At 71.9% G+C, this 54,407-nt stretch carries 59 protein-coding genes (1 of these 59 running past the window's edge); 35 read left to right on the top strand and 24 right to left on the bottom strand.

Annotation, left to right across the window (positions count from 1 at the left end; translation table 11 throughout):
- Nucleotides 1-290 carry the 3' portion of a DoxX family protein gene (locus ACFVYA_RS13275; protein ID WP_285989209.1) on the top strand. The gene continues 37 nt to the left of window position 1, outside the view, so only the last 290 of its 327 coding nucleotides appear in the window; its start codon lies beyond the left edge, outside the window; the stop codon is at nucleotides 288-290.
- A 9-nt stretch (nucleotides 291-299) separates the two neighbouring features.
- Here ACFVYA_RS13275 and ACFVYA_RS13270 read toward each other — a convergent pair whose 3' ends face one another.
- Both ACFVYA_RS13270 and ACFVYA_RS13265 read right to left on the bottom strand, forming a co-directional pair.
- Nucleotides 300-788, bottom strand: coding sequence for a MarR family winged helix-turn-helix transcriptional regulator (locus ACFVYA_RS13270; RefSeq protein ID WP_285989210.1), 489 nt, complete (start codon nucleotides 786-788; stop codon nucleotides 300-302).
- Between the two features lie 109 nt (nucleotides 789-897).
- Nucleotides 898-2,220 (bottom strand): PucR family transcriptional regulator ligand-binding domain-containing protein, encoded by a 1,323-nt coding sequence (locus ACFVYA_RS13265; RefSeq protein ID WP_387044839.1) that lies wholly within the window; start codon nucleotides 2,218-2,220, stop codon nucleotides 898-900.
- Nucleotides 2,221-2,342: 122 nt separating this feature from the next.
- Between ACFVYA_RS13265 and ACFVYA_RS13260 the strand changes: the two genes are divergently transcribed.
- Genes ACFVYA_RS13260 through pucD form a run of 4 tightly spaced genes read left to right on the top strand, consistent with a single transcriptional unit; the run spans nucleotide 2,343 to nucleotide 7,262 of the window.
- Nucleotides 2,343-3,215, top strand: coding sequence for an FAD binding domain-containing protein (locus tag ACFVYA_RS13260; RefSeq protein WP_387044838.1), 873 nt, complete (start codon nucleotides 2,343-2,345; stop codon nucleotides 3,213-3,215).
- Nucleotides 3,206-3,673 (top strand): (2Fe-2S)-binding protein, encoded by a 468-nt coding sequence (locus ACFVYA_RS13255; RefSeq protein ID WP_387044837.1) that lies wholly within the window; start codon nucleotides 3,206-3,208, stop codon nucleotides 3,671-3,673. The genes ACFVYA_RS13260 and ACFVYA_RS13255 overlap by 10 nt, the downstream gene beginning before the upstream one ends.
- Complete coding sequence (locus tag ACFVYA_RS13250) at nucleotides 3,670-5,010, top strand: 8-oxoguanine deaminase (RefSeq protein ID WP_387044836.1); 1,341 nt, start codon at nucleotides 3,670-3,672, stop codon at nucleotides 5,008-5,010. Before ACFVYA_RS13255 ends, ACFVYA_RS13250 begins: the two co-directional genes overlap by 4 nt.
- The gene (gene pucD, locus ACFVYA_RS13245) at nucleotides 5,007-7,262 is read left to right on the top strand and encodes a xanthine dehydrogenase subunit D (RefSeq protein ID WP_387044835.1); all 2,256 of its coding nucleotides are present in this window, start codon (nucleotides 5,007-5,009) and stop codon (nucleotides 7,260-7,262) included. Before ACFVYA_RS13250 ends, pucD begins: the two co-directional genes overlap by 4 nt.
- Before the next feature lies 1 nt (nucleotide 7,263).
- Here the strand turns inward: pucD and ACFVYA_RS13240 are convergent, their stop codons facing one another.
- The 6 genes from ACFVYA_RS13240 to ACFVYA_RS13215 all read right to left on the bottom strand — a co-directional run bounded on the left by ACFVYA_RS13240 (nucleotide 7,264) and on the right by ACFVYA_RS13215 (nucleotide 11,746).
- On the bottom strand, nucleotides 7,264-8,844 hold the full coding sequence (locus ACFVYA_RS13240; RefSeq protein WP_387044834.1) for a glycoside hydrolase family 27 protein: 1,581 nt from the start codon (nucleotides 8,842-8,844) through the stop codon (nucleotides 7,264-7,266).
- Nucleotides 8,845-8,954: 110 nt separating this feature from the next.
- Complete coding sequence (locus tag ACFVYA_RS13235; protein WP_387044865.1) at nucleotides 8,955-9,515, bottom strand: TetR/AcrR family transcriptional regulator; 561 nt, start codon at nucleotides 9,513-9,515, stop codon at nucleotides 8,955-8,957.
- 51 nt (nucleotides 9,516-9,566) lie between these two features.
- Nucleotides 9,567-10,448, bottom strand: a complete 882-nt coding sequence (gene pucL / locus ACFVYA_RS13230) for a factor-independent urate hydroxylase (protein ID WP_387044833.1) — start codon at nucleotides 10,446-10,448, stop codon at nucleotides 9,567-9,569.
- Between the two features lie 2 nt (nucleotides 10,449-10,450).
- On the bottom strand, nucleotides 10,451-10,768 hold the full coding sequence (gene uraH / locus ACFVYA_RS13225; protein ID WP_387044832.1) for a hydroxyisourate hydrolase: 318 nt from the start codon (nucleotides 10,766-10,768) through the stop codon (nucleotides 10,451-10,453).
- Nucleotides 10,765-11,214, bottom strand: coding sequence for a 2-oxo-4-hydroxy-4-carboxy-5-ureidoimidazoline decarboxylase (locus ACFVYA_RS13220; RefSeq protein ID WP_387044831.1), 450 nt, complete (start codon nucleotides 11,212-11,214; stop codon nucleotides 10,765-10,767). Before ACFVYA_RS13220 ends, uraH begins: the two co-directional genes overlap by 4 nt.
- A gap of 55 nt (nucleotides 11,215-11,269) precedes the next feature.
- A complete protein-coding gene (locus ACFVYA_RS13215; RefSeq protein ID WP_387044830.1) occupies nucleotides 11,270-11,746 on the bottom strand; it encodes a helix-turn-helix domain-containing protein in 477 nt (158 codons plus the stop codon).
- A gap of 129 nt (nucleotides 11,747-11,875) precedes the next feature.
- Between ACFVYA_RS13215 and allB the strand changes: the two genes are divergently transcribed.
- Entirely contained in the window at nucleotides 11,876-13,204 is a 1,329-nt protein-coding gene (gene allB, locus ACFVYA_RS13210) for an allantoinase AllB (protein WP_387044829.1), read from the top strand.
- A 1-nt stretch (nucleotide 13,205) separates the two neighbouring features.
- Nucleotides 13,206-14,219, top strand: a complete 1,014-nt coding sequence (gene alc, locus ACFVYA_RS13205) for an allantoicase (RefSeq protein ID WP_387044828.1) — start codon at nucleotides 13,206-13,208, stop codon at nucleotides 14,217-14,219.
- Between the two features lie 39 nt (nucleotides 14,220-14,258).
- Here the strand turns inward: alc and ACFVYA_RS13200 are convergent, their stop codons facing one another.
- The 4 genes from ACFVYA_RS13200 to ACFVYA_RS13185 form a co-directional block, all read right to left on the bottom strand.
- Nucleotides 14,259-14,432 carry a hypothetical protein gene (locus ACFVYA_RS13200; protein ID WP_285989223.1) on the bottom strand — a complete coding sequence of 58 codons (174 nt, stop codon included), beginning with the start codon at nucleotides 14,430-14,432 and terminating at the stop codon, nucleotides 14,259-14,261.
- A gap of 74 nt (nucleotides 14,433-14,506) precedes the next feature.
- Entirely contained in the window at nucleotides 14,507-15,256 is a 750-nt protein-coding gene (locus ACFVYA_RS13195) for an MBL fold metallo-hydrolase (RefSeq protein ID WP_387044827.1), read from the bottom strand.
- Between the two features lie 38 nt (nucleotides 15,257-15,294).
- On the bottom strand, nucleotides 15,295-15,780 hold the full coding sequence (locus tag ACFVYA_RS13190; RefSeq protein ID WP_285989225.1) for a CoA-binding protein: 486 nt from the start codon (nucleotides 15,778-15,780) through the stop codon (nucleotides 15,295-15,297).
- Nucleotides 15,777-17,063, bottom strand: a complete 1,287-nt coding sequence (locus ACFVYA_RS13185; protein WP_285989226.1) for an O-acetylhomoserine aminocarboxypropyltransferase/cysteine synthase family protein — start codon at nucleotides 17,061-17,063, stop codon at nucleotides 15,777-15,779. The genes ACFVYA_RS13190 and ACFVYA_RS13185 overlap by 4 nt, the downstream gene beginning before the upstream one ends.
- Nucleotides 17,064-17,138: 75 nt before the next feature.
- Between ACFVYA_RS13185 and ACFVYA_RS13180 the strand changes: the two genes are divergently transcribed.
- Complete coding sequence (locus tag ACFVYA_RS13180) at nucleotides 17,139-17,576, top strand: VOC family protein (protein ID WP_285989227.1); 438 nt, start codon at nucleotides 17,139-17,141, stop codon at nucleotides 17,574-17,576.
- A 6-nt stretch (nucleotides 17,577-17,582) separates the two neighbouring features.
- Here the strand turns inward: ACFVYA_RS13180 and ACFVYA_RS13175 are convergent, their stop codons facing one another.
- On the bottom strand, nucleotides 17,583-18,437 hold the full coding sequence (locus ACFVYA_RS13175) for an SDR family NAD(P)-dependent oxidoreductase (protein WP_387044826.1): 855 nt from the start codon (nucleotides 18,435-18,437) through the stop codon (nucleotides 17,583-17,585).
- 70 nt (nucleotides 18,438-18,507) lie between these two features.
- On the opposite strand from ACFVYA_RS13175, the gene ACFVYA_RS13170 reads away from it, so the two are divergent.
- Nucleotides 18,508-19,416: a LysR family transcriptional regulator gene (locus ACFVYA_RS13170; RefSeq protein ID WP_387044864.1), complete on the top strand. Its 909-nt coding sequence runs from the start codon at nucleotides 18,508-18,510 to the stop codon at nucleotides 19,414-19,416.
- 83 nt (nucleotides 19,417-19,499) lie between these two features.
- Nucleotides 19,500-20,354, top strand: coding sequence for a sigma-70 family RNA polymerase sigma factor (locus ACFVYA_RS13165; protein ID WP_387044825.1), 855 nt, complete (start codon nucleotides 19,500-19,502; stop codon nucleotides 20,352-20,354).
- On the opposite strand, the gene ACFVYA_RS13160 is transcribed toward ACFVYA_RS13165, so the two are convergent.
- Both ACFVYA_RS13160 and ACFVYA_RS13155 read right to left on the bottom strand, forming a co-directional pair.
- Complete coding sequence (locus ACFVYA_RS13160) at nucleotides 20,351-20,977, bottom strand: (2Fe-2S)-binding protein (RefSeq protein WP_285989230.1); 627 nt, start codon at nucleotides 20,975-20,977, stop codon at nucleotides 20,351-20,353. The genes ACFVYA_RS13165 and ACFVYA_RS13160 overlap by 4 nt on opposite strands.
- A gap of 18 nt (nucleotides 20,978-20,995) precedes the next feature.
- Entirely contained in the window at nucleotides 20,996-21,844 is an 849-nt protein-coding gene (locus ACFVYA_RS13155) for a putative RNA methyltransferase (RefSeq protein ID WP_387044824.1), read from the bottom strand.
- 173 nt (nucleotides 21,845-22,017) lie between these two features.
- Here ACFVYA_RS13155 and ACFVYA_RS13150 point away from each other — a divergent pair, with 173 nt between their 5' ends.
- Genes ACFVYA_RS13150 through ACFVYA_RS13140 form a run of 3 tightly spaced genes read left to right on the top strand, consistent with a single transcriptional unit; the run spans nucleotide 22,018 to nucleotide 26,067 of the window.
- Entirely contained in the window at nucleotides 22,018-23,406 is a 1,389-nt protein-coding gene (locus ACFVYA_RS13150) for an ammonium transporter (RefSeq protein WP_387044823.1), read from the top strand.
- Nucleotides 23,403-23,741 carry a P-II family nitrogen regulator gene (locus ACFVYA_RS13145; RefSeq protein WP_013223833.1) on the top strand — a complete coding sequence of 113 codons (339 nt, stop codon included), beginning with the start codon at nucleotides 23,403-23,405 and terminating at the stop codon, nucleotides 23,739-23,741. The genes ACFVYA_RS13150 and ACFVYA_RS13145 overlap by 4 nt, the downstream gene beginning before the upstream one ends.
- Nucleotides 23,742-23,751: 10 nt before the next feature.
- Nucleotides 23,752-26,067: a [protein-PII] uridylyltransferase gene (locus ACFVYA_RS13140; RefSeq protein WP_387044822.1), complete on the top strand. Its 2,316-nt coding sequence runs from the start codon at nucleotides 23,752-23,754 to the stop codon at nucleotides 26,065-26,067.
- Nucleotides 26,068-26,140: 73 nt separating this feature from the next.
- Here the strand turns inward: ACFVYA_RS13140 and ACFVYA_RS13135 are convergent, their stop codons facing one another.
- The 6 genes from ACFVYA_RS13135 to ACFVYA_RS13110 form a co-directional block, all read right to left on the bottom strand.
- Nucleotides 26,141-27,472 (bottom strand): FAD-dependent oxidoreductase, encoded by a 1,332-nt coding sequence (locus tag ACFVYA_RS13135; protein ID WP_387044821.1) that lies wholly within the window; start codon nucleotides 27,470-27,472, stop codon nucleotides 26,141-26,143.
- On the bottom strand, nucleotides 27,465-28,127 hold the full coding sequence (locus ACFVYA_RS13130) for a VC0807 family protein (protein WP_387044820.1): 663 nt from the start codon (nucleotides 28,125-28,127) through the stop codon (nucleotides 27,465-27,467). Before ACFVYA_RS13130 ends, ACFVYA_RS13135 begins: the two co-directional genes overlap by 8 nt.
- Nucleotides 28,124-28,726, bottom strand: a complete 603-nt coding sequence (locus ACFVYA_RS13125; RefSeq protein ID WP_387044819.1) for a TetR/AcrR family transcriptional regulator — start codon at nucleotides 28,724-28,726, stop codon at nucleotides 28,124-28,126. The genes ACFVYA_RS13130 and ACFVYA_RS13125 overlap by 4 nt, the downstream gene beginning before the upstream one ends.
- A 67-nt stretch (nucleotides 28,727-28,793) precedes the next feature.
- Nucleotides 28,794-30,098 carry a diguanylate cyclase gene (locus tag ACFVYA_RS13120; protein WP_285989236.1) on the bottom strand — a complete coding sequence of 435 codons (1,305 nt, stop codon included), beginning with the start codon at nucleotides 30,096-30,098 and terminating at the stop codon, nucleotides 28,794-28,796.
- 649 nt (nucleotides 30,099-30,747) lie between these two features.
- The gene (locus tag ACFVYA_RS13115; protein WP_387044818.1) at nucleotides 30,748-31,500 is read right to left on the bottom strand and encodes a glucose 1-dehydrogenase; all 753 of its coding nucleotides are present in this window, start codon (nucleotides 31,498-31,500) and stop codon (nucleotides 30,748-30,750) included.
- 23 nt (nucleotides 31,501-31,523) lie between these two features.
- On the bottom strand, nucleotides 31,524-32,111 hold the full coding sequence (locus tag ACFVYA_RS13110) for a TetR/AcrR family transcriptional regulator (RefSeq protein WP_387044817.1): 588 nt from the start codon (nucleotides 32,109-32,111) through the stop codon (nucleotides 31,524-31,526).
- A 121-nt stretch (nucleotides 32,112-32,232) separates the two neighbouring features.
- On the opposite strand from ACFVYA_RS13110, the gene ACFVYA_RS13105 reads away from it, so the two are divergent.
- Nucleotides 32,233-32,595, top strand: a complete 363-nt coding sequence (locus ACFVYA_RS13105; protein ID WP_103343707.1) for a hypothetical protein — start codon at nucleotides 32,233-32,235, stop codon at nucleotides 32,593-32,595.
- Between the two features lie 52 nt (nucleotides 32,596-32,647).
- The gene (locus tag ACFVYA_RS13100; protein ID WP_387044816.1) at nucleotides 32,648-33,529 is read left to right on the top strand and encodes a Ku protein; all 882 of its coding nucleotides are present in this window, start codon (nucleotides 32,648-32,650) and stop codon (nucleotides 33,527-33,529) included.
- 278 nt (nucleotides 33,530-33,807) lie between these two features.
- On the opposite strand, the gene ACFVYA_RS13095 is transcribed toward ACFVYA_RS13100, so the two are convergent.
- Nucleotides 33,808-34,287, bottom strand: a complete 480-nt coding sequence (locus ACFVYA_RS13095; protein WP_387044815.1) for a MarR family winged helix-turn-helix transcriptional regulator — start codon at nucleotides 34,285-34,287, stop codon at nucleotides 33,808-33,810.
- 9 nt (nucleotides 34,288-34,296) lie between these two features.
- Nucleotides 34,297-36,084 carry an ABC transporter ATP-binding protein gene (locus ACFVYA_RS13090; RefSeq protein WP_387044814.1) on the bottom strand — a complete coding sequence of 596 codons (1,788 nt, stop codon included), beginning with the start codon at nucleotides 36,082-36,084 and terminating at the stop codon, nucleotides 34,297-34,299.
- Nucleotides 36,085-36,279: 195 nt separating this feature from the next.
- Here ACFVYA_RS13090 and ffh point away from each other — a divergent pair, with 195 nt between their 5' ends.
- The 19 genes from ffh (at nucleotide 36,280) to ACFVYA_RS12995 (ending at nucleotide 51,861) form a co-directional block, all read left to right on the top strand.
- Nucleotides 36,280-37,818, top strand: coding sequence for a signal recognition particle protein (gene ffh / locus ACFVYA_RS13085; protein ID WP_285989242.1), 1,539 nt, complete (start codon nucleotides 36,280-36,282; stop codon nucleotides 37,816-37,818).
- A gap of 8 nt (nucleotides 37,819-37,826) precedes the next feature.
- Nucleotides 37,827-38,903 (top strand): amidohydrolase family protein, encoded by a 1,077-nt coding sequence (locus ACFVYA_RS13080; RefSeq protein ID WP_387044863.1) that lies wholly within the window; start codon nucleotides 37,827-37,829, stop codon nucleotides 38,901-38,903.
- A gap of 46 nt (nucleotides 38,904-38,949) precedes the next feature.
- Nucleotides 38,950-39,675 (top strand): CPBP family intramembrane glutamic endopeptidase, encoded by a 726-nt coding sequence (locus tag ACFVYA_RS13075; RefSeq protein ID WP_285989243.1) that lies wholly within the window; start codon nucleotides 38,950-38,952, stop codon nucleotides 39,673-39,675.
- Between the two features lie 100 nt (nucleotides 39,676-39,775).
- Nucleotides 39,776-40,579, top strand: coding sequence for a CPBP family intramembrane glutamic endopeptidase (locus ACFVYA_RS13070; RefSeq protein ID WP_285989244.1), 804 nt, complete (start codon nucleotides 39,776-39,778; stop codon nucleotides 40,577-40,579).
- Nucleotides 40,580-40,750: 171 nt separating this feature from the next.
- Complete coding sequence (rpsP, locus tag ACFVYA_RS13065) at nucleotides 40,751-41,194, top strand: 30S ribosomal protein S16 (RefSeq protein ID WP_387044813.1); 444 nt, start codon at nucleotides 40,751-40,753, stop codon at nucleotides 41,192-41,194.
- On the top strand, nucleotides 41,191-41,430 hold the full coding sequence (locus ACFVYA_RS13060) for an RNA-binding protein (protein ID WP_003103110.1): 240 nt from the start codon (nucleotides 41,191-41,193) through the stop codon (nucleotides 41,428-41,430). Before rpsP ends, ACFVYA_RS13060 begins: the two co-directional genes overlap by 4 nt.
- Before the next feature lie 21 nt (nucleotides 41,431-41,451).
- Nucleotides 41,452-41,964, top strand: a complete 513-nt coding sequence (rimM, locus tag ACFVYA_RS13055; protein WP_285989246.1) for a ribosome maturation factor RimM — start codon at nucleotides 41,452-41,454, stop codon at nucleotides 41,962-41,964.
- On the top strand, nucleotides 41,961-42,665 hold the full coding sequence (locus ACFVYA_RS13050; RefSeq protein ID WP_387044812.1) for a hypothetical protein: 705 nt from the start codon (nucleotides 41,961-41,963) through the stop codon (nucleotides 42,663-42,665). The genes rimM and ACFVYA_RS13050 overlap by 4 nt, the downstream gene beginning before the upstream one ends.
- A 4-nt stretch (nucleotides 42,666-42,669) precedes the next feature.
- On the top strand, nucleotides 42,670-43,431 hold the full coding sequence (gene trmD / locus ACFVYA_RS13045; RefSeq protein ID WP_387044811.1) for a tRNA (guanosine(37)-N1)-methyltransferase TrmD: 762 nt from the start codon (nucleotides 42,670-42,672) through the stop codon (nucleotides 43,429-43,431).
- A 152-nt stretch (nucleotides 43,432-43,583) separates the two neighbouring features.
- Nucleotides 43,584-43,952 (top strand): 50S ribosomal protein L19, encoded by a 369-nt coding sequence (gene rplS / locus ACFVYA_RS13040; RefSeq protein ID WP_285989249.1) that lies wholly within the window; start codon nucleotides 43,584-43,586, stop codon nucleotides 43,950-43,952.
- 31 nt (nucleotides 43,953-43,983) lie between these two features.
- Nucleotides 43,984-44,922, top strand: coding sequence for a signal peptidase I (lepB, locus tag ACFVYA_RS13035; protein WP_285989250.1), 939 nt, complete (start codon nucleotides 43,984-43,986; stop codon nucleotides 44,920-44,922).
- A 90-nt stretch (nucleotides 44,923-45,012) separates the two neighbouring features.
- Entirely contained in the window at nucleotides 45,013-45,855 is an 843-nt protein-coding gene (locus tag ACFVYA_RS13030; protein ID WP_387044862.1) for a ribonuclease HII, read from the top strand.
- Entirely contained in the window at nucleotides 45,852-46,175 is a 324-nt protein-coding gene (locus ACFVYA_RS13025) for a DUF2469 domain-containing protein (RefSeq protein WP_003096226.1), read from the top strand. Before ACFVYA_RS13030 ends, ACFVYA_RS13025 begins: the two co-directional genes overlap by 4 nt.
- Before the next feature lie 264 nt (nucleotides 46,176-46,439).
- Nucleotides 46,440-46,817 (top strand): YraN family protein, encoded by a 378-nt coding sequence (locus ACFVYA_RS13020; protein WP_285989251.1) that lies wholly within the window; start codon nucleotides 46,440-46,442, stop codon nucleotides 46,815-46,817.
- Nucleotides 46,817-48,328, top strand: a complete 1,512-nt coding sequence (locus ACFVYA_RS13015; RefSeq protein WP_387044810.1) for a YifB family Mg chelatase-like AAA ATPase — start codon at nucleotides 46,817-46,819, stop codon at nucleotides 48,326-48,328. The genes ACFVYA_RS13020 and ACFVYA_RS13015 overlap by 1 nt, the downstream gene beginning before the upstream one ends.
- Nucleotides 48,325-48,681: a hypothetical protein gene (locus ACFVYA_RS13010; RefSeq protein ID WP_387044809.1), complete on the top strand. Its 357-nt coding sequence runs from the start codon at nucleotides 48,325-48,327 to the stop codon at nucleotides 48,679-48,681. The genes ACFVYA_RS13015 and ACFVYA_RS13010 overlap by 4 nt, the downstream gene beginning before the upstream one ends.
- Nucleotides 48,678-49,820: a DNA-processing protein DprA gene (gene dprA / locus ACFVYA_RS13005; protein WP_387044808.1), complete on the top strand. Its 1,143-nt coding sequence runs from the start codon at nucleotides 48,678-48,680 to the stop codon at nucleotides 49,818-49,820. The genes ACFVYA_RS13010 and dprA overlap by 4 nt, the downstream gene beginning before the upstream one ends.
- A 102-nt stretch (nucleotides 49,821-49,922) precedes the next feature.
- Nucleotides 49,923-50,903, top strand: a complete 981-nt coding sequence (locus tag ACFVYA_RS13000; RefSeq protein WP_387044807.1) for a tyrosine recombinase XerC — start codon at nucleotides 49,923-49,925, stop codon at nucleotides 50,901-50,903.
- 109 nt (nucleotides 50,904-51,012) lie between these two features.
- Nucleotides 51,013-51,861: a FliA/WhiG family RNA polymerase sigma factor gene (locus tag ACFVYA_RS12995; RefSeq protein WP_285989256.1), complete on the top strand. Its 849-nt coding sequence runs from the start codon at nucleotides 51,013-51,015 to the stop codon at nucleotides 51,859-51,861.
- Here ACFVYA_RS12995 and ACFVYA_RS12990 read toward each other — a convergent pair whose 3' ends face one another.
- The gene (locus ACFVYA_RS12990) at nucleotides 51,862-52,356 is read right to left on the bottom strand and encodes a M23 family metallopeptidase (RefSeq protein ID WP_387044861.1); all 495 of its coding nucleotides are present in this window, start codon (nucleotides 52,354-52,356) and stop codon (nucleotides 51,862-51,864) included. It abuts the gene before it with no gap.
- A gap of 1,120 nt (nucleotides 52,357-53,476) precedes the next feature.
- On the opposite strand from ACFVYA_RS12990, the gene rpsB reads away from it, so the two are divergent.
- Nucleotides 53,477-54,352: a 30S ribosomal protein S2 gene (gene rpsB / locus ACFVYA_RS12985; protein ID WP_285989257.1), complete on the top strand. Its 876-nt coding sequence runs from the start codon at nucleotides 53,477-53,479 to the stop codon at nucleotides 54,350-54,352.
- The last annotated feature ends 55 nt before the right edge of the window (nucleotides 54,353-54,407 follow it).

Raw genomic sequence — 54,407 nt, 5'->3', positions numbered from 1 at the left:
ACACGGGCATCGGCCTCGCGGACCTGCTGAAGGCGCGGTTCGTCCTCGCCACCTCGGCCGCCGTCGACGTTCCGCCGGGTTGGCTCCCCGCTCTCGGCACACTGAAGCTCGCCGGTGCGGCCGGGCTGCTCCTCGGCCTGCTCGGCGTTCCGGTCCTCGGCGTGACGGCGGCGATCGGCCTGACCCTGTTCTACCTCGGGGCGATCGCGGCCCACGTCCGCGCCCGCCGGTTCGCCACCGGCGCGGTGCCTGCGGTCTTCCTCGGCCTCGCGGTGGCGACGGTGGTCTGACGCAGCGGTCTAACGCAGCCGGGGGAGGGCATCGCGGGCGAAGTGGCTCAACGTCCGCAGGTCGTCGGCGAACCGCTCGCGGTGGTCCGCGGGCAGCGGCCCGAAGAAGAACTGCTCGATGTTCTCGACGTGCACGCGGGTGGCCCGCACGGTCGTTTCCTCACCGAGGGCGGTCAGCCGGACGAGCTGGACCCGCCCGTCGCTGGGGGAAGTGGTGCGGGTCACCAGCCCGGTGGCGACCATCCGGTCGACCAGCCGGGTCGCACCGCCGGTGGTGAGCACCTGTTCCTGGGCGATCGAGCGCATGGTCAGCCCGTCTTCCCCGGTGCGGCCCACGATCAGCAGGACCTCGTACATCAGGTGCGTGATCCCGCATTCCCGTTCCAGCGCCCGCCCGAGCAGGTACCCGAGCCGGTGCGCGGCACCCTGCAGCCGCCCGAAGGCGAGCACGCGGGCGTCGTCCGCCGCCTGCCGGGCCGAACCGATGTCGGGGTCCACGCCCTCATCCTCCCCTCTGACTCCGCTCCCGCAACGCGAGACGGCGGCCGATGGGGTGCGAGGCTCGTCCCCTGCGCCGAGCGGACGAGCGGGCGGCGCGGCGATGGTTCTAGTCGCCGGCGCGCAAGGCGAGGTACACGTCGAGCTGGTCGGTGAACTCCGTCAAGTCCGCGCCCAGCAGCTCGCCCGCGCGTCCGATGCGGTACCGCAGCGTGTTGACGTGGACGTGCAACTCCTTCGCCGCGCGGGTCGGGGAGCCCGAACACTCCAGGAACACGCGGACCGTGTGCACCAGATCCGTGTGCTGCTCCGCGTCGTACGCCAGCAGCGGTCCGAGCACCCGGCGGCGCAGGGCCGCGCGCAGCCCGTCCGGGGTGCCGGCCAGCAGCAGCTCGTGCACGTCCACCTCGCCGGCCGGAACCACCGCCACCCGGCCCGTCCGCCGGGCCGCCACCTCCACCGCGTACCGCGCGCTCTGCGCCGCCTCGTCGCGCGGGCCCGGGTCGCCGATGCCGCAGACGATCCGCTTCGCCCGGAGCAGGGGTTCCACAATGGACAACTCCGCCGGTGACGGCCGCAGTGCGGTCGCCGCGTACGACGTTTCCGCCGCCGTCTCGAGCAGCAGCGCGTCCGGGAGCCACTCGCTCAGGACGTCCCGGCTCTCGTCGCTGCCTTCGGTCCGCAACCCGACCACGCACACCTCCTCGGGCAACGACACCTCGAGCCGGGGCCCGCGAGCCCGCGTGACCCCGACGAGCCCCGCCACCTCCTCGGCGAGCTCGGCCTGCGCGGTGCTCAGCGGCCCCCCGACCGCGATCAGCCACGGCACCGCGTGCCGCCCCTCGACCGGGACCAGCGTCAGCGGCCCGGGCTCACGGGCCGCGTGCCGGCGGACGACGTCGCCGGCCGGCATCGGCAGCGGGGCCGTCCCCGCGATCAGCCGGCCCAGTCCCGACAGCACCCAGCAGGGCAGCCCGAGTTCCGCCGCCGCGCGTTCCAGCAGCGTCTCGACCGGGGCCTCCGCGGCCGCCTGCAAACGTTTGCGCGCGCTGTCGGACGCGGCCGCCAGCGCCAGCACGACCTGCTCGGTGATCACCGAGAACGACAGGTCGGCCGGCACTTCCAGCAGCGGGATCCGGTGCCGGACGCAGGCGTCGACGACGTCGTCCGGGATGCCGTCCGAGTCGGCGCCGGACGCGGCCAGCGCCGCCGCGCCCGCGCGGGCCAGCGCGGCCACGAACGGCTCGGCGTCGCCCGGGGCGTGCCACCACAGCAGGCCGGAAAGCACCAGCTCACCGGCCGACAGGTACCGTCCGGGGTCGGACAGCTCCGTGACGTAGATGCGCGTCACCGGCCGGTCGAGCAGGTCGGTCCCGGCCCGCGGGCGCAGCCGCAGCCCCGGCAAGCCCAGCAGAGTTTTCACGGTCGTCATGAGGCTTGTAGGAAAGCACAACCGCCCCCGCGTCCGCTGCTGTGCGTTTCATGCGTGGTGCCGTTGCCGCCCGGCCGTGATCCGTCGTCTACTGGTCCATCGCCCCCACGAAGGAGCAACCAGTGGAGTTCCTGCGTCCCACGACGCTCGCCGAGGCACTGGCCCTCAAAGCCGGGCGGCCCGAGGCCGTGCCGATCGCCGGCGGCACCGACGTCATGGTCGAGCTGAACTTCGACCACCGGCGTCCCGGGGCCCTGCTCGACCTGACCCGGGTCGGCGAGCTCGCGGAGTGGTCCACTGTGGACCACTCGGGCGGCACGGTCCGGCTCGGCGCCGCTGTCCCGTACTCGCGGGTCATCACCGAGGTGGGTGAATCCGTCCCCGCGCTCGCCATGGCCTCCCGCACCGTCGGGTCCCCGCAGATCCGCAACCGCGGCACGGTCGGCGGCAACCTCGGCGCCGCGTCCCCCGCCGGGGACACCCACCCGGTGCTGCTCGCCCTGGACGCGCGGGTCGAGGTGGCCTCCGTCCGGGGGACCCGCCTCCTCCGCGCGGAGGAGTTCTACGTCGGCGTGAAACGGCACGCGCTGGCTCCGGACGAGCTGATCACCGCCGTCCACCTGCCCGCCAACGCCGGGCCGCAGCAGTTCGCCAAGGTCGGCACGCGCAACGCGATGGTCATCGCGGTCTGCTCGTTCGCGCTGTCCCTGCGCGACGGCGTGGTGGGCGCCGCGATCGGCTCGGCCGCGCCGACCCCGCGCCGCGCCCGGGAGGCGGAGGACTTCCTGGCCGCCGAGCTGCCGTGGACCGCACCCGAGCCGCTGCCGGACTCCCTGAAACGCCGCTTCGGCGACCTGGTCGCCGCGGCCGCCGAGCCGATCGACGACGTCCGGGGCAGCGCCGCGTATCGGAAACACGCGCTCGCCGTACTGGCGCGGCGTACGTTGACTTGGGCCTGGGAAGAACACCGGACGGGAGAGCGCGCATGCGCCTGAATGTCACGATCAACGGCGAGCCGCGGCAGGCGGACGACGTCTGGGAAGGCGAAAGCCTGCTCTACGTGCTGCGCGAACGGCTCGGGCTGCCGGGCTCGAAGAACGCCTGTGAGCAGGGTGAATGCGGGTCGTGCACGGTCTACCTCGACGACGTCCCGGTGTGCGCCTGCCTGGTCGCGGCCGGGCAGGCCGAGGGCCGCGGGGTGCGCACGGTCGAGGGACTGGCCGATGGCGACACCCTCGACCCGGTCCAGCAGTCCTTTGTGGACGCCGGGGCGGTCCAGTGCGGGTTCTGCACCCCGGGCCTGGTCGTCGCCGCGCACGACCTGCTGAACCGCGTCCCCGACCCGTCCGACGAGGAGATCCGCGAGGCACTGGCCGGCAACCTCTGCCGCTGCACCGGCTACGAAAAGATCCTGGACGCGGTGCGCGCGGCGGCGAAAGGTGGTGTCGCGTGAAGACGCTCATCGCGAACGCGGCCATCGCCACCGTCTCCGGCGAGGAGTACGCGAGCGGGCACGTCGTCGTCGAGAACGACCGGATCGCCGAGGTCGGCGAGGGCGTGTACACCGGCGAGTTCGACGAACGCGTCGAGGCCGAAGGCTGCCTGATCACGCCGGGGCTGATCAACACCCACCACCACCTCTACCAGTGGGCGACCCGCGGGATGGCCGCCGACCACACGCTCTTCGAGTGGCTGGTCGCGCTCTACCCGGTCTGGGGCCGCCTCGACGACGAGATCACGCACGCCGCGGGCACCGCCGGGATGGCACGGCTGGCGCTGACCGGTTGCACCACCGTCGCCGACCACCACTACGTCTTCCCGCGCGACGGTGGCGACCAGGTCGCGGCGCTGGCCGCGGCCCGCCAGCGCATCGGCGTCCGGCTGCACGTGGTGCGCGGGTCGATGGACCGCGGCGAGTCCGACGGCGGCCTGCCGCCGGACAACCTGGTCGAGACGACCGAGGACGCGCTGGCCGGCACCGAAGCGGCGATCGGCCGGTTCCACGACGACTCGGCGGAGGCGCACCTGCAGATCGCCGTCGGCCCCTGCTCGCCGTTCTCGGTCACCGAGCGGCTGATGTCCGGCGCAGCCGAGCTCGCCCGCCGCAAGGGCGTCCGGCTCCACACCCACCTGGCCGAGACGCTGGACGAGGAGAAGCAGTGCCTCGCCGAGGTCGGCTGCACGCCCGCCGAGTACGCCGACAAGCTCGGCTGGCTCGCCGAAGACGTCTGGCTCGCACACACCGTGCACCTGGCGCCCGAGGCGATCCGGCGGTTCGGCGCGACCGGCACCGGCTCGGCGCACTGCCCGACGTCCAACGGCCGCCTCGGCTCCGGCATCGCCCCGGTCCGCGACCTGCTCGACGCCGGGGTGGCCGTCGGCCTCGGGGTCGACGGAGCCGCGTCCAGCGAGTCCGGGGGCCTGGCCGAAGAGCTGCACCAGGCGTTGCTGCAGGCGCGCCAGCGCGGTGGGCCCCGCGGGCTGACCACGCGGGAAGCGCTGTGGATGGGCACGATGGGCGGCGCCCGCTGCCTGGGCCGCGCGGACGACCTGGGCTCCCTGGAACCCGGGAAGCTCGCCGACCTGGCCGTCTGGGACCTGACCGGGCTGAACCACGCCGGCATCACCGACCCGGTCGCGGCGCTGGTGCTCGGCACCCCGCCGCCGCTGCGCCGGCTGTTCGTCGGCGGCAAGGCCGTCGTCGAGGACGGCACCCTGCGCGAAGCCGAGGAGTCCGCCATCGCCCGCGAGCTGGCGGCCGCGAGCGCCCGGCTGCGGGAGGGCCGATGACCACCACCGTCAGCACGCCGACGGTCAACGGCGTCGGCACGTCGCCGCAGCGTCCCGACGGCATCGTGAAGGTCCGCGGCGAATTCGCGTACTCCTCGGACCTGTGGCACGAGGACATGGTGTGGGGCGTGACGCTGCGCAGCCCGCACCCGTACGCGCGGATCACCTCGATCGACATCGCCGAAGCCCTGGCCGTGCCCGGCGTCCGAGCCGTGCTGACGCACGAGGACGTCCCCGGCGTCAACCGCTACGGCCTCGAGCACGCCGACCAGCCGGTGCTCGCCTCCGACGTCGTGCGCTACCAGGGCGAGCCGGTGGCGCTGGTCGCCGCCGACCACCCGGAGACCGCGCGCCGCGCGATGAAGCGGATCAAGGTCACCTACGAGGAGCTTTCCCCGGTGACGGACTCCGAAGCCGCGGTCGCGGGCGAAGGGCCTTCGCTGCATGAAGGCGGCAACGTCGTCCGGCACGTGAAGATCCGCCGCGGGCCCCAGGATCTCACCGCGGACGTCGTCGTCTCCGGCGTCTACGAGGTCGGCATGCAGGACCAGGCCTTCCTCGGCCCGGAATCCGGGCTCGCCGTGCCGGACACCGAAGGCGGCGTCGACCTCTACGTCGCGACGCAGTGGCTGCACGTCGACCAGCAGCAGATCGTGGCCGCTCTGGGACTACCGATCGAGAAGGTGCGGCTGACGCTCGGCGGCGTCGGCGGGGCGTTCGGCGGCCGGGAAGACCTGTCGATGCAGGTGCACGCGTGCCTGCTCGCCCTGCACACCGGCAAGCCGGTGAAGATGGTCTACAACCGCGAAGAGTCCTTCTACGGGCACGTGCACCGCCACCCGGCGAAGATGTACTACGAGCACGGTGCCACCCGCGACGGCCGCCTCGTGTACGTCAAGGCACGCCTGTACCTCGACGGCGGCGCGTACGCGTCTTCGACGGGTGCGGTGGTCGCGAACGCGGCCACGCTCGGCGTCGGCCCGTACAAAGTGGACAGCGCGGCGGTGGACTGCTGGGGCACGTACACGAACAACCCGCCGTGCGGCGCGATGCGCGGCTTCGGCGCGGTGCAGGCGGCGTTCGGCTACGAGTCCCAGATGGACAAGCTCGCCGCCGCCTGCGGGCTGGACCCGGTCGAGGTCCGCGTCCGCAACGCGATGAGCGAGGGCGATCCGATGCCGACCGGCCAGGTCGTCGACGCGGAGGCACCCGTGGCCGAGCTGCTGGAGCGCGTGCGCGCCATGCCGATGCCGCCGGAACGGCCGTTCGACCTGCGGCACATGCCGGGCGGGGTGTCGAACACGACGCACGGCGAAGGGGTCGTCCGCGGCGTCGGGTACGCCGTCGGGATCAAGAACGTCTGCTTCTCCGAAGGCTTCGACGACTACTCGACGGCTCGCGTGCGCCTGCAGCTGGTCGGCGGCGAACCGGCCGCGACCGTGCACACCGCGGCCTGCGAGGTCGGCCAGGGCCTGGTGACGATCATGCAGCAGATCGTCCGCACCGAACTCGGCGTCGACCAGGTGACGGTCCTGCCGATGGACACCTCGATCGGCAACGGCGGTTCGACGTCGGCGTCGCGCCAGACCTACGTCACCGGCGGCGCCGTCCAGGCCGCCTGCGTGGCGGTGCGGGCGCGGCTGCTTTCGCGGTTCGACGCCAAGGTGCGCGTGGTCGGCGGCAAGCTCGTCGCGGCCGACGGCCGGGTGCTCGCCGACCTGGGCGAGGTCCTCGGCGACGACGTCCACGACGAAACCGTGGAATGGCGGCACCGGCCGACGTCCGCGCTGGATCCCGAGACCGGCCAGGGCACCGCGCACGTGCAGTACGCGTTTGCCGCGCACCGGGCGGTCGTCGACGTCGACACCGAGCTGGGCCTGGTCAAGGTGGTCGCGCTGGACTGCGCCCAGGATGTCGGCAAGGCGCTGAACCCCCAGGCCGTGCTGGGCCAGATCCAGGGCGGCTCGGCGCAGGGGCTCGGGCTCGCGGTGATGGAGGAGATCCAGACCTCCGGCGGGAAGATCCGGAACCCCTCCTTCACCGACTACCTGATCCCGACGGTGCTGGACATGCCGCCGATGACCATCGACGTCCTGGAACGCCCGGACCCGCACGCGCCGTACGGCCTGCGCGGGGTCGGCGAGCCGCCGACGATCTCGTCGACCCCGGCGATCGTGGCCGCGATCCGGGCCGCGACCGGGCTCGCGCTCACCCGCGTCCCGGTGCGGCCGGAGCACCTCACCGGTACCTGAGCTACCTGAGCATCCAGTTCTGGTGGGCTTCGTCGTTGCAGCCCCAGAGCTCGAGCGGGGTGCCGTTGACGTTGCCGGCGGGCTTGTCGCCGCCGGTGACGTCGACGCACAGCCCGGCCTGGGTGATCGAGCCGCCGGCCTCGAGCCGGAACTTCTGGTTCGCGCCGCCGTGGCAGCCCCAGACAATGAGCTTCGTCCCGGACGCGCTGGTGCCGCCGCTCGCGTCGAGGCAGAGGCCGCCGGCTTTGAGCTCACCGGCGCCGGTGAACGTCCAAGCCTGGACCGGGCCGCCGCCGCAGTCCCAGATGTCGACCGGGGTGCCGGGCGTCGCCGAGCCGCCGCTGACGTCGATGCACCGCGCCGAGGAGACGCCCTGGATCGGCTGCGTGGCGTCGGTGCTGGTGCCGTGTGCGCCGGCTTTCACGCGGTAGGCGACCGTGCTGTGCGGCGGGACGTTCGCGCTGATCCCGCCGGTGGTCGCGGAGACCTCCTTCGACCACAGATTGGTGAGCCGGTAGCTCGACGCGGCCGGCAGCCCGGCCGCGGCGGCGGTCGTCGAGATGGTGTTCGCGGTGCTGTTCTCGTTGAGCAGCACCACGGCGACGTCGCCGCCCCGGAGGGGTTTCGCGAGGACGTCCAGCCCGTTCCCGGTGGCGATCCGCCGGGCCTGCTTGCCGAGCGGGTCCTGGTCGATGGCGATGACATCCGCGTTGAGGTAGGTGGAGAAGGTGGCGACGCTCGCGGAGCGCAGATCGGCGCCCGCGATCAGCGGCGCGGCCATCGCCGCCCACAGCGTGAAGTGCGCGCGGTCCTCCTTGAAACCCATGCCGTTGCCGACCTCGAGCATGTCCGGGTCGTTCCAGGCGCCCGGCTTCGCGGCGGAGGCGAGCCCGACGTTCTGGCGGTAGATCGCGTCGACGGTGCCCCAGCTGTTGGTGATGTCGCCGGTGGTGCGCCACAGGTTGCCGACGTCCGCGGCCCAGGTCGCGGGGGCGAAGTCACCCCATTCGCAGATGCTGTAGACGATCGGGCGGCCGGTGGCCTTCAGCGCGTCGCGCATCGCCGAGTACCGCCGGATGTAGTCCTCCTGGCTGTTGCTGCCGTTGTTGAAGCAGTTGTCGTACTTGAGGTAGTCGACGCCCCAGCTCGCGAAGAGGTTCGCGTCGGCCTGTTCGTGGCCGAGGCTGCCGGGGTAGCTCTGGCACGTCATGGTGCCGGCGCTTTCGTAGATGCCGAACTTCATGCCGCGGGCGTGGATGTAGTCGCCGAGGGCTTTGAGGCCGCTGGGGAACTTCGCGGGATCGGCGACGAGGTTGCCCGCGCTGTCGCGGGAGCGGGTCATCCAGCAGTCGTCGAGGTTGACGTAGGTGTAGCCGCGGTCCCGCATCCCGGAGCCGACCATCAGATCGGTGGTCTGCTTCACCAGGGTCTCGTTGATGTTGCACTCGAAAGTGTTCCAGGTGTTCCAGCCCATCGGTGGCGTGCGGGCCAGGCCGTTCTCGAGGGCTTCGACCGGGCTCGTGATCGAGACGGCCGCAGCAGTGACTGTGACTGCTGCGGCGGTGGCGAGGACGCGGCGCATGGCGACTCCAACCGGACGGCGTTGTGAGGCAGGAGGACTAGACCATGCAGCATCGGAGGTGACTTGTCAGCGGTCAAGGCCCCATGTTGGTGATTTGCGTTCGGCACCGACTAAAGTTGCGGGTCCTCTTGGAGGAGCCGCCGGGCGACGTCGACGGTCGCGGCCCCGGCGACGGCCATGGCTTCGGTGTCCCGCAACGAGCGGCAGAGGACGAAGGCGCCTTCGAGGTTGTTGACGGTGGTGATGGTGAGGGTCCGGGCCGCTGCCCGGGTCAGGCCGAATCGCGCGAACTTCTCGGTCCCGGCGTCGATCCAGGCGGTGAAGACGTCGGCGGTGGCTTTCCGCAGCGGTTCGTTGGTGGCGGCGACCTCGAGGGCGACGGTCGCGATCGGGCAGCCCTCGACGTAGTCCGTGGCTTCGAGGGTCGCGATCCCGGCGGCGAAGAAGGATTCGATGCCGCTGACGAGGTCCGCGGCGGGCGCGATGAAGAGGTCGAACAGGGCGATGTAGGCGAGCCCGGAAGTCCGGATGACCTCTTCGCCGAGCTGCTCTTTGCCACCGGGGAAGAAGTGGTAGAGGGACCCGAAGGGCGCGTTGGCCTCGGCGACGATCTGCTTCAGGCCGGTACCGGCGTAGCCGTTGCGCCGGAAGAGCTCGGCGCCGGCGGCCATGATGCGTTCCTTGGTCCCTGCCACCTCTCGATGATAGAGCGTTCTATCAACTCAGTGCAGGTCCCAGGCCGGCCCCGGCTCCTCGGCGTCGTCCCGCAGGATCGTGCCCTCGATCAGCCCGTACGGCCGGTCCGCCGCGTAGAACACCTCGTTGTCGTTCTTCAGCCCGAACGGGCTCAAGTCCACCAGGAAGTGGTGTTTGTTCGGCAGCGACAACCGCACCTCGGCCACTTCCGGCCGCGCCTCGAGCACCGCCGACCCCATCGCGTACAGCGTCTGCTGCAGGGAAAGGCTGTGCTTCGTCGCGAACGTCTCCAGCATCAGCCGCCGGATCTCGCGGTGCGATTCCGCCCAGTCGATGCCCTCGCCCTGGTAGCGCCACTTCGCCGTGACGGCCGTCGCCAAGATCCGGTCGCCGGTCTCCGCCAGCGTGGTGTACTCGTCGCGGGGGAAGCCGTGGAACTCCGAACCCGTGGACTTCAGCAGGGTCAGGCCGTCGATGCCGGACACGACCCACGCGCGCCCGTCCTGGAGCGTCACCGCCGTCGTGCGGCGCTCGTCGCCGGACCGGCTGAACGCGTGGTCGTGCGGCTCGCCGCCGACGGCGATCCGGTCCCAGCCGTGCTCGTCGACCTTGACGCGCGCGCCCGTGATGTTCTCTTGCGTGCCGGTGAAGTGGCGGGCCAAGCGCAGGCCGAAGTCCTCGATCTCGCCGACCGGCGCCTCCTTCGCGAAGGCGTACACGGTGTTCTTCTGCGTGTCGGTCGCCAGCACCCCGGCGTTGTCGCCGGTCAGGTGCGTCGCGGCCAGTTCGCCGCGCAGCGACGTCGACACCGTCAGGTCCTTCAGGTGGTGCACCGGGCCGTCGCGGCGCACCGTGACCAGGCGGACCTCCGCCTTGCCGTACTGGTTGGGGCCCAGGGTGATGGCCACGGTCAGCTCCCTCGGTAGGTCGAATAGGCGAACGGGCTGAGCAGGAGCGGCACGTGGTGGTGCGCGCTCCCGTCGGTGATCCGGAAGGTGAGCGCCACCTCCGGGAAGAACGCGTCCGGGCCCAGGTAGGTGCCGGTGTCGAAGACGAGCCGATAGCCGCCCGGCGCCAGGGTGTCCGGGCCGAGGTCGCGGATGCGGCCGTCGTCGTCGGTGCGGCCTTCGGCGATCGGCTTCCCTTCGGCGGTCTCGAACCGGACGGCGATCCCCGCGGCGGGGCGCCCGGTGGCCGTGTCGAGGACGTGGGTGGTCACGAGGCTCACGCGGTCACCGCTTTCGCGAGTCGGAGTTCGGCGATCTTCAGCAGTTCACGGCCGGCGACCGCGAGTTCGGTCGCCGGGTCGTTGGCCAGCCGGTCACGCAGGATCTTCAGCAGTTCATCGCCGCTGCGGCCGCTCGCGCAGACCAGGTAGACGTGCCCGAACTTGGCTTCGTACTCGGCGTTCGCGGCGGCGAACGCGTCCGGGTTGTCCACACCGGACTGTTCCGACCGCGCCCAGCCCGCCGCGGGCTTTTCCCCGATCCGCGGGTGCGCGGCCATCGCCTGCCGGATCTCGTCGCTGTTCAGCGGCAGGTCGGCGGCGGCTTTCAGCGCGTCGAGATCGGCGTACGGGCGCCCGGCGAGCACGGCGTCGACCCAGCGCGGGACGGCGAGGCACGCCGTCAGCAACGGCCGGACGTCGGTGGTGTTGAACTCGGTGAGCAGCACGTGCTGACCGTACGTCGGTGCCGGAATTCCGTCAACATTTTGTTGAAAGCGCTGGTCAGTCGGTTTCCCTGTTGAGGTAGTTGTAGACGGTGAACCGCGTGACCCCCAGCGCGTCGGCCACCGACGAGACGGATTTCCGCAGGCCGAAGGCGCCGCGTTCGCGCAGCAGCCGCACCGCGCGCTGCTTGCCCGCGCGGTCGAGTTCGCCCAGCTTGGCGCCCAGTTCGCGCTCGACGTCGGCGATGAGCCGGGCCAGCGCGTCGTTCAGCTCGACGACCGGGGTGCTGCCGGGGTCGTCGGCCCGGCGCAGTTGCAGCGTGACGCGCGTTGCGCCGCCCTCCAGGGCTGCCTTCGCGATCGCCGGGAGGGCTTCGAGCAGTTCCTTCGCCTCACCGCGGGCGAGCGTGCCGAGCGGGCCGAAATCGGTGTCCAGCCCGGCTTCCGCGGCGGCGTCGCGGGCGGCGACGGCGTGTTCGGGCGGCGACCCCTCGCCGTGGAACGGTTCGCTGGTGAACTCCGCTTCAAGCCGCACGGGGATGACCGTAACGCGCCGCGGCCGTCGTTGACGAGCGGCGCGAGCCGTGGTTACTGTCGTTGTGCGAAACCGTCTTTCCGTTCTGTGAAATCGGCGGTGCTCATCCTCCCGCAGAAGGGCTTTCGGATGGATCTTGTGGTGCGTGCCGCCCGGGCCGTGACGCCCGAGGGCGAGGTCCCGGCGACCGTCGGCGTCGAGGGTGGCCGGATCGTCGCGGTCGAGCCCGGCGGCGCGGCGCTGTCCGGCGACCGCGTCCTCGACCTCGGTGACGACGTCGTGCTGCTGCCGGGGCTGGTCGACACGCACGTCCACGTCAACGACCCGGGCCGTGCCGAGTGGGAAGGCTTCGAGACGGCGACCCGCGCGGCCGCGGCGGGCGGGGTGACCACGATCGTGGACATGCCGCTGAACAGCCTGCCGCCGACCGTCGACGTCGCGGCCCTGGAGGTCAAGCGCGCCGCGGCGACCGGCCGGGTGCACGTCGACGTCGGCTTCTGGGGCGGCGCCATCCCGGGCAACGCCGGGGAACTGCGGGGCCTGCACGATGCCGGGGTGTTCGGCTTCAAGTGCTTCCTGCTGCATTCCGGCGTCGACGAGTTCCCGCCGCTGGATCCGGCCGGGCTCGACGAAGCGTTGCGGGAGCTGAGTTCCTTCGACGCGCTCATGATCGTCCACGCCGAGGACGCGCACGAGATCGACGAGGCGCCCGAGCCGCACGGAGGTCGCTATGTCGACTTTCTGCGCTCGCGGCCCAGGCGGGCGGAGAACCTCGCGATCGCGCACGTCATCGAGGCGGCCCGGCGCAACGATGCCCGGGCGCACATCCTCCATCTGTCCTCTTCGGACGCTCTGCCGCTGATCGCCGCGGCGCGCCGCGATGGCGTGGCGCTGTCGGCGGAGACCTGCCCGCACTACCTCAGTTTCGTCGCCGAGGAGATCCGTGACGGCGCGACGCAGTTCAAGTGCTGCCCGCCGATCCGCGAGGCGGCCAACCGCGAGCTGCTCTGGCGGGGGCTCGCCGACGGCGTCATCGACACGATCGTCAGCGACCACTCGCCGTGCACGCTGGAGCTGAAGCGCTTCGACAGCGGCGACTTCGGCCAGGCCTGGGGCGGCATTTCCAGCCTGCAGCTGGGGCTGCCGGCGATCTGGACGCAGGCTCGGCAGCGCGGGTTCGCGCTCACCGACGTCGTGGGCTGGATGGCCGAGCGCCCGGCCGCGCAGGCCGGGATGCGCCGCAAGGGGCGCCTGGCGGTGGGCGGCGACGCCGACTTCTGCGTGTTCGCGCCGGACGAGGCGTTCGTGGTCGACGTCGCGAAACTGAAGCACCGCAACCCGGTCAGCGCCTACGACCGGCGCCCGCTCGCCGGCGTCGTGCGCTCGACGTGGCTGCGGGGCACCGAAATCACCGGTGACCAGCCGCGCGGTGCGCTGCTGACCCGGGGGAACTGCTGAAATGGAGGCCGTGGTGTCCGACCGTCCGGAGTGGACAGAACTGCCCGACCTCGCCTCCCGCCGCTTCGGCGGGACGGTGATGTGGGCGACCGACGAGCTGTTCGCCGAGAAGGAGAACCTCGTCAACCCGTGGGTGCCGGCGCACCGCGCGGAGACGTTCGGGCCGAAGGGCCAGGTCTACGACGGCTGGGAGACCCGCCGCCACCGCGAACCGGGCGACGACCAGGCCATCGTGCGGCTCGGCCTGGCCGGCACGATCACCGGCGTCATCGTCGACACGGCGTTCTTCAAGGGCAACTACCCGCCGTTCGTCTCGGTCGAGGCGACGTCGCTGCCGGGCTACCCGTCGGCGGCGGAGGTGGCCGCGGCCGATTGGGACGTCCTGGTCGACCACGCCCCGGCGGCCGGGCACACGGAGAACTTCTACGCGGTCAACGGTTCGCGGCGCTACACGCACGTGCGGTTGACGCAGCACCCGGACGGCGGCGTGGCACGCCTGCGCGTGCACGGCGCGCCGATCCCGGACCCGGCGCTGCTCGACCTGGACGCACTGGACCTGGCGGCGCTGGAGAACGGCGCGCTCGTCACGGGCTGCAGCAACCGGTTCTATTCGTCGCCGAACAACATCCTCTCGCCGGGCCTGGCCGCCCACCAGGCGGAGGGCTGGGAGACGGCCCGCCGTCGCGACGACGGCAACGACTGGGTGACGCTGCGGCTGGCGGGGGCCGGGATCATCCGGTTCGCGGAGCTGGACACGAGCAACCTGAAGGGCAACGCGCCGGGCTGGGCGTCGGTCAGCGGCCGCGACACGTACGGCGAGTGGGTTCCGTTGCTGCCGAAGACACGGCTGCAGCCGGACACCCGCCACCGCTTCGCGCTGCCGGACGGCCCCGAGGTGACCGAGGCCAGGCTGGACATCTACCCGGACGGCGGCCTGGCGAGGCTGCGCCTGTTCGGGCGGCTCACGGAGGCGGGCCGCACGAACCTGAAGGCGAGGTACGCGAAGACGCGGTGACCGGCTCACGAGCCGCCGGATCCCGCCGGCGGCTCGCGGTCAGTTCGCGTCGGGGCGGTTGAGGTACGCCGAGGCCAGCGACAGGACGCAGGCGCAGCCGATGATCGCGCTCACCCACCACTGCATGCCCACCACGATGCTCCAGACGAAGCCCGCCGCCGCGAGGAGGGCGACGAGGATGTTCCGGAACTGCAGCGGGGTGGGTTTGGCCATGGCGCCAGCCTCTCACGCGCCCGGGCCGGCCTTCCGGCGCGGGTGCGCGGCTCGCACCGCGCACCCGCCCGGCCTCACACCTCCGCGCGCTGCCCGGGTTCGAGGAGCACCAGCCGGTCGGTCAGCCCCGCCGCTTCGAACTCCCGCCGCAGCACGTCCGGGCCCTCGCTGAAGTGCTGCCAGCCGCGGAAGTGCAGCGGGACCACCTTCGCCGCGTCCAGCACCTTCGCCGCTTCGACCGCGGCGGCGCTGGTCAGCGTCAGGGGAGCGCCGTCGAAGAACTTCGTCCGGGCGGCGCCGGCGAACAGCACCGCGATGTCCACCCGGAACCGCGCCGCGACCTCCCGCACCAGATCCACCGACGCGTTGTCCCCGCTCACGTACACCGTCGGCAGCCCGTCGCCGGTCAGGACGAAGCCGGTCACGTCCCCGGTGAGCCGCGAAGCGCCCTCCGGTCCGTGCAGCGCCGGAACCGCCGTGACGGTCAGCGGCCCGACCCGCGCCGAATCCCACGGCGCCAGACCCCGGGCCGTCCCGCCGAGCCGCTCGGCTCCGCTGGGCGTGATCAGCGTCAGCGGCACCGTCGCGAGATACGCGCGGCCGCGGTCGTCGAGGTTGTCGGGGTGCTGGTCGTGCGACAGCAGGACGGCGTCCACCACCCCGACCGCGTCTTCGGACAGCGCCGAGTCCTCGGTCTTGACCAGCACCCGCTCGCCGACGGGGTGGTCGCCGGGCGCGTCGAAGGTCGGGTCGGTGAGCAGCCGGACGCCGCCCAGTTCCAGCAGGGCGGTCGGGCCGCCGGAAAACGTGATCCCCAATGTCATACCCGGGCCAACCGTGGGAACGTCCGTTCTCTTCCCGCTCAGGGCGCCGACTGCCGCCGCGAGCTGATCACGCCCGTGTTGAATCCGGCCAGGTGCAGGCCGCCGGCGAAGCGGGCGTGCTCGATCTTCACGCACCGGTTCATCACCACGTCCAGCCCGGCTTCGCGCGCCCGGTCGGCCACCGGCTCGTGCCACAACCCGAGTTGCAGCCACAGCGTCCGCGCGCCGGCGTCGACGACCTCCTCGGCGACCTGGGGCAGGTCGTCGTGCTTGCGGAACACGCTGACCAGGTCCGGTTCGCCCGGAACGTCCTTCAGCGAGGCGTACACCGGCTTCCCGAACAGCGTGTCCAGGCGCGGGTTGACGAAGTTGACCTCGTAGCGCGTCGAGGAGAGCAGGTAGGTCGCCACGAAGTAGCTCGGCCGCGCCGGGTTGGCCGACGCGCCGACCAGTGTCACGGACTTCGTCCGCTGCAGGATCGCGCGCCGCTCGACGGCGCCGACGTGGTGGACGCTGTGCGTCATCCGGCCACCGCCTTGCCCAGCGCCTGGTCGAGGTCCCAGAGGATGTCGTCGACGTCTTCGAGGCCGACCGACAGGCGGATCAGGTCGGGCCCGACGCCCGCGGCGGCGAGCTGCTCCTCCGACAGCTGCGCGTGCGTGGTCGACGCCGGGTGGATGACGAGCGTCCGCGCGTCGCCGACGTTCGCCAGGTGTGACAGCAGCTCCACCGATTCGACGAACTTCTCGCCGGCCGCGCGGCCGCCGTCGATGCCGAAGGAGAACACCGCGCCCGGCCCGGCCGGCAGGTACTTCCGCGCCAGGTCGTGATGCGGGTGCGACGGCAGCCCGGCGTAGGACACCCACGCCACCCGCGGGTCCGCCTCGAGGTGCTCGGCGACCGCGCGGGCGTTCGCCACGTGCGCGTCCATCCGCTGCGGGAGCGTCTCGACCCCTTGCAGCAGCAGGAAAGCCGAATGCGGCGACAGGACCGCGCCGATGTCCCGCAGCTGCTCGGCGCGCAGCCGGGTGCAGAACGCGTACTCGCCGAAGTTCTCCCAGTACTTCAGGCCGCCGTAGCTGTCGACGGTCTCGGTCATCCGCGGGAACTTCCCGTTGCCCCAGTCGAACTTCCCCGACTCGACGACGATCCCGCCGAGCGTGGTCCCGTGCCCGCCGAGGAACTTCGTCGCCGAGTGCAGCACGATGTCGGCGCCGTGCTCGATCGGGCGGCACAGGTACGGGGTCGCCAGTGTCGCGTCCACCACGAGCGGGACGTCGTGGGCGTGCGCGAGGTCCGCCAGCGCGGCGAGGTCGGCGATGCCGCCGCCGGGGTTGCCGATCACCTCGGTGTAGAGCAGGCGCGTCCGGTCGGTGATGGCGGCGGCGTAGTCGTCGATGCCGCCGCTGACGAAGGTCGTCTCGACGCCGAAGCGCCGGAGCGTGCCGGTGAGCTGGGTGACGGTGCCGCCGTAGAGACCGCTCGCGGACACGATGTGGTCGCCGGCCTCGGTGAGGGCGCTGAAGGTGAGGAACTCCGCGGCCTGCCCGCTGGCGGTGGCGACGCCGCCGATGGCGCCTTCGAGGCTGGCGATCCGCTCCTCGAAGGCGGCCACGGTCGGATTCCCGATCCGGCTGTAGATGTTGCCGTACTTCTGCAGCGCGAAGAGGTTCGCGGCATCGGCGGCGTCCTCGAAGACGAAGCTCGTGGTCTGGTAGATCGGCACGGCCCGCGCCCCGGTCGCGGGATCGGGCGTGCCACCCGCGTGCAGGGCGCGGGTGCGGAAGCCCCAGCTGCGTTCACTCATCGGAGCCCACGGTAACCGCACCATCCCCCGGATGACACGCGCTCTCAGCGCGTGGGCGCGGCTACGCTCCCATCCGTGACGGTGCGCTGGAGCGTGACGATCGACTGCGCGGACCCCCGCGCGCTGGCGAGGTTCTGGTCGGTGGCCCTCGGCTACATCGAACGCCCGCCCCCGGCGGGGTTCGCGAGCTGGGAAGCGTGGTTCACCCGGCACGGCGTGCCCGAGGCGGAGTGGGACGACGGCGCGTACCTGACCGATCCCGAAGGCGTCCTGCCGAGCCTGAGCTTCCTCAAGGTGCCCGAAGCGAAGACCACGAAGAACCGCCTCCACCTGGACGTCCAGGCCGGTGGCGGGCGCGAGGTGCCGTGGGAGACGCGCTGGGAGCGGGTCGTGGAGGCGGTCGCCCGGCTGACCGCCGCCGGCGCGACCGTCCTGCGCGAGGACAAGCTCGACGGCCGTCCCGATCACTTCGTGATGGCCGATCCCGAAGGCAACGAGTTCTGCGTGCTGTGAGCGGGGTCAGCCGATCAGCTCTTCGTGCCGGCGCGGGCTGCCACCCCGCCACGGCAGCACCCGCCCGAACCGGACCAGCTCGCCGTAGGTCGCCGGGTCGACGTCGGCGAACACCAGGTCCAGCACCGCCCGGGCCGCCTCGTCCGGGGTCTGGGCCCCGCTGAAGTCGCTGAACCACGGCCGGGACGCCCGCGTGTCCACCAGGCCCGGGCAGACCGCCGCCACCAGGGTGCCGTCCGCCAGGTCGGCGTCCCGGCGTTCGGCCGCCACCGCGCGGACCGCCGCGACCTGGGCGACCTTCGACGGCACGTTGATCCAGTCCGGCCAGCCCGCCGCCCGGGCCGTGCCGTCGTGGATCGCCGCGCGCCAGTCCTCGACCGCCTTCTCGACGTCGTCCAGCGAGACGCCGTCGAAGCGCGGCCGCAGCGGCTCGGGCAGGTGGCCCAGGGTGCCCAGCGAGCTGGCCACGACGAGCAGCCGTCCGCCCGGCCGCAGGACCGGCCCGAACGATCGCAGCACCGCGTGGGTGCCGCCGTTCGCGACGTCGAGGAAGACGTCGGCCTGCTCGGCCTGCGGGCGGCCCGGGTCGAGCGGGCCGACGGCGTTGGAAAGCACGATGTCGACGGGCTCCCCGGCGAAGCGGGCGACGGCGCCGGCGTCGGAGACGTCGAGAACACGGCCCTCGACCCGGCTGCGCGTCGCCCGATCGGCGGCGACGGCGGAGGCGGCCGAGGCCACCCGGCCGGCGTCGCGGCCGGTCAGCAGGACGAGGTCTTCGGGAGCGAGGCGGGCGGCGAGGCCGCGGACGAGCGCGAAGCCGATGCCCTGGTTGGCCCCGGTCACGACGGCGATGCGTGTCATACCGGCACGCTAAGCCGACCGGGCTCATGCGAAAAGCGAGAATCCGGCAACCCTGGTATGCGTGAACGTCATGGACTTCGGCGACGTCTCCCTGGTGGCCCTCCGCGTGTTCCGCGAGGTCGCCGAACGTGGCACGCTCACCGCGGCCGCGGCGGCACTGGGCTACACGCAGTCCGCGGTGTCGCGGCAGATCGCCTCGCTCGAACGGGTGGCCCGCACGCCCGTGCTGGAGCGGCGGCCCGGCGGCGTCCGTCTCACCACCGCCGGGACCGTGGTGCTGCGCCGGGCGATCGCGGTGCTCGACGAGATCGACGCAGCCGGTCGCGAACTGGCCGGGCTGCCCGCCGACGCCGGCACGGTGCGCCTGGGCTGGTTCCCCAGCGCGGGCGCGGTGCTGGTGCCCCGCGCCGTCGCCGAACTGCGGCGCGCGCACCCGGCCGTCACCGTGGTCACCCGGGAGGGCACCACCCCGGTCCTCGTCCGGGCGCTGCGCGCGGGGACGGTCGACCTGGCCGTGCTCGGCTCGGTCCCGCCGTTCCGCCCGCCCGACGCCGAGACGCCGGCGTTGCGCCTGGAGACACTCGCCGAGCGCAGCCTCCGCCTCGCGGTGCCCGCCGGCCACCCGCTGGCCGGGGCCGGCCCGGTCGACGTCGCGGACCTGCGCGGGCAGCGCTGGATCGCCGGGCCGCCGTCGGGGGAGGAGACGCTGATGGGGGTGTGGCCGGGGCTGGACGAGCGGCCCGAGATCGCCCACACCGCCCGTGACTGGCTGGCCAAGCTGAACCTGGTCGCCGCGGGCTGCGGGCTGACGACGCTGCCCGCTTCGCTGGCCGAGGCCGTGCCGCCGGGGGTGCGGGTCCTGGAGGTGCGCGGCGGTCCGGCGGAGCGGCGGCGAGTGGTGCTGGCGCGGCTCCCGGGTCCGGTGTCCGAGCCCGCGGCGTTGCTGGCCGAGGTCCTGCGTCGCACGGCCGCCGAATGATCCAGATCACTCCCGTTCCGGTCACATCGGGCCCCGCCGCGGGGTCTACTGCTACGAACGGCGGGCGGAAGGAACGGGACACGGTGGACACGCTGACCGAGCGGTTCGAGCAGGAGCGGCCGCGGCTGCGGGCGGTCGCCTACCGGATGCTGGGTTCGGCGGCCGAAGCCGACGACGCCGTCCAGGAGGCTTGGCTCCGGTTCCACCGCACCGACGCGCGCGAGATCGACAACATCCCGGCCTGGCTGACCACCGTGGTCGCCCGGGTCTGCCTGTCGCTGCTGCGCACGCGCCGCAACCACCGCGAGGAGCCCCTGGACGGCCAGCCCGAGCGGGACGACGACCGCCGCGACCCCGGGCAGGAGGCGGAGCTGGCCGACACGGTCGGGCTGGCCCTGCTGGTGGTGCTCGACACGCTGGGCCCGGCCGAGCGCGTCGCGTTCGTGCTGCACGACATGTTCGCGGTGCCCTTCGACGAGATCGCCCCGGTGATCGGCAAGACCCCGGCCGCGACCCGGCAGCTCGCCAGCCGCGCCCGCCGCCGGGTGAAGGGCGGCGAGGCGCCGGACGCGGACCTGCCCCGGCGGCGCAAGGTCGTCGAAGCCTTCCTGGCGGCGTCCCGCGGTGGCGACTTCGAAGCACTCCTGTCCCTGCTCGACCCGGACGTGGTGCTGCACGCCGACCGGTTCGCCGGCCCCAGCCCGGCGCCGATCGTGCTGCGTGGCGTCGAGAGCGTGCGCCGCGGCGCGATCCTGGCGTCCGAACGGGCCCGCGCCAGCGAACTCGCCCTGGTCGACGGCGCTCCCGGGCTCCTCATGGTGCGTGACGGGCGGCTGGCCGTGGTCCTGGCGTTCCGCGTCGACGACGACCGCATCACGGGCATCGACGTCATCGCCGACCCGGACCGGCTCGCCGCGTTGGAGCTGGCGGTTCTCTAACCCAAGGCAGCGCGAAGGCGTGCTTCGCGCTCTTCGGGGGTCTGACGCGGGCAGCTCACGCACTTCGGGTTGCCCACTTCGTAGATCAGGCAGCACGAAGCCCGCCGTACGGCCGGTGTGCGGCCCACGCGGACGAAACGCGGCTTCGGCAGGCCCAGGTCGATCGCTTCCACCAGCGGTTCGGCGAGGGTCATCGCGCGCTCCGGATCGGACGTCCACAGCAGCCGGTTGCCGATCGAGTCGGTGGCGATCGCGCCGAGCGCGCGTTCCCGGGCCCCGCTGACGGCGGCGATGGTGGTGATCGCGGTGCCGAGGGCGCCGGACAGGGCGGCGCCGAGCTCGGGGAGGCCGCCGTCGAGCGGACGGGTGGACCGGGCGCCGAGGAACCGCCCGTCGGCGACGAGGTCGAGCTCCACGGCGTCCAGTGAGGGATCGACCGGCGTCCCGGCCACCAGGCCGTCCACCGCCGGCCCGACCAGCACCGACGACAGCGAGTACCACCAGATCGTCCCCAGCACCTCCGGCCGCGCGCAGCCGTACAGCTTCGCCGCGCCGCCGATGCGGGCCCGCACCCACTCCGCGTCCGCGAGCCGGGTCGCGGACGCGGTCCAGTCGGGCTTCACCCCTTCACCCTTCCAGACTCACCGCCGCCGGTACGCCGAGACCGTGAACGACACCGTGACGATCCGCGGCTCGTGAAGCGCGTCGAGCCGCTCCCGGCGCCCGTCGCGGTCCAGGTGGAACGCGGCGGGACCCATCTCGACCGCCTGGCGGACCTGCCGCGGCGTCAGCTCCACCGCGCGCCGGACCTCGGTGCGGTCCGTGCGCGTGAAGTACTCGCCGAGGGTGGCGTCCAGGCGCTCGTCCTTGCGCTCGTCGACGGCCAGGACCAGGTCGCCCAGCTCGCGGAGGTGGTCCGGGGCCGGGGCCGCGACGACCAGGAGACCGCCGGGCCGCAGCACGCGGTGGAACTCCGGCCCGTTGCGCGGCGCGAACACGTTCAGCACGACCGACGCCACGCCGTCGCCCACCGGCCACGGCTCCCAGAGGTTCCACACCGCCGCGCCCAGCCGCGGGTGGGCCCGCGCCGCCCGCCGCAGCGCGACCGCCGAGACGTCCAGTGCGAGACCGAACGCCTCCGACGCCTCCAGTACCCGCGCGAGGTAGTACCCCGTGCCCGCACCGGCGTCGACGACCAAGCCGTCGGCCTCCGCGCAGACGCGGGCCAGCTCGTCCGCCAATGGCTCGTAGGCGCCCGACGCGAGGAAGTCCGCGCGGGCCGCGACCATCGGCGCGGTGTCCGCCGTCCCGGCCGGGATTCGCGCGTGCAACAGGTTCACGTAACCCTGGCGCGCTAGATCGAAAGAGTGGCGGTTCCCGCAACGCAGCGTGCGTCCCGATGGGCCGATCGGGTCGCCGCACACCGAACACCGCAGTGCGGCGACGACCGGGGGTGGCAGTGGGTCATTCCCGTGGTCGGCCGGTGTCATGGGGGTATTCGACCACGACGTTTCGCAACCGGACACTCGAGCGGGGGTTCTGGGAAACCTGGCCGTAACAACCGGGCGCGGACAGTTCACGCGGGTGAAACCTCGCGAGCCGCCCCGTGAAACACCGCGCGCCAAAACTGCCATCGCACCAACCCAGGGCACGGGAGGACGATGTGCTGAACGCAGGAGACACCGCATGGGTATTGGCCAGCGCCGCGCTGGTCATGCTCATGACCCCAGGACTGGCGTTCTTCTATGGCGGCATGGTCCGCGCGAAGAGCGTCCTGAACATGCTGATGATGAACTTCATCGCGCTGGCCGTCGTGGGGGTGCTGTGGGCCCTGTACGGCTTCTCGATGTCCTTCGGCGACGACGCCTTCGGAGGTTTCCTCGGTAACTTCCACTTCGCCGGCCTCGAAAACACCTTCGGGAAGGTCGCCGGCTTCGCGGTCGCCGCCACCGACACCTCGCCGGCGGTCGCCTGGCCCGGCTCGGACGGCCTGCCCGTCCTCGCCTTCGTGATGTTCCAGCTGATGTTCGCGATCATCACGCCCGCGCTGATCTCCGGCGCCATCGCCGACCGCGCGAAGTTCTGGGGCTGGACGCTGTTCGTCGTCGTCTGGGTGACGGTCGTGTACTTCCCGGTCGCGCACTGGGTGTTCTCGTTCAACGGCTTCATCGGCGAGAACGCCGTCGGCGGCTGGATCGCCAACAACCTCAAGGCACTCGACTTCGCCGGTGGTACCGCGGTCCACATCAACGCCGGTGCCGCGGGCCTGGCGCTGGCCATCGTGCTCGGCAAGCGCAAGGGCTGGCCGAAGGACACCGGCCGCCCGCACAACGTGCCGTTCGTGCTCCTCGGTGCCTCGCTGCTGTGGTTCGGCTGGTACGGCTTCAACGCCGGTTCGGCGCTGGCCGCCAACGACCTCGCCGCCGTCGCGTTCACCAACACCACCGTCGCCACCGCCGCCGCCGTCCTCGGCTGGCTGCTCATCGAGCAGATCAAGTTCGGCAAGCCCACCACCCTCGGCGCGGCCTCCGGCGCGGTCGCCGGCCTGGTCGCCGTCACCCCGGCGTGTGGTTTCGTGAGCCCGCTCGGGGCCATCGCGATCGGCCTCATCGCCGGTGCGGTCTGCGCGCTCGCCATCTCGCTCAAGTTCAAGTTCGGCTTCGACGACTCGCTCGACGTCGTCGGCGTCCACCTGGTCGGCGGCATCGTCGGCACGCTGCTGATCGGCTTCTTCGGCACCACCAGCGTCAACGCGCTCGGTGCGGACGGCCTGTTCTACGGCGGCGGGTTCACCCAGCTGGGCCGCCAGGCCGCGGCCGCCGGTGCGGTGCTCGCGTACTCGTTCGTGCTTTCCTTCATCATCGGCTTCGTGATCAAGAAGGCCGGCGGCTTCCGCGTCAGCACCGAGGACGAGATCACCGGCATCGACGAGGCCCAGCACGCGGAGAGCGCGTACGACTTCACCGGGTCGAGCGGCGGCATCGGCCAGCCGACGACCTTCCCGGTCAAGTCCGCCACCGGCAACGCGAAACTCGAGGAGAGCAAGGCATGAAGCTCATCACGGCGATTGTGAAGCCGTTCACGCTCGACGACGTCCGCTCCGCGCTGGAACAGCTGGGCGTGCTGGGCATGACGGTCAGCGAGGTGCAGGGCTACGGGCGGCAGAAGGGCCACACCGAGGTCTACCGCGGCGCGGAGTACTCGGTGGACTTCGTGGCCAAGCTGAAGGTCGAGGTCGTCACGGACGACACCAACGTGGAGAAGGTCCTGGAGGCCATCACCACGGCCGCGCACACCGGCAAGATCGGTGACGGCAAGGTGTGGGTGACGCCCGTGGAGACCGTCATCCGGGTACGCACCGGCGAGCGCGGCACGGACGCTCTATAAGGCGTCTGGGATGGCCGACGGGGGCGAACTGGTCAAGGCCACCGAGCGTTTGCTCGAGGGCAGGCACGGGAGGCTGGGGGCGTCCGCACTGCGGGCGGCCCTGGTCGACCTCTACGAGTTCTGGCTGGGCAGGGGAGCCTCGGCGGCCGGCGTCGACACCGCGGAACCGGGTGTCGCGCTGGTCGCCGTGGGCGGGCTCGGCCGCCGGGAACTGGTGCCGTTCTCCGATCTCGACCTGCTGCTGGTGCACAACGGCAACAGCGGCGTCGGCGAGATCGCGGACGCGCTCTGGTATCCCTTGTGGGACGCGAAGATCGGGCTCGACCACTCGGTCCGGACACCCGGTGAGGCGCTGAAGGTCGCTTCGGAGGACCTTCGCGTGGCCATGGGCCTGCTCGACGCCCGGCACCTCGCCGGGGACGCCGAGCTGAGCGGCCGCCTGGTTTCCGCGGCGCGGGACCAGTGGCGCCGCACGGCGCGCAAGCAGATCCCGGACCTGACGGCGTCGGTCCGGCAACGCTGGGCCCGCAGCGGCGAAATCGCACAGTCCGCCGAACCGGACCTCAAGCACGGCCGGGGTGGCCTGCGGGACTTCGCCGTCCTGGAAGCCCTCGCCGCGGCGCAGCTCACCGCGCGTCCGGGCGAGGAACTCCTGGAAGCGAAGGGGCTCCTGCTCGACGTCCGCACCGAGCTGCGGCGCGAAATCCGGCGCGAACGGGACGTCCTGTCCGCGCCGGAGGCCGAACTGGTCGCCGCCGAACTCGGCTTCGGGGACCGGTTCACGCTGGCCCGCAAGCTTTCCGGGGCGGGCCGCACGATCGCGTACGCGCTCGACGTCGCCCTCCGGTCCACTGTGGAGCCGCCGAAGACCCGCTTCGGACGGCGCCCGGCCCGGACGCCGCTCGCGGAAAACGTGGTGCTGCACGGCAACGAGGTGGCGCTGGCCCGCGACGCCGTCCCGGCGAAGGACCCGGCGCTGCTGCTGCGGGTCGCCGCGGCGTCGGCGCGCACGGGCAAGCCGATCGCGCTCGGCACGCTCAAGGCACTGGCGGAGTCGGCACCGGAGCTGCGGACCCCGTGGCCGGCCGAGGCGCTGAACGCGCTGGTCGAGCTGCTGGGTGCGGGGGAGGGCCTGGTCGACGCGGTCGAATCGCTCGACCGCACCGGATTGTGGTCCCGGCTGTTCCCGGAGTGGGGCGCGGTCCGCGACCTGCCGCCGCGCTCGCCGGTGCACCAGTGGACGGTCGACCGGCACCTGGTCCGCACGTGCGTCGAGGCGGCCAAGCTGACCACCACGGTGTCGCGCCCCGACCTGCTGCTGATCGGCGCGCTGCTGCACGACATCGGGAAGGGCCGCGAAGCCGACCACTCGGAGCTGGGCGCCAAGATCTCCCTGCAGGTCGCGACCCGGCTGGGCCTCACCCCGGCCGACGCGGCGACGGTGTCGGCGATGGTCCGCCACCACCTCCTGCTGCCGCACACGGCGACGCGGCGCGACATCAGCGAACCGGCCACGGTGGCGCGGGTGGTGAAGACCCTGGACAGCGACCTCGTCCTGGTCGAGCTGCTGCACGCGCTGACCCGGGCCGACTCGCTGGCCACCGGCCCGGGAGTCTGGACGGACTGGAAGGCGCGCCTGCTGGCGGAGCTGGCGTCGGGCTGCGAAGAAGTGTTGCACGGCAAGGGGTTCACGGCCCCGGAACCGATGGACGACGAACAGCGCGAGCTCGTCGCGGCGGCCGTGGCGTCGGGGACGGGCGAGATCCGGATCAGCTCGCACGGCAAGGTGGTCACGGTCGTGCTGGCGGTCCCGGCCCGGGCGGAGCTCCTGGCCCCGGCGGCCGGCGTGCTGGCCCTGAATTCCCTCGAGGTCCATTCGGCGGTCCTGCGCGGTCACGACGGCGGCCGGGCGGGCGTGTTCACGGCGTCCCCGAAGTTCGGGTCGTTGCCGGACGCGACGCTGCTGCGGGAGCAGTTCGCCCGCGCGGTGGCGGGCACGCTGCCGCTGACCCAGCGGCTGGCCGCGAAGGAACGCGACTACGGCGTACCGGCCGAGGCCCCGGTCGCGCCGAAGGTGGTCTGGTTCGACGACGAGACGACGGGCCCGGACACGGTGGTCCTGGAGCTGCGCGCGGCCGACCGGATCGGCCTGCTGTTCCGGGTGGCGGGCGCCTTGCGCCGGTGCGACGCGGAGGTCCGCTGGGCCAAGGCGTCGACCCTGGGTGGCGCGGTGGTGGACTCGTTCGCGGTGACCCCCCGGAGCGGGCGCATCGAGCCGGGCTGGCGGCGTGAAGTGGAACAGGCGGTCCTGGCCGCGGCTTCCTAGCGGCCGCGGGGGAGCCGACGCCGGATGCGCGGCGAGGTTGAGCAAACCTTCGCGGCGCACCCCGGCGCGGCCTTCAGGCGGGGGCTCCGAGCCAGCGGCGGAGTGCCTCGTCCAGTCCTGGCCCGCCGTCCCACGCGACGTACCCGTCGGGCCGGACGAGCCGAGGTGCCGCCCCCTCGCGGCCCTCGACCCGCCCGGCCCACCCCGCCGGCACGGTGGCGCCGACCAGGACCGCGCGGCCGTCCGGGCTGGCCGGGACGTCGGTCGCGCGGCCGGTGGTCCCCGGGTACGTCACCCCGATGCCCGACAGCTCCGCGGCGACCGCCCGGCGCGCCTCGGGCACGGCCAGCAGCTCCGTGACCACCGCCCGGACCGCCACCGCGTCCGGGTCGGGGACGCCGAGGACCGCCTGGGCGCGCGTACTGACCAGCACGCGGGCCGCGATCGGGTGACGCTCGTCGTGGTAGCTGTCCAGCAGGCCGTCCGGTGCCGTGCCGTGGACGGTGGTGGCCAGCTTCCAGCCCAGGTTCACCGCGTCCTGCAGGCCCAGGTTGAGCCCCTGGCCACCGACCGGGAGGTGGATGTGCGCGGCGTCGCCCGCGAACAGCACCCGGCCGTGGCGGTACCGCTCCAGCTGCCGGGACGCGTCGCCGAACCGCGACGCCCACAGCACTTCTCCGACGACGACCCCGGATCCGTGCGCGGCGGTCAGCGCGCGCTGCACTTCGCCGGCGGTGACCGGCGCGTCGCGGTCGAGGCGTTGCTGCTCCTCGCCGAAGACGATCGTGCGGTAGCGACCGCCGGACAGCGGCAGCAGATACCCCGACCCCGAGGACGGCAGCTGCCAGTCGTCCGCGAGTCCGGTGGGCTTGGCGGCGAGGGTGATGTCCGCGACGACCAGCGAAATCCGGGCCGAACGGCCGGGGAACGCGGCGCCCAGGAGCGTCCGGACCGTGCTGTGCCCGCCGTCGGCGGCGACCAGCCAGCCGGCCCGGTGTGCCCGCCCGCCCGCGGTGACCGTGACGCCGTCGTCGTCCTGCGCCACGGCGGTGACGGCCGCGCCGCGCAGCACCGGGGTGCGCAGCCGCGCCTCGATCGCGGCCGCGACGTGCGCCTGTTCCACGCCGAGCTGGTACGGGAAGGACGTCGGCAGGTCGGTGTAGTCGATCGGGACGCCGGAGAAGTGCCCGGCGGGCAGCTTCGCGCGCACGTGCGGCTCGATCGCGGCGAGCAGGCCGCGGTCGGCCAGCACCTCGACCGACCGGGGCTGCAGGCCGAGCGCTTTCGACTGCGTGGCGGGTTCGGCTTCGCGCTCGAGGACCAGGACGTCGACGCCGGCGCGTTCCAGCTCGAACGCCGTCAGCAGGCCGGTCGGGCCCGCGCCCGCGACCAGGACGTCAGGCATCGAGGTTCTCCTTGCGGAGGTACCAGACGTGCCAGGCGATCAGCAGGGCCAGCGCGCCGAACCAGGTCACGTTGGTGACCAGCGCGATGAGGTCGATCGGCAGCGTGTAGACGAGCACGACGTGCACCACCGCGCCGACCAGCAGCACCGCGCCCCAGGCGGCCGTGTTGATCCGCAGGCCGCGCCGGAACCGGGCGTCGGTGTCCCAGCGAGCCGCCCACGCGTCCGCTCCTTCGGCGCCGCGCTTGACTTCGGCGATCGTGCGGCCGAGCGTCAGCTGCGCCGGGCGGCCGACGAAGACCGTCACCAGCATCCACGCACCGAACAAGCCGCCCAGCGCCGCTGTCCAGCCTTCGCGGATCACCAGCGTGCGCGGGTCGTCCGACAGCAGGCCGAGCACGACCGAGAGCACCAGGACGCTGAGCGTGACCAGGGCGACGAGGTCGACCTTCCGGTTGCGGGCGATGGTCCACAGCACGTACGGCGCGGCCACAAGAACGCCGGCCATCAGCGCCCACCACTGGCTCACCCCCGCGGCGCGCAGGCCGTAGAACAGCGCCATCGGCACGATCACTTCGAACACCACGTTCCGCACGTTGGCGCGGACGACCCGGCGCAGGCCGGCGTCGGGTTCGGTCTTCTGCTCGATCATCATGCGGATCCCCCAGCGGATTCGGGTGCGGTCGCCCGCACGTACAGGTCGGCGAGCTCACGGCCGATGCGCGCGAGCTCGGCGGGTTCGGGCACGTTCGCCGCCGCGGTGGCGACGACGGCATCGAGCCCGGTGGTGAAGGACAGCGCCGCGGTCCGGGCGTCGAAGGCGCCGAAGGCGCCGGCCGCCTGCCCGGTGCGGAAGTGCTCTTCGAACAGCGCGAGCCGCCCGTTGACGGCGTCGCTCTGCGAGCCGGCGTTCTTGACCAGGTCGATCAGCGCGCGGACCTCGGTGGGGTGCTCGCCGACGAGGTCGACGTTCGCCTCGACGTAGGCGCGCAGCTGCGCGACGTGCCCGACGGCGGCGTCGATGCGCGGCTGCATGAACGCCCCGGTGATCTCTTCGATCTCGGTGACGCACGCCTTGAGCAGGTCTTCCTTGCCCGCGAAGTGGTAGCTGATCATGCCGGTGCTCGACAGGCCGGCGTGCTTCGCGATCCGGCTGAACGACGCCTTGAGGTAGCCGGCTTCGGCGATCACGGCGATCGCGGCCCGCACGATCTGGGCTCGCCGGCCGGACTCGGTGAACGTTCTTGCTCGCATGAGCAAAATTTAGCTCAGTCGAGCAAATCCGACAAGTCGCCTGGTCAGAGCCGGGTTTTGCGGTGGGTCAGGCGGACGCGGTGCCTTCGACGACCTGGTTGCGGCCGGCGTCCTTGGCCCGGTACAGGGCCTTGTCGGCGGCCTGCAGCAGCCGGTCGACGGCCGTGCCGCCGTCCGGGTAGGTCGCGACGCCGATGGAGGCGGACAGGCCGCCGATCGCGCGGATGTGGCTGCCGTCCTCGTACTCGACCCGCAGGGATTCGATCGCCGAGCGGATGCGCTCGGCCACCGCGAGCACGGCCGCCGGCCCGATGTCGGGCAGCAGGACGACGAACTCCTCGCCGCCGAAGCGGCCGACCGAGTCGTAGTCGCGGACGGCGCTCTTGATCGTCGCCGCGACCGCGCGCAGCACGGTGTCGCCCGCGAGGTGCCCGTGTTCGTCGTTGATCAGCTTGAAGTAGTCCAGGTCGATCATCAGCACGCCGAACGTGCTGCGCTTGCTGCGCTGGGCCCGGGCCAGTTCGCGCGAAGCGAGCAGGTGCCACCCGGTCGTGTTGAACAGGCCGGTCTTCTCGTCGGTCGTCGCGGCGATCTCCAGCTGCTTGATGAGCACGGCCCGGTGCAGCACCAGCAGCGGCGGCACGATCGCGACGGCGAGCGCGGGCAGCGTCGCCAGCGTCAACGCCGTGAGCAGGCCCAGGCAGAGCGTCGCGACCTCGAGGAGGTTGTCGCCGAGGCCGCCGAAGAACGCCTTGACCGTGCGTTTGGTGATCGTCAGCGCCGGGACGATGGTGATCGCCGAGACCAGGAAGTACGTCACCGCGGCCAGCGTGATGGCGGTGACGCCGCGCCAGCCCGCCGTCAGCGCGGCGTACATGTCCGGGACGCCGAGGCGGCCCAGGACGAGCTCGGCGGAGTAGCAGGTGATGACGACCAGCGTCGCGTTCAGCGTCATCCGGAACGGCGGCACGCGCTTCATCCGCGCGAGGCTGCGCGTCGCGAGGTGCAGGTACAGGACGGCGATCAGCGCCGTGACGAACGCGGGCGGCAGGAGCAGCACGCCGGCGAACGTCCAGACCGACGTCAGGTTGATGTGCGGGGTGTCGGACACCAGCCGCCGGACGCGTTCGATCTTCCGCCCCAGCTCGGCCTGCAGAACCCCGAGGCAGGAGAGAACGGCCAAGACGACCAGGTCCCACCCGCGCGCGGGCACGCCGACGGCGGCCAGAACGGTGGCGGCGAGCGCCACGGACTCGACGAGGAAGCAGTAGAAGACCAGTGACCCGCGCTGCCGCCAGAGGGTCCAGTGAGCAGGGTTCAGCGCCCCACGGATCCGTCCCGCGCGGGGTTGGGCCGGACGGGCGCCGTCCATACTCAAGGCGGTGCAACTCCCCTGGGTGATCCGACGATCCGCATCCACCCCACCACACCGGGCGCCCGCGATCGATGATTGCCACACGTTCGGAGCAGCGAAGGGAGGCCGCCGTCATGCGCAACCGCGAATCCTGAGCCTCCGCGTCCCGAAGCCTGCGCGAACCGCCGGAGGGAGGCTGTCGTGCGCAATCGCGAGTCCTGAGCCGCTGTGACTGCTGTTTGCCGTGCCGAGAGGAGAGCTGTCGTGCGCAATCGCGAGTCGTGAGGCTGTGCTGTCCGCCACCACTGCCGAGAGGAGGGCTGTCGTGCGTAATCGCGAGTCCTGAGTCGCCGTGACCTCTGTTCGCCTGTGTCCGAGAGGAGGGCTGTCGTGCGTAACCGCGAGTCCTGAACCCACGCCCACCCGGCCGACCACGCGCCCGAAGGAGAAGCCCCGTGCGCAACCGCGAGTCCTGAACCGACGCCTACCCGGCCGACCACGCGCCCGAAGGAGAAGCCCCGTGCGCAACCGCGAGTCCTGACCCCCGCCGTGCACCCATTCCGTTCCCACCCGAGAGAGGAATCGTCACCATGCGCAACCGTGAGTCGTGAATTCCCGCCGGAGGAGGATCCGGCCAACCCGCATCCGCGGGCCGGGGTGGGACCGCTCAGGCGGTCGCGCCGCCGTCGACCACCAGGTCGTGCCCCACGGTGAACGCGGCTTCGTCCGAAGCCAGCCACAGCACCGCGGCGGCCACTTCGGCGGTGGCACCCACCCGGCCCAGCGGAATCGCGTTCTTCAACCGCTCGGCGCGGCCGGCGTCCGTCTCGCCGGGGCGCCGGGACATGTCCGTGTCGGTCGCGCCCGGGCTGACGGCGTTGATGCGGACGCCGTCGGCGATGTGGTCGCGCGCCGCCGTCCGGGTCAGCGCGCTCACTGCGGCCTTCGACGCCGCGTAGGCCGCCATGTTCGGCAGCCTGCCGTGCGCGCCGATGTTCGACGCCATGTTGACGATCGCGCCGCCGCCGTGCGCCCGCATGTGCGCGACCTCGTGCTTCAAGCACAGCCACGTCCCGGTGACGTTCGTGCCCATCACCGCACCGAAGTCGTCCTCGCCGAGGTCCGCGGCCGCCGCCGGCGACCCGAGGATGCCCGCGTTGTTGAACGCGACGTCCAGCCCGCCGTGCCGCGCGACGACCGTCTCCACCATCCGCGCCACGTCCGCGGAGTCGGTCACGTCGATGGTCACCGCACTCGCGTCACCGCCGATTTCCTGCACGGCCGACTCGAGCCGCTGCCTGTCGCGCCCGGCGACGACCACCGTCGCGCCTTCACCCGCGAACGCCCGCGCCGTCGCCCGTCCGATGCCCGAGCCGCCGCCCGTCACCAGGACGACCTTGCCCGCGAAACGTGCCCCCATCGTGTGCCTTCTTTCTGGTCCGATCATTCTTGAATGAGCAGGCGCATGGCCTGGGAGACGGCCGCGTGCACCCGGCGTGCGGCATCGGTGCCCTTGCCTAGGACGCGCAACCCCTGAAGCACTGTGAGGAGGAAACGCGCGAGCGTCGCCGGGTCGCTTCCGGCGGGGAGTTCGTCCTGCGCCTTCGCGCGCTCCAGCGCCATGGTGAGCGCGACCTCGAGCGTGTCCCAGCTGCGTTCCACCAGCCGCGCGACTTCGGGGTCGTGGGGGAGCAGTTCGATCGCCGCGTTGACGACGAAGCAGCCCATTCTCATGTCGTCGCCGAGGACTTCCGCTGTGTAGCCGTCGAACAGCCGGCGCACCGCGGCCACCCCGGAACCCGGCTCCGACAACTGGGCCATCACCCGTGCGTCGGTTCGTTCCGCGTAGCGCTTCAACGCCGTGACGTAGAGGTCGTGCTTCGTGCCGAAGGTGGCGTACAGGCTGGCCTTGGCGACGCCGAGGTGCGTGACGAGGTCGCTGACGGACGTCGCCTCGTACCCCTGGCGCCGGAAGAGCGTGAGGGCGCTGTCGCAGGCTTCGCCGACGTCGAACTCCTTGACCCGGGACATGATCGAAACCCTAGTCATATCGAGAACGATCGGTCAAATATGCGACGGGCGGTGTGTCGCGTCCGGTGACGCCGCGTGCGGTGGCACTATGGCTGCTTCGACCGGCCCGAGGGGGTGAGCGATGCAGGATCGGCTGACGCTGCCGCCGACTGTCGTCGCCACCCACCTGCGCTCCTGCGCCGAGGAACTCGCCGCCGGCCTGCGCTGCGGTGGCCCGGGCGCCACGACGGCCGAGCTCACCGACGTCGTCGCCCAGCTGGTCGCCGGCCAGGAAGCCATCTCCCACGCGCTCGCCGGCCTCGCCGCCCGTGTCGAAGGCGGTTCGGCCGCCCTCGCCGCCGCGCCGCCACTGGACGTCGAGGTGGTCACCGAGGTGCTCCGCGCGGCCGCCATCGCCTCCCGGTGCTCGGCGGAGGCGCTCGACGAGGTCACGCCGTCGTTCGAATGTGTGAGCGAATCCGTCGCGCCTGACACCCGTTTGTAGCTGTCGATCCGCCGGGGCCGCTGTCTAGCCTGGAGCTGCGGAGGTGGCAGGGATGCGCGCAGTGTGGACGGGCACGATCGGCTTCGGCAGTTACGCCATCCCGGTGAAGGCGTACAGCGCCACCGAGGAGCGGGAAATCCCGCTGCACCAGGTGCACGAGACCGACGGCGGCCGCGTCCGCGTCAAGCGCGTGTGCGAGGTCGACGGCGCCGAGGTGCCGCCCGAGGAGATGATCCGCGGCTACCCGGTTCCCGGCGGCGACGTCGTCCTGCTCTCCGACCACGAGCTGGCGTCGCTCCCGATGCCGGGCCGCACGATCGCCATCCGCGGGTTCGCGCCGGTGCCCGATGTCGACCCGCTGTGGTTCGCGAAGAGCTACTACCTCGAACCCGAACCGGCGGGCACGAAGCCATACGTGCTGTTCAGCGAGGCGCTCCAGCAGTCGGGCCGGCTCGCGCTGGTCACCGTCGCGCTGCGCCGCCGTGAGACGCTCGGTGCGCTGCGCGTGCGCGACCAGGTGATCATGCTGGAGACGATGCGGTGGCCGGACGAGGTGCGCACCCCCGACTTCCCCTTCCAGCACGCCGACGTCGACATCCGCCCCGGCGAGCTGAGGCGCGCGGTGAACCTCGTCGAGGAGCTGACCGGCGAGTTCGACCCCGCCCGGTACCCCGACCGTTACCGCGAGGCCTTCCAAGCGTTGGTCCAAGCGAAGATCGACGGTGCCGAGGTGGTCCAGCCGACGGCCGCCGAACAGGCCGAAGGCGTCACCCGCCTGCTGGCGGCGTTGCAGGAGAGCGCCGCCGAAGCGGAGGACGAGCGCAACGCGGCCGTCGTGAAGGCCAAGGCGGCGGCCTCGAGGGCCGCGAAGGCGCGTACGACGGCGAAGCGAGCCGCGACGCGCAGCCGGGGACGCACGAAGGCGTCCGGCTGAGTATTACTACCCACGGGTAATTGAGGGTTCTCACACTGAACCCGCCGGCCTCGGCGCGGCAGACTTCCTTCTGCCAGCGGATACCGGATCGCTGGCGAGGGGGGAAGTCCGGACGGCCCCTGGGGAGGTGAGCCGTCCAGGCGCCAGGGTTCCGGGGGCGGGCCGGAGGAGGAGCGGTCCGTTTCCGGAACCCGTCCCGCACCGCGGGGAGGCGGCGCGGGACAAAGGGGGTGTCCGAAGGCTGCCGTGGAGGGATCGAGGGGTCTCCACGGCAGCTTTCAGGCGTCCGCGACCCGGATCAGCAGGTCGGCGGCCAGCCTGAGCAGCTGACGCTCGGTCGGCGACAACGTCGATTCGAGCGCCCCGGCCAGCCAGCGTTCGCGCTGGGCGCTGTACTCGCGCAGCACGGCCAGCCCGTTCGCGTTGATGCTGATCCGCGAGCGGCGCCCGTCGTCGGGATCCGGCTCGCGCTCGATCAGCCCCCGGATGGTGAGCGCCGCCAGGATCCGGGTGAGCGACTGCGGTTGCAGCCGTTCCGCCTCGGCCAGCTCGGTCGGCGTCTGCGTGCCCGCCCGGTAGAGCCGGCTCAGCACCGCGAGCAGCGCCGGCCCCGGGCTGGTCCGGTCCGCCTCGGCGCGCATCCGCCAGCTCAGCCGTCCGACGCCTTCGCGCACCCGTCGGGACAGGTCGGCGAGTTCCGCCTCCGCGGTGATCCGCGCGGCGGTCTCCTCCAGGGTCCGGGCCGGTTCGGTGTGCATGGATCCACATTAGGTGGTTCCCCGCACCAGCCGGGCATAACGCCCATCGCGCGCCAGCAGCTCCTCATGCGTCCCCCGTTCCACGATCCGGCCCTCGTGCAGCACCACGATCTGGTCCGCGTGCTCCACAGTGGACAGCCGGTGCGCGATCATCAGCGTCGTGCGGCCCGCGGCGAGCCGGTCGAGCTCGGCCTGCACCGAGCGTTCGGTGCGGTTGTCGAGCGCGCTGGTCGCCTCGTCGAGGATGAGCACGGGTGGGCTGCGCAGCATGATCCGGGCGATCGCCATCCGCTGCTTTTCCCCACCGGAGAACCGGTAGCCCCGCTGGCCGACGACCGTGTCGTACCCCTCCGGCAGCCCGGCCAGGGTGTCGTGGATGTGCGCGGCCTTGGCCGCCCGCTCGATCTCGTCGTCCGTCGCGTCCGGCTTGGCGAAGCGCAGGTTCTCCCGCACGGTGTCGTGGAAGAGGTAGGTCTCCTGCGACACCAGCCCGACGCCGGCCGCGAGGGAAGCCAGCGTGACGTCCCGGATGTCGGTGCCGTCGATCGTCACCGAACCGCTGCTCACCTCGTACAGCCGGGCGACCAGGTAGGCGAGCGTCGTCTTGCCCGAGCCGGTCGAGCCGACCAGGGCCGTCGTGGTCCCGGCCGGCACGTCGAGGTCGATCTCGTGCAGCGTCGGCGGGCCGGCCGTGTCCGATGCGTCGTAGCGGAACGAGACGCCGCGCATCGAGACGTCACCGCGGCGCACCTCCAGCTCGCGCGCCCCCGGCTTGTCCGCGATCTCCACCGGCAGGTCCAGGACCTCGAAGATGCGGCCGAACAGCGCCTTCGACGTCGCCACGTTCTGCCCGATCGTCTGCATCGCGCTCGCCGGCGCCACCAGCCGGTTGAGCATGCTGGTGAACGCCACGACGGTGCCGAGCGAGATCGGCGACGCACCACCCGCCAGCGCCAGCCCGGCGATCCAGTAGACCAGCGCCGGGATCACGGTGAGGCTCATCGCCCGCGACGCCGTCTGCCAGCGGCCGGCCAGCGCGGCGGCCCGCTCGAGCGACGCGATCTCCCGTGACTCCGCCCCGAAGCGCTCGCGCATCGCCCGCTCGTTGCCCATCGTCTTGGCGAGCAGCACCCCGGAGACCGACAGGGACTCCTCGACCATCGTCGTCAGCCGGGCCATCCGGCGGGTCCGGCCGCGGGCCAGGTTCCGCCGCTTCTTGCCCAGTCGCAGGGTGAACAGCAGGAACAGCGGCACGACGACCAGGGAGAGCGCCGCGAGCTGCCAGTCGAGCAGGACCAGGGCCACCGTGATGGCGATCGTCGTGGTCGCGTTCTGCACCATCGACCCGGCGGTCGTGGTGATCACGTTGTCGACCCCGCCGATGTCGTTGAACACCCGCGAGAGCACTTCGCCGCTCTTCGTCCGCGTGAAGAAGCCGAGCGACATCCGCTGCAGGTGGCCGTAGATCGAGACGCGCAGCTCGTTCATGACCCGTTGCCCGATGGTGTTGGACAGCCCCGTGGTCGCGACGCCGAGGGAGCCGCTGCCGACCGCGCAGACGATCATCCCGGCCGCCAGCAGGCTGATCAGCAGGGTGTCGCGGTGCGGCAGGGCGTCGTCGAGGATCTCGCGCAGCAGGAACGGCGAGACGACCCCGAGGCCGGCCTGCACGACGATCAGCGCGAACAGCGCGCCGAGCGGCCCGCGGTGCGGGCGGAACAGCCCGGCGATCCGCCGCAGCGGCACGGGTGCGTCGGCGTCGGTGGCCGGTTCGCTCAGGACGGGGACGGCGGTCATGCACCTATGTTTACCAAATTCCGCCGCCTAAGCCACTAATTTTCCCGACGTCACACGAAAGTGTCGCGTGTCGCTGCTAAACGTACATTTAGCATTGCCTGCATACCCGCGAGCGAGGGAGCCGGAGCGACTACCCTCGACATGGCCGGCCGAGTCCGGCGCGCCACCATCGACCCAGCTGGAGCGTGCACACCCGTGTTCGACACCCTGTCCGATCGGCTCACCGCCGCCCTGCAGACGCTCACGCGCAAGGGCAAGCTGTCCGACGCCGACATCGACGCCACCGCGCGCGAGATCCGCATCGCGCTGCTGGAGGCCGACGTCGCCCTCGGCGTGGTCAAGACCTTCATCGCGAAGATCAAGGAGCGGGCGAAGGGCGCCGAGGTCTCGCAGGCGCTCAACCCCGCGCAGCAGGTCATCAAGATCGTCAACGAGGAGCTCGTCGGGATCCTCGGCGGCGAGACGCGCCGGCTCAACCTGGCCAAGACCCCGCCGACCGTGATCATGCTGGCCGGCCTGCAAGGTGCCGGTAAGACGACGCTCGCCGGCAAGCTCGCGCTGTGGCTGAAGAAGCAGGGCCACGCGCCGATGCTGGTCGCCTGTGACCTCCAGCGCCCGAACGCCGTCACGCAGCTGCAGGTCGTCGGCGAGCGTGCCGGCGTCGTCACCTTCGCGCCCGAGCCCGGCAACGGCGTCGGCGATCCGGTCGACGTCGCCCGCCGCGCCATCGCCGAGGCGAAGCACGCGCAGCACGACGTCGTCGTGGTCGACACCGCGGGCCGCCTGGGTGTCGACGAAGAGCTGATGAAGCAGGCCGCGGACATCCGCGACGCGGTCGAGCCGGACGAGGTCCTGTTCGTCGTCGACGCGATGATCGGCCAGGACGCCGTGACCACGGCCCAGGCGTTCCAGGACGGCGTCGGCTTCAGCGGTGTCGTGCTCACCAAGCTCGACGGCGACGCCCGCGGTGGTGCCGCGCTGAGCGTCCGCGAGGTCACCGGCCAGCCGATCCTCTTCGCCTCCAACGGCGAGAAGCTCGAAGACTTCGACACCTTCCACCCGGACCGGATGGCGTCGCGGATCCTCGGCATGGGTGACGTGCTCACCCTGATCGAGCAGGCCGAGCAGGCCTTCGACCAGAAGCAGGCGGAAAAGACCGCCGAGAAGCTCTCCAGCGGCCAGCTCACCCTGGAGGACTTCCTCGAGCAGATGCTCGCGGTCCGCAAGATGGGCCCGATCGGCAACCTGCTCGGCATGCTCCCGGGCGCCGGTCAGATGAAGGACCAGCTCGCCCAGGTCGACGACAAGCACCTCGACAAGCTGCAGGCGATCATCCGCGGCATGACCCCGGCCGAGCGCGAAGACCCGAAGATGATCAACGGGTCGCGGCGGCTGCGCATCGCCAACGGCTCCGGCGTCACCGTCCGCGAAGTCAACGACCTGGTCAACCGGTTCTTCGAGGCCCGCAAGATGATGGCCCAGATGGCCGGCCGGTTCGGCTTCGGTGGCGGGGGCGGCAGCTCCAAGCGCAAGGGCAAGAAGGGCAAGAAGGGCGGGCGCGGCCCGACGCAGCCCAAGGTCCGCGGCGGCTTCCCCGGCGGCATGCCGATGCTGCCCCCGGGCGGGCAGATGCCGGGCGGCATGCCCGACCTCTCCCAGCTGGGTGGCATGAACGACGTCCCGGGCTTCGACCCGACGAAGTTCAAGCTGCCGAAGAACCCCAAGGACAATTGAGCCGCGCTTTGGAGAAAACGCTGCACGCCGCCGGGGTGATCCTGCCCGGCGGCGAGCCGGGGGAGCTGTGGATCACCGGCGGCCGGATCTCGTTCGAGCCGGTGCCGGACGCCGAGAGCCTCGGCCGGGACGTCTTCCTCGTGCCCGGCCTGGTCGACGCGCACTGCCACCCCGGCATCGGTGTCGGCGGCCCCGTGTCGCCGGCGGAAGCTGCCGAGCAGGCGATCACCGACCGGAACGCCGGGACGCTGCTCATCCGCGACTGCGGCCTGCCGATCGACGTCCGGCCGCTGCAGCGGCGGGCGGACCTGCCGACGATCATCCGCGCCGGGCGGCACCTCGCCCTCACCAAGCGGTACATCCCCGGCCTCGGCATCGAGCTGGACGACGCCGCACAACTGCCGGAGGCCGTCGCCGAGCAGGCCCGCGACGGCGACGGCTGGGTCAAGCTCGTCGGCGACTGGATCGACCGCGGCGTGGGCGACCTGGCGCCGCTGTGGCCGGACGACGTCCTGGCCGAAGCCGTCAAAGTGGCGCACGACCACGGCGCCCGCGTCACCGCGCACGTGTTCGGCGAAGCGGCGTTGCCGGGGCTGATCGCGTCCGGCATCGACTGCCTCGAACACGGCACCGGCCTGAGCGCCGATCAGCTGGCCGAGCTGGCGCGCCACGACGTCGCGCTGGTCCCGACGCTGATCAACATCGAGAACTTCCCGGGCATCGCCGACAAGGCGGGCAAGTACCCGGCCTACGCGGCTCACATGCGCGCGTTGCACGCCGGCGTCGGCGAGATGGTCGCTTCGGCCATCGAAGCCGGCGTACGCGTCTTCGCGGGCAGCGACGCCGGGGGCATGGTCGAGCACGGCAGGCTCGTCGACGAGATCGAGGCGCTCCACCGCGCGGGCATGACCCGCGAGCAGGCGCTCGCGAGCGCGTCCTGGGCCGCCCGCGACTGGCTCGGCCACCCCGGCCTCGACGACGGCGCGCCCGCCGACCTGCTCGTGTACCCGAGCGATCCGCGCGAGGACCTGGGCGTCCTCCGGCATCCTTCGCACGTCGTGCTCGGCGGCGTCGTGTACGCCTAGACCCCCGCTGATTTCCTTGCGGGGTGGGCACTTTAGCGTGGGGTGCGTGACGGACGACGACGGCGCACGGCGCGTGCTCGGGGCGCATTGGTGTTTCGTGGCGTTCTTCGCGGGCATCGCCGGCTACTACCTGGCCAACCTGATCATCGCCGCGGCGGTCAACCGCAACGTAGGCGAGTTCGACCCCCTCGAGCTGCACGACATCGGCCCGCTCCTGCTGCTGGCGTTCGTGCCCAACCTGCTGCTCGGCCTCGGCCCGGCGGCCGGCTCGTGGCGGTGGGGGCAGGGCCTGCGCACCGACTTCGGTCTCGTGCCGACCTGGCGCGACGTCCGGATCGGCCTCGCCTGCGGGGTGCTCGCGCTGGTCGTCGGCTACCTGCTCAACCTGATGCTGATCGCGGTCTACGGCGCCGACGACGTCTCCGACAGCCCGCTGACCGACCTCGCCGACACCTTCGACGGCGACACGGTGTGGCTGGTGCTCGCGGCGGTGATCGTCATCGCCGGCGCGCCGATCACCGAGGAACTGCTGGTCCGCGGCACGCTGTGGAACGCGCTGTCGGTCCACCGGGTCCCGCCGTGGGCGGTGCTCGTGCTCACCTCGCTCGTGTTCGCCCAGCTGCACGGCGAGCCGACCCGCACCATCGCGCTGTTCGGCCAGGGCATCGCGATGGGGCTGGCCCGGTACCTCTCGGGCCGGGTGAGCGCCGGGGTGATCGCCCACGCGGCCAACAACCTGCCGCCCGCGGTGCTGCTGTTCGTCGCGCACTGAACGTTGCGAAGATCGATGGACAGTAGCTGGACGGATACTGTGAGATCACATCCCGGCGGCTAGGCTCGACGCAGGAGCCGAGCGACGCGGAGGGCAAGGCGTGACCACTTCCCAGCCCCGGGACCCGGCTCCCGACGCGACACCGTTCCCCGAACCCGAGGAGCCCGCCGCGACCGCCTTCCTGCCGCCCTCGCCGCGGCACCGGTGGGGTTTCGGGGCGTTCCTGCTCGTCGAGGGCGTGCTGCTGGCGTCCGCGGCCTTCGTGTCCGTCCTCGTCGGCGACACCGGCCCCGGCCCGCTGCCGATGCGCGTCGTGCTGCTCGGCACCATGCTGCCGACGATGATCGCCGCCGGTGTCGCGGTGCTGATCACCTTTGTCCGCGGCAACGGCCCCGTGTCCGACCTGCGGCTCGAGTGGCGCTGGGCCGACGTGAAGACCGGGTTCCGGTACGGCTGCGTCGGGCTCGTCTTCACGACCCTCGCGGCCTACCTGTGGACGCGGCTGGTCGGCGACGCGAACGCCACGTCGGCGATCAGCTCGCTGGTCGAGGACCGCCGGATGTCGGTTTCGGCGGCCCTGGTGATGTTCGTCTACCTCTGGCTGCTCGGCCCGATCTGCGAGGAGATCATCTACCGCGGCCTGCTCTGGGGTGCGGCGGAACAGCTGCAGTGGCGCAGCGAGCGCTGGGGCCGCGTCGCGGCGTTCCTGCTGTCCACCGCGGTGTTCGCGGCCAGCCACCTCGAGCCACTCCGGACGACGTTGCTGCTGGTCATCGCGGTGCCGATCGGCTTGGTGCGGCTGGTCACCGGCCGCCTGCCGGGCAGTATCGTCGCGCACCAGGTGAACAACTTCCTGCCGGCGCTGACCATCCTGCTCGGGGCGCTCGGGGTGGCCTCTTTCTAGGCCTGTTTCGGGTCCCGGGAGCGCCGTCTGGCAGAATGGTGCACTGCCTGCTTCCGCCGGACCCTCTCACCGTGCGAAAGCTCCTGACCTTCGGGTGCCCGCGTCCGTGTCCCCACTCGGCCCGCGTGCGCCCAGCCCAGCACCAGAGAGATTCGAGGAGAACCCACACCCGTGGCCGTCAAGATCAAGCTGCAGCGCCTCGGCAAGATCCGTGCGCCGTACTACCGCATCATCGTCGCCGACGCGCGCAACCGCCGGGACGGCAAGGCCATCGAGACGATCGGCAAGTACCACCCGAAGGAAGAGCCGAGCCTGATCGAGGTCGTCTCCGAGCGCGCCCAGTACTGGCTGGGTGTCGGCGCGCAGCCGACCGAGCCGGTCCAGCGCCTGCTGGAGATCACCGGTGACTGGCAGAAGTTCAAGGGTCTGCCGGGCGCCGAGGGCACCCTGAAGGTGGCCGAGCCGAAGCCGTCCAAGCAGGACCTGTTCAACGCGGCGCTGGCCGCGGCCGGCGAGGAGCCCTCCACCGAGGCCACCACGCCGAAGAAGAAGTCCGCCCCGAAGAAGGCCGAGGCCGAGAAGGCGGAGGCCGCTGAGGGCGAGAAGTCCGAGTGAGTTTCCTCGCGGACTCCCTCGAGCACCTGGTGCGCGGGATCGTCGACAACCCGGACGAGGTCCGGGTCGAGCTGCTGACCACCCGCCGTGGCCGCACGCTCGAGGTGCACGTGCACCCCGATGACCTCGGCAAGGTGATCGGCCGGGGCGGTCGCACCGCGACCGCACTGCGCACCGTCATGGGCGGCATCGGTGGCCGCGGCGTCCGCGTGGACGTCGTCGACACCGACCGCTGAGCCCGGGTCGGAACGGTCAGGATGGACGTCGTAGTCGGCCGCATCGCGAAAGCGCACGGCATCCGCGGGGAACTCGCGGTGGACGTGCGCACGGATTCGCCGGAAGAGCGGTTCAGGATCGGTGCGGCCGTCGTGACGAAGCTGCGTGACGGCAGCAAGAGGGAACTCACCATCGCAGCCGCCCGCGAACACAGCGGGCGGCTGCTGGTGCGTTTCGAGGAGGTCCCGACCCGCGACGTCGCCGAGACGCTGCGGGGCGCGCTGCTCCTGGCCGACACGGCCACGCTGCCGCCGACCGAGGACCCCGACGAGTTCTACGACCACGAGCTCGCCGGCCTGCGGGCCGAGCTGACCGACGGCACGGTCGTGGGCACGGTCGTCGAGGTCGTCCACTCGCCGGCGGGTGAGCTCCTGGAGCTCGACGTCGAGGGCCGCGAGGTGCTCGTACCGTTCGTCCGCGCGATCGTCCCGACCGTGGACGTCGCCGGCGGCCGGGTCGTCCTCGACCCGCCGGAAGGGCTCCTGGACGAATGAGGCGCTGGAAGGCCGTGTTCGCGGCCGCGCTTCTCGTCGTCGTCTTCGCCCCGCCCGCCCAGGCGGCGAGCCCTGTCTACGGCGACTTCTCGCTGATGTTCCGGCGCAGCGCGGGCCAGTACGCGCCGCCGGGGGAGAAGGCGTACCAGTGGGCGTGGTCGCCGCAGTCGGCCACCGAGTCGCAGATCTCCTGGGGCGACCCGGTCTCCTGGCCGCCGTCGTTCGCGGAACATTTCCTTCGATCGGGTGACTGGGTACTGATCGACGGCTGGGGCGACAACGGCACTTACTACACCGAGCGCGTGACCAGCGAATCGCTCTGCCGGGGCGGTGCCTGCACAGCAATCCCTTCGGACGGCGGACGGCAGCACTACGTGCGCTGGACCGTGCCGTCCTCGGACTACCGGCTCGTCGCCGAGGGGACCGTCACCGAGCAGAGCAGCGGCCGCTCCTTCCGGTTCCGGCACGAACAGACCTGGGGCGCGCCCGCGCCGTGCAGCTCGGCGAAGTTCGGTGCGCGGACCTGCGTCAAGCAGAGCGAGAGCTGGTCGTCCGACCAGGACCTGCCCGTCGGCTCACCCCTGCGCGAGACCGTGCGCCGGGACATCAGGATCGCGAAGGGGCTCGGCATGGCCTTCACGATCGACCAGCAGGTGGACGTCCCCTGGCACGCTGTGGCCACCGAGTACTGGAACTGGTGACCGGGTGCGCATCGACGTCGTCACGATCTTCCCCGAGTACCTCGACCCGCTGCGCGCCGCGCTGCTGGGCCGGGCGATCGACCGCGGCCTCATCGAGGTCGGTGTGCACGACCTGCGGGACTGGACGCACGACGTGCACCGGGCGGTCGACGACGCACCCTACGGCGGCGGCCCCGGCATGGTCATGAAGCCGCAGATCTGGGGCCCGGCGCTGGACGACGTCTGCCGTCCTGAGACGCGGCTCGTCGTCCCGACGCCCGCCGGGCGCCCGTTCACCCAGGAACTGGCGCACGCCTACGCGGCGGAGCAGCACCTGGTGTTCGCCTGCGGCCGCTACGAGGGCATCGACCAGCGGGTCGTCGACGACGCGGCCCGCCGGATGCCGGTCGACGAGGTGTCGATCGGCGACTACGTCCTGGTCGGCGGCGAGGCGGCGGTGCTGGTCATCGTCGAGGCCGTCGTCCGGCTGCTGCCCGGCGTGCTCGGCAACGCGCGTTCGGCCGCCGAGGACTCGTTCTCCGACGGCCTGCTCGAAGGGCCCAGCTACACGCGCCCGGAGGTGTGGCGGGACCTGGCCGTGCCGGACGTGCTGCGGTCGGGCAACCACGCGCTGATCGACCGCTGGCGGCGTGACCAGGCTCTCGAACGCACGGCCCGGCGCCGCCCCGATCTCCTGGCGGCGCTGCCGGAAGGTAGTCTCGACAAGCACGATCGCGGGGTCCTGGAGGGCTTGGACCCCGAGCGGGCCAAGGGGCCGGTTACTTGACCGGTGACCCGGTCTGTAATACTTGACAGGTTGGCGTGAGTGGACCTCGTCGTCCATGAGCCCGCCATCAGCCCCCCGGGTCGCCCGCAGCGGCACCGTTGCGCGCCCGGGATCTGTACGCAAGCCATACCGAAGACGAGGACGGACCACCGATGAACACCCTGGACGCGCTGGACAAGCAGTCGCTGCGTTCCGACATCCCGGACTTCCGCCCGGGCGACACGCTCAAGGTGCACGTCCGCGTCATCGAGGGCAACCGCGAGCGCAACCAGGTCTTCCAGGGCGTCGTGATCCGCCGTCAGGGCGGCGGCATCCGGGAGACCTTCACCGTTCGCAAGGTCTCCTTCGGCGTCGGCGTGGAGCGCACCTTCCCGGTGCACTCGCCGAACATCGCCGAGGTCGAGGTCCACAAGCGCGGTGACGTGCGGCGCGCGAAGCTGTACTACCTGCGCGACCTGCGCGGCAAGAAGGCCAAGATCAAGGAGCGCCGCGAGAACCGCGAGACGGCCTCGGCCAAGTAAGCGGCAACGCGGTTACCGGTAGCCTGACAACGTGGCCGAACCCGTGTCCCAGAACGCTCCCGAGGATGACCCCGATCGCTCCGAGGAGGACAAGCCCCGGCTGTCCCGATCCGAGGAGCGCGGGGGATCCCGCCGGCGGCGAGCCAAGCCCGCCAAGAAACGGTCGTTCTGGAAGGAACTGCCGATCCTGCTCGTGATCGCCCTGGTGCTCACGATCCTGATCCAGACATTCCTCGCCAAGGTCTTCATGATCCCGTCGGGATCGATGGAGGCCACCCTGCACGGGTGTCCCGGGTGCACCGGAGACCGGATCTTGGTCGACCGGGTCACTTACGACTTCACCGAGCCTTCGCCGGGCGACGTGATCGTGTTCAAGGGGCCGCCGGCGTGGATCAACAACGAGATCGCGCCGCAGGAGTCGAGCAACATCGTCGTCCAAGGCTTGCGTGGCCTCGGCTCGCTGGTCGGGTTCGCCCCGCCGGACGAGCGGGACTTCGTCAAGCGGGTGATTGCGGTCGGCGGGCAGACCGTCCAGTGCTGCGACCCCCGTGGCCGCATGATCGTGGACGGCAAGGCGCTCGACGAGCCGTACATCTACTGGGATGACCCGGCGAACCAGGAGCAGAAGACCTTCGAGCCGGTCAAGGTGCCGGCCGGGATGGTCTGGGTCCAAGGCGACAACCGCAACAACTCCGACGACTCCCGGTTCCAGGGTGGCGGCGGCGTGAACGGCGCGGTCCCGGTGGACAACATCATCGGCAAGGCACGGATCATCGTCCTGCCGCCGAGCCGGTGGGGCGGGATCACCGATCACAACCCGCAGGAGTCGGCGCAGCCGGTGGCGCTGGGTGCGCCGGCCTGGCAGAGCGGGCTCCCGCTGGGTGCCGGGATCGCGGCGGCGTGGCCGGCGTTGTTCCTGGGGCGCAAGCTCAAGTCCGGACTGCGCCGGGCGGCCGGGCGGAAACCCTAGCCACCCGACCCTTGCCGGCAGACGGGTGATCCAGCCTTGACACTTCCCGTTCCCCTGACGGCGGCCGAGCCGATCCGGCCACCGCGAGCCGTGGTGCGCGGCGACCTCTTCTGGGGTCTGCAGGGCGCACTCGACCGCCGCGGCCTCGGCCCGGTCGCCGGCGTGGACGAAGCCGGCGCCGGGGCGTGCGCGGGGCCGCTGGTGGTCGCGGCCTGCGTGCTGAAGCAGGGCGACGCGGCGAGGCTCACCGAGCTGACGGACTCGAAGATGATGACGGCCAAGGCACGGGACCGGGTCTACGACCTGGTCCTCGCCCGGGCCGTCGACTACTCGGTGATCGTCATCCCGACCGAAGAGGTCGACCTCTACGGCATCCGGGTGATGAACCTCGAGGGCATGCGCCGCGCCGCGGCGGCCCTGCGCGTGCAGCCGGGTTACGTCCTCACCGACGGGTTCCGCGTCCCGGGTCTGACGGCCCCGAACACGGCGGTCATCAAGGGCGACCGTTCGGTGGCCTGCATCGCGGCCGCGTCCGTGCTGGCGAAGGTGACGCGAGACCGCATCATGGCGGGCTACCACGACGACTTCCCGCACTACGGGTTCGACGTGCACAAGGGGTACAGCACGTCCGACCACCTGGCGGCGCTGCGGGAGCACGGGCCCAGCGACGTCCACCGCTGGTCGTACACGAACGTGGCCACGGTGGCCGTCAAGCACGGCCTGCGCCCGGCGCGGCCGGTCCTGCTGACGTACGCGGCGCTGGAAAAGGCCATGGAAACGCCCGGCGCGGCCGGCCTGGCCGCGGTCCTCGACGAGGCATTAGAGCCACAACTCAGCCTGCCGCTGCATGCCCCGGCCGCGGGTGTGGGTCACAATGAACGCTCCGCCGGCGGAGCAGCAGCACGATCCCGAGGAGGGGCGCGGATTTCATGAGCGCAGAGGATCTCGAGAAGTACGAGACCGAGATGGAACTCTCGCTGTACCGCGAGTACCGCGACATAGTGGGCCAGTTCTCGTACGTGGTGGAGACCGAGCGGCGGTTTTACCTGGCGAACGCGGTGGACGTCCAGGTGCGTGACGGCGGCGGCGAGGTGTACTTCGAGGTCCGCATGTCCGACGCGTGGGTCTGGGACATGTACCGCCCGGCCCGCTTCGTCAAGCACGTCCGCGTCATCACGTTCAAGGACGTCAACGTGGAGGAGCTGGACAAGCCGGACCTCCGCCTCCCCGAAGACGGCCCGTTCTCGGGTTGATCCCGCTTCCGAACGACCGCGCCGGCTCGCTGGACGAGCCGGCGCGGTTCTTTTCGCGGCCTCGTCGTTAACACACCCCACCGACGCTCCGGGCCGTTCGAGCTCGATCCGTGGACCAGTTGTCCCCAACACCCCGGTTGTCCACAGCTGCGCGATCCGGGTCTGGTGAGCCCCGTCCGCACGCTGGCATCGTCGAACGCACACGCACCGTGATCGCCGGGACCGCCCCGGTGACGGGAGCGAACCGACGAGGGGGCGAACACGATGACGGGCACCGACGAGCTCGCAAGACACCGCCGCGACCTGGGTGCCTGGGGCGAGGACATCGCCCTCGGCTACCTCCGGGACCGCGGCCTAGTCCTGCTGGCCCGCAACTGGCGCTGCCGCGAAGGCGAGCTGGACCTCGTCTTCACCGATCGCACCCGGATCATCGTCTGCGAGGTGAAAACCCGCTCCGGCACCGAATTCGGCCTCCCCACCGAAACGGTCACCGAGGAGAAGGCGGGCCGGGTCCGCCGAGCCGCCCAGCGCTGGCTCCGTGAGTTCCGCCTCGGCTGGTGCCCCGTGCGCTACGACGTGGTCACGATCCTCGCGGAACCGGGCACCCGTCCCCGGCTGCAGCACATCGAGGCGGCGTTCTGATGCCCATCGCCAAAGCCTGGTCCGCGGGCCTCCTCGGCATCAACGGCCGGGTGATCGAGATCGAGGCCGACCTCGGTGGCGGGCTGAGCCGGATCACCCTCGTGGGCCTGCCCGACGCCGGGTTGCGCGAGGCGAAGGACCGCGTCCGCTCCGCCGTCCGCAATTCCGGGCAGCCCTGGCCCGACGGCAAGGTCACCCTCGGCCTGTCCCCGGCCAACCTGCCGAAGATGGGGTCCGCGTTCGACCTGGGCATTGCCGCGGCGGTGCTCGCGGCATCGGGGGCGGTCCCGGCCACCCGGCTGCTCGGCACGGTGTTGCTCGGCGAACTCGCCTTGGACGGCCGGATCCGCGCGGTCCGCGGCATCCTCCCGGGCCTGCTGGCAGCCCGGGCGGCCGGTTACGGACGAGCCGTCGTGCCGACGGACTCCCTCGTCGAGGCCGCACTCGTGGACGGCATCGAAGTCGCGGGCGCGCCGCACTTGCGGGATTTCGTGGCATGGCTGAATCGCGAAGCCGAGCTGGCCCGCCCGGAGCCGCCGGGCCCGGTGACACCGCCGGAGGTGCCGGACCTCGCGGACGTCGTCGGCCAGCCGGAGGCCCGCTGGGCCCTGGAGGTCGCCGCGGCGGGTGGTCACCACCTCCTCCTCACCGGACCACCCGGAGTGGGCAAGACGATGCTGGCGAAGCGGCTGCCCGGACTCCTCCCGCAGCTGACGCCGGAGGAGTCGTTGGAGGTCACCGCGGTCCACTCGGTCGACGGTTCGCTGTCGAAGTCCTCGCCGCTGATCACCGTCCCGCCGTTCGTCGCCCCGCACTATTCGATCTCCGTGCCGGCGCTGATCGGCGGAGGCAGCGGGACCGCCTCACCGGGCGCGATCAGCCGGGCACACCGAGGGGTGTTGTTCCTCGACGAGGTATGTGAGTTCGGCGGCCAGTGCCTCGAGTCGCTCCGCACGGTCCTCGAAGAGGGCGAGGTGCGCATTTCCCGGGTCAAGGGATCGATCACCTACCCCGCGCGGTTCCAGCTGGTCCTCGCGACCAACCCGTGCGCGTGCGCGCCGCCGAAGGATTCGGACTGCGTCTGCTCGCCGAATGCCCGCCGCCGCTACCTCACCAAGCTTTCCGGACCCCTGCTCGATCGCGTCGACCTGAGGGTCCGCTTGCGCCCGCTGAGCGCGATCAGCGCGCACGACACCGGCGCGGCGGAGCCATCGGAAGCGGTGCGCCAGCGCGTCCTCGCGGCGCGCGAGCGCGCGGCACACCGCTGGAGCGAGCACGGCTGGCTGTCCAACTCGGAGGTGCCCGGCCCAGCACTCCGTCGTCAGTTCGCCCTGCCGGCGGAGGCAACGACCCTGCTGGACAGAGCCATGAACCGAGGCGCCTTGAGCGGCCGAGGAGCCGACCGTTGCTTGCGAATAGCCTGGACGCTGGCCGACCTGGACGCCGAGCCCCGCCCAGGCCCCGAACAAGTCGGCGCGGCATTGGCTTTCCGAGAGCGAGTGGCGGCATGAGCCCCGCCAAGCTGCCTCTGCCCGACCCCTCCCCGGCTCAGCCGGCCGGGCCACCGACGCCCACCATGGTCGTCTCCGTTTCCGAGTGCGGTCGGGTCGCTTTTCGAGAGTGGGTGGCCGAGCCATCGGCGGTCGCCTTCGCCCTCGTGCACGGACAGGTCGCTCAGGGGCATTTCTGCCCGCTGCGGATCGCCGAGCCACCGACGCCCGCTATGGCCGCCGTCATCGCTGAGCTTGGGCTGGTGGCTTTCCAGGAACAGGCCCTCGAGCCACCGGCGTCGGCCGGCACTGCATTCACCGGCGATCACGCGCCGGCCCCGATGGTGAGCGTTCGGAAGCAGGTGGTGGCATGAGTGCCGATGAGCTGCGGCGCGCTCGCGCGTACCTGCTGCGGGTGGCCGAGCCACCGGCGGCCGCCCTCGTCGCGTTCGTTGCCGAGCACGGGCCGGTAGCGGCGGCCGCGCGGGTCCGGCGTGGCGATTGCCCGGACGAAGTGTTCAAGGCGACCGAGGCGCGACGGGACTACGACCTCGTCAGCCAGGACTTCACCCGAGCCGCCGCGGCCGGCGCTCGGCTGGTCGTACCCGAAGACGACGAGTGGCCGGCCTGGCCGCTGCTCGCCCTGGACCAAGCGGCCCGGCGAGGCGTTGCCGAAGCCGTGCCGCCCTTGGCCTTGTGGGTTGCCGGCGATGTTGCGCTCGGCGCCGCGGCCGATCGGGCCGTGGCCATTGTCGGTGCTCGTGCTGCGACCGACTACGGCGAACACCACGCCGCCGAGTTCGCCTACGGGCTGGCCGGACGGAACGTGCCCGTCTTCTCGGGTGCCGCCTACGGCATCGATGGCGCAGCGCACCGCGGCACGCTCGCCGCCGAGGGCGTCACCGTCGCGGTGTTGGGATGCGCTGTCGATGCCGGCTATCCGGCGGGGCACGTCGGGCTGCTGAACCGGATCGTCCGCTCCGGCGGCGCCGTCATCAGCGAATACCCGCCCGGCACCCCGCCAGGGCGGCACCGCTTCCTCGTCCGCAACCGGCTCATCGCCGCTCTCACCGAGGGCACCCTGGTCGTCGAGGCGGGACGGCGTAGCGGCGCCCGCAACACCGCCAGTACCGCCGGCGCCCTCGGCAAGGTCGTGATGGCCCTGCCCGGACCGGTTACGTCGGGGATGTCCATCGGCTGTCACGAACTGATCCGCGACGCCAAAGCGACGCTGGTCTCGACCGTCGACGAAGTCCTCGAGACCGTCGGACGTTTCGGCGTCGCCGAGAACACCGTTTCGGGCCGGCCGAAACGGCGCACCGACCGGCTGGGGCCCGACGCGCTGCGTGCCTTCGAGGCACTGGCCGTGCGCGCCGACCGGTCCGACGCCGAGATCGCGGCCGAATCCGGCCTCCCGTTGCGGCGGGTGCGGGCGTTGCTGCCCGAACTGGAAATCGACGGATTCGCCGTCCGCGGGGAAGCCGGCTGGCGACGACGGAAGGAAAGCGCGTGACCACGACGAAATCCGGGAGAAATCGTCGACGGCGTTCGGCCGGTCCGGTGGGGCTGCGTGGCGATCCTTGACCGAAGGCGGTTGTTCGCGCAGCGTGACATCATGCCGCCACCACGCTCCGGACAGGCCCGCCGTCCCGACCTGCGCGCGCTGCGGGCCGCGTTGCCCGAGCCCGTGCGGACCGTCGTCACCGCCTATGAACGGCACCTCGGGCTCGAACGCGGCCTGTCCGCGCACACCGTCCGCGCGTACGTCGGCGATGCGGTGTCGCTGCTGGGCTTCGTCGTGGACAGTGGCGGCGAGGTCGCGGAGCTGGACCTCGCCCGGCTGCGCGCGTGGCTCGCCGCCCAGCAGTCCGGCGGGGCGAGCCGGACGACGCTCGCCCGGCGGGCCGCCTCGGCGCGGACGTTCACCGCCTGGGCGCACCGCACCGGCGTCCTGGCCACGGACCCGGGCGGCCGGCTCGCGGCGCCGCGAGCGCACCGCACCCTGCCGGGGGTGCTGCGTGCCGGGCAGGCGGGGGATGTCATGCAGGCGTCGGCCGCCGGCGCGGCGCAACGTGATCCCGTCGCCCTGCGTGATCGCGCGATCGTCGAGCTGCTCTACGCCACCGGCATCCGGGTGTCCGAGTTGTGCGGGCTGGACGTCGGCGGGGCCGACTTCTCCCGTCGTGTCGTGATGGTGCTGGGCAAGGGCGGCAAGGAACGCGTCGTCCCGTTCGGCGTCCCGGCGGCGGCGGCGCTCGCGGACTGGATCGACGAGGGGCGGCCGAAGATCCTCGCCGAAAGCGGTGGTGAGGGCGCCGAGGCCGCCCTTTTCCTCGGTGTCCGGGGAAAACGCGTCGACCCGCGCGCGGTGCGGCGCGTCGTGCACGACGCCGTCACGGCAGTGCCCGGAACCCCCGACATGGGGCCGCACGGCCTGCGGCATTCCGCCGCGACGCATCTGCTCGAAGGGGGTGCCGATCTCAGGAGCGTTCAGGAACTGCTTGGTCACGCTACGCTTGCCACGACGCAGCTCTACACTCATGTGACCGTCGACCGGTTGAAAGCGATCCATGACCGAGCGCACCCCAGGGCCTGAGGCGGCCGGGGGAGCCTCGCCGGGGTTGTCACCAGCCGGCCCGGCGGCGCACGCGCATCCGCACGAGCACGGAGACGACACTGAGCCGCATGCCGAGAACGACGGTGCAATGACCGCAGGCCCGCACGTGACCGAAGCCGCCGGAGTGACCACTCACGGTGAGGCTGCCGCGCCCGAGGAGACCCGGGCCGGCTACGACGTCGACGCCGGAATCGCGGCTCTGTGGCAGCAGTTCGCCGACAGCCCGGACCAGGCGTCGCGCGATCGGCTCGTGCTGCACTACGCCCCGCTCGTCAAGTACGTCGCCGGCCGGGTCGGCACCGGGCTGCCCACCCACATCGACGTCGGTGACCTCGTGCAGTCGGGCATCTTCGGGCTCGTGGACGCGATCGAGAAGTTCGACCCCGAGCGCGGCCTGCGCTTCGAGACGTACGCGATGCAGCGCATCCGCGGCGCGATCCTCGACGACCTCCGTTCGCAGGACTGGGTGCCGCGCGCGGTGCGCAGCAAGGCCAAGGAAGCCGAACGCGCGATGGAGCGCCTCGGCGCCCGCCTGCACCGCACCCCGACCGACGCGGAGCTCGCCGCCGAACTCGGCATCGGCCTCGACGACCTGCGCGACTTCTACGGCCAGCTGCAGCTCACCAGCGTCGTCGCGCTGGAGGACCTGGTGGCCGCGGGCAAGGACAGCGGCTCGCTGGTCGACACGCTGCCCGACGACGACGCCGTCGACCCGGTCGCGGTGCTCGTCGACCAGGACAACCGCCGCCAGCTCGCCCAGGCGATCGCGCAGCTGACCGAGCGGGACAAGATCGTGGTCAGCCTCTACTACTTCGAAAGCCTGACCCTCGCCGAGATCGGCAAGGTCCTCGGGGTCACGGAGTCGCGGGTGAGCCAGCTGCACACGCGGGCGGTCATGCGGCTGCGCGCCAAGCTGGTCGAGCAGACCGGCGCCTGATCACCGACCACCTCCCCACGGCTTGAGCCGGTATTCGCCCACCTCGCCGGTCAGCGCGAGGGGATCGACGTACTCCTCGCCCCGCCGCACACCCCAGTGCAGGCACGCTGCCACCGTGCAGCCGGGATGCCCGGCGAGGACGGTGCCGAGCACTTGGCCTCGGTAGACCTGTTCGCCCACGGCTACCTTCGGCACGACGGGCTCGTAGGTGGTCCGCAGCCCGCCATCGTGGTCGACGGAGAGCACGGGCCGCCCACCCACGGAACCGGCGAACACGACGACGCCCGCATCGGCGGCCAGCACGTCCTGCCCGGGCACGGCGGCCAAGTCCAGTCCGCGATGGCCGGGACCGAAGGGCGTTTCCGGGGCGTCGAAATACTTTGTGATCACCGGAACGGGTGACAGTGGCCAGGCGAGCCGCGGTTGCCGTGGGGTGAGGAGATGGTCTGCCCCGGGGCCAGCCCCATCGGACGGCGGCAAGGCCGGGGTCGCCATGAGCGCGACCGCCCACGGCACGGCCGGCCCCGGCGCAGCCCCGAGGGAAACGGCCGGCGCGTGCGTGGGCCCCAGGGAAACGGCCGGCGCGTGCGCGGCCCCCAGGGAAACGGTCGGCCCCAGGGCGGCATCGAGGGAAGCGGCTGGCCCCAGCGCGGCCTCAAGCGACACGGCCGGCGCCTGCGCGGCCGTAAGGGAGGTTGCGCGCTGAACCGACGACGGGCGTGCGGTGTTTGCGAGCCAACTCGCTTGAGACTCGGGTGATGTCGCCTCGATCGGCCACCAGGCCGGCTCCGCCGCGGGCGGGACGAGGTCGCCTGCCCGAGGCTCCGCCGCCGCTGCCTGGTGCCGGGCCGGCTCCGCTGGGACTGCGGCCACGTTGCTCGCCCAAGACCTCGTCGGCGTCGGCTCGGTGAGCTGGTAGCCGGGCGGTGATGAGGCCAAGCTGCTCGCCCGATGCCCGGCTGCTCCAGGCGCCGGAAGCTGCGCGCTTGGTGCCGGCGGTGCCAAGCCGCCCGTCCAAGGCTCCGCTCGCGGTGGCCGGGATTCACCTGTTCGGGCCACACCTATCCCCAGCCTCGTCGTTGCCAGCACCTCGCCTCCCCCAGCCGCCGCTCCCGGTGCTCGAACGCTCACGTCGCCACCTGCCACCACCCCTCCTGAGAGCGCTCCGGAAAGTGCCGTGACCAGCGCGATCGTGCCCACCAACCACCCCGGCGCCCGCCGCCGGATCCGCATGATCGACTCCATGGGTCCAGCGTGCGGCAGCCCGGTGCTCCGTGGGGGGCCGAAGCCGAATCTGTGGATAACCGGACCCGATGTGGACAACTGCGTCGCCCAGTGGCCGCCGGTGGGGGAGGGGGTGGTGGGAGGGGGTAGAATCTTCTGCGCGGTCCGTTTCAGCGGGCTGACTTCGCGTGCACGTGCGCGTTCCCCGGTCTGGAAGCAGCCGGGCGGGCGCACGGGGTCCGGCGGTCCCTGGGAGTCCTCTGCTCCCGGGGTCCGGGCACCGGCACGGGCACCAGGGCGAACGGCCACCCGGCCGGGAGCGACAAACCGAGCAGCGCGTCCGCGGCAGCACCGCGAGCGCGCACTACACAGAAGAGGTGTGATTCCGGCAATGGCCGTCGTCACCATGAAGCAGCTGCTCGACAGCGGCGTGCACTTCGGGCACCAGACCCGCCGGTGGAACCCGAAGATGAAGCGCTACATCTTCACCGAGCGCAACGGCATCTACATCATCGACCTGCAGCAGACGCTGACCTACATCGACCGTGCGTACGAGTTCATCAAGGAAACCGTCGCGCACGGCGGCACCATCATGTTCGTCGGCACGAAGAAGCAGGCTCAGGAAGCCATCGCGGCCGAAGCCTCGCGCGTGGGCATGCCCTACGTGAACCAGCGCTGGCTCGGCGGCATGCTGACCAACTTCCAGACGGTGCACAAGCGTCTTCTCCGCCTGAAGGAGCTCGAGTCGCGGGAGCAGACCGGCGGCTTCGAAGGTCTCACCAAGCGCGAGATCCTGACGCTGACCCGCGAGAAGGACAAGCTCGAGAAGACCCTCGGCGGTATCCGCGACATGGCCAAGGTGCCGAGCATCGTATGGATCGTCGACACGAAGAAGGAGCACATCGCCGTCGGCGAGGCTCGGAAGCTGAACATCCCGGTCGTCGCGATCCTGGACACCAACTGCGACCCGGACGAGGTCGACTACCCGATCCCGGGCAACGACGACGCCATCCGGTCCGCCGCGCTGCTGACCAAGGTCGTCGCCGAGGCCGCGGCCGCCGGTCTGATGCAGCGCTCCAGCCGCAACGGTGCTTCGGCCGACACGAAGCCGGAGCCGGGCGTCGCCGCCGACGAGCCGCTGGCCGAGTGGGAGAAGGAGCTGCTCGCCGGCTCCGAGACCGCCGCCGCCGACGCGACCGAAGCCGCCGCTGCCGTCGAGGCGGCCCCGGCCGAGGCCGCTCCCGAGCAGGCGACTGCCTCCTCCTGATGCTCCACCGTCCGTGGGGCCGTGGGCCCCGGGCGGGGCCGCCACGGGGTGTCGA

Source organism: Amycolatopsis sp. NPDC058278 (assembly GCF_042881395.1).
In the GTDB taxonomy this organism is placed as follows: domain Bacteria; phylum Actinomycetota; class Actinomycetes; order Mycobacteriales; family Pseudonocardiaceae; genus Amycolatopsis.
Note: the sequence above shows the minus strand (reverse complement) of the source record. Positions and strands in the feature narration are given on the sequence as shown.

Excerpts from the sequence above, each read along its gene's own strand:
- ACFVYA_RS13265 (WP_387044839.1), bottom strand. The coding sequence starts at position 2,220 with ATGACGACCGTGAAAACTCTGCTGGGCTTGCCGGGGCTGCGGCTGCGC.
- ACFVYA_RS13255 (WP_387044837.1), top strand. The coding sequence starts at position 3,206 with ATGCGCCTGAATGTCACGATCAACGGCGAGCCGCGGCAGGCGGACGAC.
- pucD (WP_387044835.1), top strand. The coding sequence starts at position 5,007 with ATGACCACCACCGTCAGCACGCCGACGGTCAACGGCGTCGGCACGTCG.
- ACFVYA_RS13240 (WP_387044834.1), bottom strand. The coding sequence starts at position 8,844 with ATGCGCCGCGTCCTCGCCACCGCCGCAGCAGTCACAGTCACTGCTGCG.
- ACFVYA_RS13235 (WP_387044865.1), bottom strand. The coding sequence starts at position 9,515 with ATGGCCGCCGGCGCCGAGCTCTTCCGGCGCAACGGCTACGCCGGTACC.
- allB (WP_387044829.1), top strand. The coding sequence starts at position 11,876 with ATGGATCTTGTGGTGCGTGCCGCCCGGGCCGTGACGCCCGAGGGCGAG.
- alc (WP_387044828.1), top strand. The coding sequence starts at position 13,206 with ATGGAGGCCGTGGTGTCCGACCGTCCGGAGTGGACAGAACTGCCCGAC.
- ACFVYA_RS13200 (WP_285989223.1), bottom strand. The coding sequence starts at position 14,432 with ATGGCCAAACCCACCCCGCTGCAGTTCCGGAACATCCTCGTCGCCCTC.
- ACFVYA_RS13195 (WP_387044827.1), bottom strand. The coding sequence starts at position 15,256 with ATGACATTGGGGATCACGTTTTCCGGCGGCCCGACCGCCCTGCTGGAA.
- ACFVYA_RS13190 (WP_285989225.1), bottom strand. The coding sequence starts at position 15,780 with ATGACGCACAGCGTCCACCACGTCGGCGCCGTCGAGCGGCGCGCGATC.
- ACFVYA_RS13185 (WP_285989226.1), bottom strand. The coding sequence starts at position 17,063 with ATGAGTGAACGCAGCTGGGGCTTCCGCACCCGCGCCCTGCACGCGGGT.
- ACFVYA_RS13175 (WP_387044826.1), bottom strand. The coding sequence starts at position 18,437 with ATGACACGCATCGCCGTCGTGACCGGGGCCAACCAGGGCATCGGCTTC.
- ACFVYA_RS13170 (WP_387044864.1), top strand. The coding sequence starts at position 18,508 with ATGGACTTCGGCGACGTCTCCCTGGTGGCCCTCCGCGTGTTCCGCGAG.
- ACFVYA_RS13155 (WP_387044824.1), bottom strand. The coding sequence starts at position 21,844 with ATGACACCGGCCGACCACGGGAATGACCCACTGCCACCCCCGGTCGTC.
- ACFVYA_RS13145 (WP_013223833.1), top strand. The coding sequence starts at position 23,403 with ATGAAGCTCATCACGGCGATTGTGAAGCCGTTCACGCTCGACGACGTC.
- ACFVYA_RS13140 (WP_387044822.1), top strand. The coding sequence starts at position 23,752 with ATGGCCGACGGGGGCGAACTGGTCAAGGCCACCGAGCGTTTGCTCGAG.
- ACFVYA_RS13135 (WP_387044821.1), bottom strand. The coding sequence starts at position 27,472 with ATGCCTGACGTCCTGGTCGCGGGCGCGGGCCCGACCGGCCTGCTGACG.
- ACFVYA_RS13130 (WP_387044820.1), bottom strand. The coding sequence starts at position 28,127 with ATGATGATCGAGCAGAAGACCGAACCCGACGCCGGCCTGCGCCGGGTC.
- ACFVYA_RS13125 (WP_387044819.1), bottom strand. The coding sequence starts at position 28,726 with ATGCGAGCAAGAACGTTCACCGAGTCCGGCCGGCGAGCCCAGATCGTG.
- ACFVYA_RS13120 (WP_285989236.1), bottom strand. The coding sequence starts at position 30,098 with ATGGACGGCGCCCGTCCGGCCCAACCCCGCGCGGGACGGATCCGTGGG.
- ACFVYA_RS13115 (WP_387044818.1), bottom strand. The coding sequence starts at position 31,500 with ATGGGGGCACGTTTCGCGGGCAAGGTCGTCCTGGTGACGGGCGGCGGC.
- ACFVYA_RS13110 (WP_387044817.1), bottom strand. The coding sequence starts at position 32,111 with ATGTCCCGGGTCAAGGAGTTCGACGTCGGCGAAGCCTGCGACAGCGCC.
- ACFVYA_RS13105 (WP_103343707.1), top strand. The coding sequence starts at position 32,233 with ATGCAGGATCGGCTGACGCTGCCGCCGACTGTCGTCGCCACCCACCTG.
- ACFVYA_RS13100 (WP_387044816.1), top strand. The coding sequence starts at position 32,648 with ATGCGCGCAGTGTGGACGGGCACGATCGGCTTCGGCAGTTACGCCATC.
- ACFVYA_RS13095 (WP_387044815.1), bottom strand. The coding sequence starts at position 34,287 with ATGCACACCGAACCGGCCCGGACCCTGGAGGAGACCGCCGCGCGGATC.
- ACFVYA_RS13090 (WP_387044814.1), bottom strand. The coding sequence starts at position 36,084 with ATGACCGCCGTCCCCGTCCTGAGCGAACCGGCCACCGACGCCGACGCA.
- rimM (WP_285989246.1), top strand. The coding sequence starts at position 41,452 with ATGGACGTCGTAGTCGGCCGCATCGCGAAAGCGCACGGCATCCGCGGG.
- ACFVYA_RS13050 (WP_387044812.1), top strand. The coding sequence starts at position 41,961 with ATGAGGCGCTGGAAGGCCGTGTTCGCGGCCGCGCTTCTCGTCGTCGTC.
- rplS (WP_285989249.1), top strand. The coding sequence starts at position 43,584 with ATGAACACCCTGGACGCGCTGGACAAGCAGTCGCTGCGTTCCGACATC.
- ACFVYA_RS13025 (WP_003096226.1), top strand. The coding sequence starts at position 45,852 with ATGAGCGCAGAGGATCTCGAGAAGTACGAGACCGAGATGGAACTCTCG.
- ACFVYA_RS13020 (WP_285989251.1), top strand. The coding sequence starts at position 46,440 with ATGACGGGCACCGACGAGCTCGCAAGACACCGCCGCGACCTGGGTGCC.
- ACFVYA_RS13015 (WP_387044810.1), top strand. The coding sequence starts at position 46,817 with ATGCCCATCGCCAAAGCCTGGTCCGCGGGCCTCCTCGGCATCAACGGC.
- ACFVYA_RS13010 (WP_387044809.1), top strand. The coding sequence starts at position 48,325 with ATGAGCCCCGCCAAGCTGCCTCTGCCCGACCCCTCCCCGGCTCAGCCG.
- dprA (WP_387044808.1), top strand. The coding sequence starts at position 48,678 with ATGAGTGCCGATGAGCTGCGGCGCGCTCGCGCGTACCTGCTGCGGGTG.
- ACFVYA_RS13000 (WP_387044807.1), top strand. The coding sequence starts at position 49,923 with ATGCCGCCACCACGCTCCGGACAGGCCCGCCGTCCCGACCTGCGCGCG.
- ACFVYA_RS12995 (WP_285989256.1), top strand. The coding sequence starts at position 51,013 with ATGACCGCAGGCCCGCACGTGACCGAAGCCGCCGGAGTGACCACTCAC.
- ACFVYA_RS12990 (WP_387044861.1), bottom strand. The coding sequence starts at position 52,356 with ATGGCGACCCCGGCCTTGCCGCCGTCCGATGGGGCTGGCCCCGGGGCA.
- rpsB (WP_285989257.1), top strand. The coding sequence starts at position 53,477 with ATGGCCGTCGTCACCATGAAGCAGCTGCTCGACAGCGGCGTGCACTTC.